The organism is Kitasatospora sp. NPDC056184, assembly GCF_042268405.1.
Taxonomy (GTDB): domain Bacteria; phylum Actinomycetota; class Actinomycetes; order Streptomycetales; family Streptomycetaceae; genus Kitasatospora.
In genome coordinates this window covers 158597-214218 of the sequence record NZ_JBHJUI010000004.1, presented here as the reverse complement: position 1 = coordinate 214218, position 55622 = coordinate 158597, and the positions used below count along the sequence as shown (strand labels likewise).

Genomic DNA, 55622 nt, shown 5'->3' with positions numbered 1-55622 from the left:
TGTCGGCGATGTCGACGGTGCGGTCGCACTCGGAGAGCGCATTTCTATTACTCTCAAAACGATCGTATCCATCTCGATAGTTTCGGGAGTACTACACTCATCGGCGGGAGATCCGCGAGGCGACGGGCGAGAGGAGCGGCGACGATGGCCGAGGAGGGACGGGCCGAGGTGCCCACCCGGACCCTGGTGGAGGGCATGGTCCGGGCGGACGGCACCATCGACGCCGGTGAGCTGTACGGGGTCGCGGGCGAGCTCGGGATGACCGACCAGCAGGTGCGCCTGTGCATCAAGCGGATGGCCGCCGACGGCCTGCTCGTCCAGGAGGGGCGCGGCCGGCGCGCGGTGCTGCGCGAGACCGATCACGCCCGGCGGACCGCGGAACCCGAGGTCGAGTTCGTCCGCCACATGTACGCCCAGGACGCCGGGCTCGCCCCGTGGGACGGCCGCTGGCACCTCGTCGCCTTCGCCGTGCCCGAATCCGCCCGCGCCGCGCGGGACGCCCTGCGGGAGACCCTGGTCCGGCTCGGCGGCGCGGCCGTCCAGGGCGGGGTCTACGTCAGCGCCAACGGCTGGGAGCCCTACGTCGAGGCCGAGCTGGACCGCCTCGGCGTCCGGGACTGCGTCACCCTGCTCACCAGCACCGATCTGCGCGTCGGCGGCGAGGACGACCCGCTCGCCGTGGCCCGCCGCCTCTGGCCGCTCGACGACCTGGCCGAGGGCCACCGCCGGCTGGCCGCCCTCGCCGCCGACCGCCTCGCCCGGCTGACCGCCGCGGCCCCGGGCGGCGCGCCCACGCGGGTCGAACAGCTCGCGATCGCCGTGGAACTGGCCGCCGAGTTCACCCGCGCGACCGCGCCGGACCCGCTGCTGCCGCCCGAACTCCTCCCCCGGCCCTGGCCCGGCGCCGAGGCCCGCGCGCTCGCCGCCGACTGCTGGCGCCTGCTGCGCCGCGCCGCGCAGGACGCCCCCGAACCCGGCCCCCGGTTCTTCCAGCGCTACGACGCGCTCATGGCCGAGATCACCGGCGAGGCGCGGACGGCCTGAACACCGGGACGGGGGCGGGACGGGGACGGGGGCGGGGACGGGAGCGGCGGTGACCGGCCGGGCGGGTCAGCGCTTGACGGCCACCCCGCCGTACATCGCGATGTTCTCGTCGCGGACCGGCGCGGCGCCGGGCTCCGGGTGCCAGTGGTGGACCAGGGTGACGCCCGGGTCCAGAAGCTCGTAGCCGTCGAAGAAGGCGAGCGTCTCGGCCCGGTCGCGGATCTGCAGCGGGATGCCCCGGGCGTTGTACTCGCGGCCCACGCCGCCGACGCCGACCGGGTCGGTGTCGCCGGTGAAGACGGTCAGCGCCAGGAAACTGCCCGGCGCCAGACGCTCCATCAGGCGCCGGACGATGCCCTGCGGGTCGTCCTCGTCGAGGACGAAGTGCACGATCGCGATCAGCGAGAGCGCCACCGGCCGGGAGAGGTCCAGGACGTCGCGCAGCCGCGGCGAGTCCAGGATCGCGTCGACGTCCCGCAGGTCGGCGTCCAGGTAGGCGGTGCGGCCCTCGGGCCGGCTGGACATCAGCGCGCGGGCGTGGGTCAGCACGATCGGGTCGTTGTCGACGTACACCACGCGCGACTCCGGCGCCACCTCCTGGGCGATCTCGTGCACGTTCGGCGAGGTGGGTATGCCCGCGCCGATGTCCAGGAACTGCCGCACACCGTGCTGTTCGGCGAGCCGGCGGACCGCCCGCTCCATGAAGCTGCGGGTGCTCCGCATCGAGGTCGGCAGGGCCGGCCAGGCCTTCACGGAGGCGTGCGCGGCGGCCCGGTCCGGCTCGAAGTTGGTCTTGCCGCCGATGAGGTAGTCGTACACCCGTGCCGAGTGCGGGACGTCCATCCGCAGATCGACCCCCGTCCAGCCGTCGTCGCCCCGCTCGCCCGACACCCAGTCAGCGCGTGTCATCGCCGCCCCACTTCCCGATCCCCGTTGCCGTACCGTTCGCGCCCCGCCGGCGCTCCGCCCGCGCCAACTCCACTGGCGGAACGCCTTGGTGCGCATGGTAACCGTAACCCGGGCGACGACGGCCGGCCGGGGCCTCAGCTCTGCCCGAACAGCGCCGCGAAGGCTGCCTCCAGGCCGCTCACCGCCGCGGCCAGCACCGCGACCGCGCGCAGCGCGTCGGCCACCGTGCGGACCCGGCGGCGCAGCGGCCCCTCGCGGGGCTCGTCGAGGGCCGTCTCGTCGAGGATCTGGGCGAGTGCGGCGTCGGCGTCCTCGGCGTCCGCCTCCGGTACGGCGCCCGGCTGTTCGGCGCGCAGCCGGGCGAGCGCGGTGCGCAGCGCCCCGGCCGCCGTCCGCAGCCCCTCGGGGCCGCCCGGGCCCGCGGCCCCGGCGGCGTCGGCGCCGATCGAGACGGTGGCGCCCCGGCCGCCGGCCACGTGGCCGTGCACGGTGGAGCCGACCACCTGGACGCCGCCGTCGTTGCGGTTGCCGCCCGGCGGCACCTGCGGCGGTTCGGTCATGTTCCCTTTCCTTCCGCCAGGTTGACATGGGATCCGGCTCCGCCGGCGACCGGTCCGTGCACGGTGGAGCCGACCACCTGGACACCGCCGTTGTTCACGTTGGTGATGCTCTGGGCCTGCTTCTCGAAGGCGCCGCTGTCGTAGCCGCGCGCCCGCAGTTCGTCGCCGACCGCGCTGAACACCCGCTGGGTGACGGTGTTGAGGAAGCGCTGCACGTCGTGCGCCTGGAAGATGTTCTGGAACTCGTCCGACGCCCCGAGCTCGCGCACGCTCAGCCGGGGCGCGTAGTCGACCGCGTAGCCGGACCGGACCAGGTGTCGGTAGCGGGCGGCGAGCCGGGCCGCGCGCCGGCTCGACGCCCGGACCTCCCGGAGCTGGCCCACCGCGATCCCGACGTCGCCCACCAGGGAGCGCGCGGACCAGCCGAGCGCGTTCCACAGGTGTTCCCGGTCGGAGCGGTGACCGAGCAGGTCGATCACGTGGTAGGCCTGCGCCACCGGCCCCAGCGCGTAGGGCAGCCACTCCAGGTAGAGCAGCCCGCCGCGGGTCGTGGCCCGGACCAGGACGGTGACCACCACCTCCTCGTGCCAGGAGCCCACCCGGATCGCCAGGTAGTGGCGCAGCCGCTCGTGCCCGGCGCGGCTCAGCAGGTCCGCCCAGGCGGGTTCGAGCAGGACCTGCCCGCCGTCCCGGCCGGACATCGCGCCCAGCCAGCTGTCCGGGTCGTCGTGGCGCAGGCTGGGCCGGAACACCCGGTCGGTGACGGTGAGTCCGCGCAGGGGGTCCTCCGGGTAGGCCGGGTCGTGCGCGAGCGCACGGACCCGGGTGGCGACGGCGCGGTAGAGGGTGGCGGCGTCGATCGGGGCGGGGGCCCGGCCGTCGGCCGTCCGGGCGGCGGAGGGGCGCAGTTCGAAGGTCATCCGCCAGCTGTTCCCGGGCACGCCGAGGCCGACCAGCGGCGCCTCCCGGCGGTAGAGCAGCTCCGGTCCGCCCTGCTGCTCGCGCAGCCGCTCGTACAGCCAGGCCGTCCGGACCCCCTGGGGCTCCGGTGGCGGGACGGCGTCCGGGTCCGGGTCGGCGAAGGCCGCGAGGCGGACCCGGATCCGGTAGCGGAGCGCGGCGGTGACCAGCCACAGCAGCACGAGCACCAGGAGGGCGGAGACGCCCTGGTCGCGCAGCAGGTACCAGAAGTAGCGCGGGTCGAAGAACCCGGTCCCGTCCCCGGTGAGCTCCGACAGTCCGGGGAGGTAGTCGTAGTCCCGCCAGATCCGGAACTCGTCGTGGCCCAGCAGGACGAGGCGGGCGGCCAGCAGCACGCCGGCCGCCGCCAGCAGCCGCCGCGCGAGGCCGGCGCCGCTCGCGCCCCGTGCCTGGCCCCGGGGAACACGCCGGGCGGCCTCCTGGCGCTCGACCTCCAGCCGCTCGACCTCCAGGCCGAGGCGATGGTCCAGCCGGCCCGTGCCGCCGCCGCTGAAGAGTCCCAGCAGGGCGACCACCGTGAGGGCCAGCACGGCGGTGGGCACCCCGAAGAACGGGGAGCCGAGGACGAGGACGAGCAGGCAGAGCGCGCCGGTCCCGGCCTCCCAGCGGCGGGCGGTGAGGGCCTCGTGCAGCACCCGGACCAGGTCGGTGCCGGGCGAGGGGGCGGGGACGCGGAAGGAGTGCTCGACGAGTTCCTCGATCAGCCGCGCGCGGAAGCGCCGGTCCAGCCAGGCGGCGGCGCACAGGTAGCGGGTGGCGTCGCCGGGGAGCGGGCCGGCCTGCCGGCGCAGGTTCTCCGGCGTCGCCGGCACGGCCGGCCCGGCGGGCGGCTCCCCGGCCGGGGGCGGCACGGCGGACCCGGCGGTCGGCGGCGGGACCGGGTGGACCGGGTGGACCTGCGCGTCCTGCGGCAGGGGCCGGACCGGTCCGAGCGGGATCGGGGCCGGCGGCGGATACCCCGGTGGCGGGGTGGAGGGCCGCGGCGGCGGAGACGGCGGTGGCCCCTGTGACGGAGGTGGAGGCAGGTTGCCACTGTCCACGATTCCCCCATTTCCCGGCTCGCCTTCTGGCGAACGAGCTTGGCCGGTGGAGCAGTTGACATTCCCGCTGGACGGCCTGCGACACCCGCCGACGGGTAACGGTTCGGCTCCGGCGGGTGACCCGTGCAGGAAATTGGAGTTTTGGAGTCGTATTCGATAGCTTTTCGAACGTGAGGCTGACCAAGAGCACCGACATCGCCCTCCGCATCGCCATGCGGCTGGCCGTCCTCGACGAGGAGGCCAACCCGACCACCCGCGAGGTGGCCGAGGCGGTCGGCGTGCCGTACACCCACGCCGCCAAGGTGGTCAGCCGGCTGCAGCACCTGGGCGTGGTGACGGCACGGCGCGGCCACGGCGGGGGCCTGTCCCTCACCGCGGCCGGCCGCACCGGCTCGCTCGGAGTCCTGCTGCGCGAGCTGGAAGGGGTGGGTGACGTGGTCGGCTGCGAGGACGACCCGCCGTGCCCGCTGCGGTCGGCGTGCCGGCTGCGGGGAGCACTGCGCACCGCGCAGGAGGCGTTCTTCGCCACCCTCGACCCGCTCTCGGTCGGCGCCCTGGTGACCGCGCCGACCGGGCCCGTCCTGCTCGACCTCACCCTGGGACCGGGCCTCACCCCGAGACCCGGAACCGCCGCCGGCCCCACCGGCTGACACGCTCCGGCACTCCTCGACGCACCACCCGCAGTTCCGTACCACCCGCAGTTCCGTACCACCCGCAGGTCCGCACGGCCCGCAGTACCGCACCTCCCCACGCCGGCCCGGGCATCCGCACGGCCGAAAATACGACTCTCAGATACCAATTTGGAGCGCATCCCATGCTGTCCGCCAAGTCCGCCGAGGTCGTCGAAGCCACCCTGCCCGTCGTGGGCGGTGCGATCGGCGACATCACGCCGCTCTTCTACGAGAAGATGTTCGCCGCCCACCCGGAGCTGCTGCGCGACCTGTTCAACCGCGGCAACCAGGCCAACGGCAGCCAGCGGCAGGCGCTCGCAGGCTCGATAGCCGCCTTCGCGACCGCACTGATCGCCGCCCCGGACAGCCGTCCGGACGCCCTGCTCGCCCGCATCGCCCACAAGCACGTCTCGGTCGGCATCAGCAACGACCAGTACCGGATCGTCCACGAGCACCTGTTCGCCGCCATCGTCGAGGTGCTCGGCGAGGCCGTCACCCCCGAGGTCGCCGCCGCCTGGGACGAGGTCTACTGGCTGATGGCCAACGCGCTGATCGCCATCGAGGACCGGCTGCGCGCGGAGTCCGCCGCCGCCCAGAGCACCGACCCGGCCGACCTGTGGCGCCCCTACACCGTGGTCGCCCGCTACCAGGAGACCGACGACGTCACCACCTACCTGGTCCGCCCGGCCGACGGCAAGCCGCTGCCGCCGGCCGCGCCCGGCCAGTACGTCTCGGTGCGCGCCGAACTCCCGGACGGCGCCCACCAGATCCGCCAGTACAGCCTCTCCGGCGCCCCGGACGGCGCGCTCCAGTTCAGCGTGAAGCGCGCCACCGCCGAGGTCGCGGGCGGCCCCGCGGGCGAGGTCTCCAACCACCTGCACGAGACCGTGCGCGCCGGCGACGTCCTCGACCTCGCCCCGCCGTTCGGCGACGTCGCGCTCGCCGAGGGCGACGGCCCGGTGCTGCTCGCCTCGGCCGGCATCGGCAACACCCCGATGACCGCGATGCTGGCGAAGCTCGCCGCCACCGGCTCGACCCGCCGGGTCGTCACCGTGCACGGCGACCGCGACCAGCTGTCGCACGCCTTCCGCGCCGACCTCAACCAGCTGACCGGCAAGCTGGCGAACGCCGCCTCGCACGTCTTCTACGAGCGGCCGCTCGGCGACTGGCCGGCCGAGCGCACCGGTCTGGTCGACCTGTCGACGGTCGAGGTCCCGGCGGGCACCACCGCCTACCTCTGCGGCCCGCTGCCCTTCCTGCGCGCCGTCCGCGGCCAGCTCCTCACGGCGGGCGTCCCGGCCGCCGACATCCACTACGAGGTGTTCGGCCCGGACCTCTGGCTCGGCCAGGACGCCTGACCCCGGAGGTCCCGCCCCGGGGCGGGACCTCCGGCCGGGGGCGCCCCCCCCCCCCCCCGGGCGGGGGGGGGGCCCCCCCCGGGGGGGCCCGGCCCCCCCCCCCCCCCCCCGGGGCCCCCCCCGGGGGGGGCCCCCCCCGCCGGCCCCCCCCCCCGCCCCCGGGGGGGGGGGGGCGGCGCGCCCGGCGTGGTGCCCTGCCGCCCCGGCCCCCCGCTCGGTACGATCACCGGCGGGCCGGCCCCGTCGACACCGACCGACACCGACACGGATCGACGCCGACCGGCACCGATACCACCACCGGACCGAGGCACGGGAGGACCGTTGCGCGTCGCGTTGTTCGCCACCTGTGTCAACGACGCGCTGCTGCCGTCCACCGCGATCGCCACCGTCCGGCTGCTGGAACGCCTCGGCGTCGAGGTCGACTTCCCGGCCGCGCAGAGCTGTTGCGGCCAGCCGCAGTACAACAGCGGGTACCGGAAGGCCTGCGAGCCGCTGGTCCGCCGCACCGTCCGGGCCTTCGCCGGCTACGACCACGTGGTGGCGCCGTCCGGCTCCTGCGTGGCCATGGTGCGCGACGCCCACCCCCGGATCGCCGCCCGCGCGGGCGGCGCACTCGCCGCGGACGTCGCCGAGTTGACGCCCCGGGTGCGCGAGCTGGCCGAGTTCCTCACCGACGTGCTGGGCGTCGAGGACGTCGGCGCGTGGTTCCCGCACACGGTCGCCTACCACCCCTCCTGCCACGGGCTGCGGCTGCTCGGCCTCGGCGACCGCCCGCTGCGGCTGCTGCGCGCCGTGCGCGGCCTGGAGTTGGTCGACCTGCCCGAGGCCGAGGAGTGCTGCGGCTTCGGCGGCACCTTCGCCGTCAAGAACCCGGCGGTCTCGGCCGCGATGGCCGCCGACAAGACCGCCAACGCCCTGGCCACCGGCGCCGAGGTGCTGTGCGGCGGCGACAACTCCTGCCTGCTGCACCTCGACGGCACGCTGCGCCGCCGGGGCGCGCCGCTGCGGACGCTGCACCTCGCCGAGATCCTCGCCAGCACCGAGGCCGAGCCCTGGCGGGCGGAGGCGTGAGCGGAACCTTCCTGGGCATGCCGCCCTTCCCGCGGGCCGCCGCCGTCGCCGTGCGGGACGAGCGGCTGCGCGCCAACCTGCGGCACGCCACCCGCACCATCCGGGAGAAGCGGGCCCGCGCCGTCGCCGAACTCGCCGACTGGGCCGAGCTGCGCGCCGCCGCCAAGGCCGTCAAGGACCGCACCCTGCGCGAACTCGACCGCCACCTCCTCCGGTTGGAGGAGCGGGTGACCGCCGCCGGCGGCACCGTGCACTGGGCCGCCGACGCCGCCGAGGCCAACCGGATCGTCACCACCCTGGTCCGGGCCACCGGCGAGCGGGAGGTGGTCAAGGTCAAGTCCATGGCCACCCAGGAGATCGGGCTCAACGAGGCGCTCGCCGAGGCCGGCATCCGCGCCTACGAGACCGATCTCGCCGAGCTGATCGTCCAGTTGGGCGACGACCGCCCCTCGCACCTGCTCGTCCCGGCGATCCACCGCAACCGCGGCGAGATCCGGGAGATCTTCGCCCGGCGGATGGCCGACTGGGGCCGCCCGGCCCCCGACGGGCTCACCGACGAACCCGCCGCACTCGCCGAGGCCGCCCGGCTGCACCTGCGGGAGAAGTTCCTGCGGGCCCGGGTCGCGGTCTCCGGCGCCAACTTCATGATCGCCGAGACCGGCACCCTGGTGGTCGTCGAGTCCGAGGGCAACGGGCGGATGTGCCTGACCCTCCCGCGCACCCTGATCTCGGTGGTCGGCATCGAGAAGGTCCTGCCCGACTGGCGGGACCTGGAGATCTTCCTGCAACTGCTGCCCCGCTCCGCCACCGCCGAGCGGATGAACCCCTACACCTCGCTGTGGACCGGCACCCACGCCGACGGCCCGGGCGGCGACGGGCCCGAGGAGTTCCACCTCGTCCTGCTCGACAACGGCCGCACCGACGCGCTCGCCGACCCGGTCGGGCGCCAGACCCTGCGCTGCATCCGCTGCTCGGCCTGCCTCAACGTCTGCCCCGTCTACGAACGGGCCGGCGGACACGCCTACGGCTCGGTCTACCCGGGGCCGATCGGCGCCGTCCTCACACCCCAACTGCGCGGCACCAAAACCCCGTTGGACGCCTCGCTGCCGTACGCCTCGTCGCTCTGCGGGGCCTGCTACGAGGTCTGCCCGGTGGCCATCGACATCCCCGAGGTGCTGGTCCACCTGCGCGAGCGGGTCGCCGGGCAGCGCGGCCACCGGCTGGAGCGCGCCGCGATGGCCGCCGCCGGCTACGTGCTCGACCGCCCCGCCCTGCTGCGGGCCGCCGAACGGGCCGCCGCCCGCACCCGCCGGCTCCACCCGCGCCGCCTCCCCGGCCCCGGCCGGGCCTGGACCGACACCCGCGAGCTGCCGGCCGTCCCGCCCGAACCGTTCCGCGACTGGTGGCGGAGGAACCGCACATGACGAGCCCGCCACCCGCCGCCGGCGGCTCGCGCGACCTGGTCCTCGCCCGGATCCGGGCCGCGGTGCGCTCCGGCGCACCCGAGGAGCAGCCGCCCGTACCGCGCGACTACCTGCGCAGCCACGTCCCCGCCGACGACCCCGACGCGCTGCTCGACCTGCTGCAGCACAACCTCGCCGACTACCGCGCCCTGGTCCACCGCTGCACCGCCGACCGGCTGCCGCTGCTGCTCGCCGCCCTGTTCGAGGCCCGCGGTACCCGCACGGTGGCCGTCCCGCCGGGCCTGCCGCCCGACTGGCTCGGCGTCACCCGCGCCCGCGCGCTCCCGGACGACGGCCCCGAGGGCCCGCTCACCGCCGCCCGGCTGGAGACCGTGGACAGCGTGCTCACCGGCTGCGCCCTGGCGATCGCCGAGACCGGCACCCTCGTCCTGGACGCCGGGCCGGCCCAGGGCCGCCGCCTGCTCACGCTCGTCCCCGACCACCACGTCTGCGTGGTCCGGGCCCCCGAGCAGGTGGTCGCCTCCGTCCCGCTGGCCCTCCCCCGCCTCGACCCCGTCCGCCCGCAGACCTGGATCTCCGGGCCCTCCGCCACCAGCGACATCGAACTCAGCCGCGTCGAGGGCGTGCACGGCCCCCGCACCCTGGAGGTCGTCCTGGTGACGGCGGGCGGGTGACGGCCGGCACCCGCCCGCCGGGCGGTGTCAGGAGGGTCGGAGCTCCAGCGTGCAGCACTTCGGGCCGCCGCCGCCCTTGAAGAGCTCGGAGAGGTCGACCGGTATCGGCTCGTAGCCGGCGTCGGCCAGTTGGGCGGCCAGGGACTTCGCGGCCTCCGGGAGCAGCACCCGCCGGCCGTCGGAGACCGCGTTCAGGCCGAACACCTCGGCGTCCTCCCGCTCGGCGAGGACGGCGTCCGGGTAGAGGCTGCGCAACAGCGCCTGGCTGTCCGGGGTGAACGCCTCCGGGTAGTACATGATCTGGTCGTCGGCGAGCACGGCCAGCGCGGTGTCCAGGTGGTAGAAGCGCGGGTCCACCAGGTCCAGGCTGAGCACCTGGAGGCCGAAGACGTCCCGCGTCTCGGCGTGCGCGGCCGGATCGGTGCGGAAGCCGGAGCCCGCCAGCACCCGGCGGCCGACCAGCAGGTGGTCCCCCTCGCCCTCGTTGACGTGCGCGGCCCGCCGCACCTCCCGGTAGCCGCCGGCCCGGAACCAGGACTCGTGGGCCTCGGACTCGGCGGCCCGCTCGGCGTGCCGGAAGGTCGCGACCAGGACCCGGCCGTCGAGCACGGTGGCGCCGTTGGCCGTGTACACCATGTCCGGCAGGCCGGGCACCGGGTCGATCAGCTCGACGGTGTGGCCGAGCTCCTCGTACAGCGCGCGCAGCCGCTCCCACTGGCGGACGGCGAGCGTGGTGTCGGTCGGCTGCGAGGGGTCCATCCACGGGTTGATCGCGTACTCCACGGTGAAGTACGTCGGACGGCACATGAGGTAGCGCCGCGGCCTCGCGGTGCGCTCCGGGAATCGGGTGGGCATGCGGCGACCTCCGCCATCGGGAACGTGCTCGGGACGGGACTGGGACCGGACGCGGGCCGTCGGGAACGGGGCGCGGGTGACGGCCGGCACCGGCGCCTCGCGGCCCAGAGGGCGGCTGCCCCGGCGGGACCGTTCGCACACCCGGGCCGGCCGACCGGACGGCGCAACTCCCCCGCGCACCCGGCGCGTCCGCCCGCGCGTCCCCGGCGCACGAGGGCGCGCACCAGAACACGTGGCCGATCTCACGTACCGCCACCGGCCACCTACGGTGGCGTAGGTCACTTCAGAAGGTGAACTATCTCTTTCATGCCGAACCTCCAGGAGACCCTTGACCTCAATTCGTACGTCGCCCTCGGGGACAGCTTCACCGAGGGGCTGAACGACCCCGCGGCCGACGGCGCCTTCGCCGGCTGGGCCGACCGGCTGGCGGTGCTGCTCGCCGCGGACCGGCCGCCGGGCGGGTTCCGGTACGCGAACCTCGCGGTGCGCGGCCGGCTGCTGGACCAGGTCGTGGCCGAGCAGGTGCCGCAGGTCCGCCGCATCCAGCCGGACCTGGTGACCTTCTGCGCCGGCGGCAACGACATCCTGCGGCCCGGCAGCGACCCCGACGAGGTCGCCGAGCGGTTCGAGGCCGCCGTCGCCCAACTCGCCGACTCGGCGGGCACGGTGCTGATCTGCACGGGCTTCGACACCCGCGGCGTGCCGCTGCTCAAGCACCTGCGCGGCAAGATCGCCACCTACAACGGCCACATGCGGGCGGTCGCCGACCGGCACGGCTGCACGGTGGCCGACCTGTGGTCGCTGCGGGCCGTCCAGGACCGCCGCGCGTGGAGCGAGGACCGGCTGCACCTGTCCCCCGAGGGCCACCAGCGGGTCGCCCTGCTGGCCGCCCGCTCGCTGGGCCTGCGCACCGCGCAGGACCCGGAGGCGCCGTGGCCGTCCGCCCCGGTGCTCTCCTCCGCCGAGCAGCGCCGGGAGAACCTCCAGTGGGCGCGCGAGTTCCTGCTGCCGTGGGTCGGCCGCCGGCTGCGCGGCGAGTCCTCCGGCGACCACGTCGAGGCCAAGCGGCCGGAGCTGCTGCCGCTGTGACGAGGCCGTTCCCGGCGAAGCCCTTCTCGACGACGCCGCCCTGACGGAGCGTCAGGCCGCCCGCGCGCCCCGGTGCGCGAGGGCGGCCAGGGCGGCGCCGACGAGGTACCAGAGCAGGTCCGGCGGGTTGAAGGTGCTGCCGAGCACCAGCCGCGCGAGCGCGCTGTGCCGGGCCAGGTCGTCGGGGACGCCGGTGAGCTGGAACAGTTCGACGGCCCAGCTCAGCCCGGCCGCCCAGACCGCCGCCGCCCACGGCCGCAGGCGCGGCGCGAGCAGCACCACGAGCGTGTACAGCAGCACGGTGTAGAGCGCGTCGCCCGCGTACTTGGCGGCCGCACCGCCGGCCACCGCCCGCACACCGAGCCCCGCCGCCACGCTCAGCGCGGCCGCCGCCGCGGCGAGGCCCCGGACCGCCCACCGCCCCCGAAGATCGTCCATCACCGCACCCTAGCCGCCCGCCCGTCCCCGCCGCCGCGGCGCGTCCCGGAACCGTCCGCGGCCCCCCGGCGTCCCTCCCTGCCGAAGGGCCGCGCGGGCGGCCCGGTAGCCTGCTGGCCGGTCCGCACGGGGCCGGGTCCGCGCAGGCCGCGGGCGGGAACGACTTCAGAACAGGGCGGGGCGCAGTGACGCAGCTGACCGAGACGGCGATCGGGTCCGGAATACCGGCGGACGTGGCGTGGGCCGGTCCGGAGCCCGGGCGGCGGTTCACCGTCGAGGGGTTCGCCCCGGGCCGGGACGGCGGCGCCCGTGCGCGCGGCAAGGCCCTGCGCGACCGCAGCCCGCGCGAGCGGCACGCCGAGTTCGCCCCGGCCGCCGACCGTCCGACCGCCGTCGAGGCGATCGAGGCCTCCAACGCGGGCCGCCTCGCCGAGCTGGTGCCGATCCGGCTCGGCCGGATGGCCGCCACCCCGTTCGCCTTCCTGCGCGGCTCGGCCGGACTGATGGCCGCCGACCTCGCCGGGACGCCGACCAGCGGCACCGTCGCCCAGCTCTGCGGCGACGCGCACGCCGCCAACTTCGGCCTGTACGGCGACGCCCGCGGCCGGCTCGTGATGGACATCAACGACTTCGACGAGACCGTGCCCGGCCCGTGGGAGTGGGACGTCAAGCGCCTCGCCGCGAGCCTGGTGCTGGCCGGCCGGGAGATCGGCGCGGACGAGGCCACCGCCCGCCGGGCCGCCTTCGACGCGGTCGGGGCGTACCGCCGCACCATGCGCACGCTGGCCAAGCTGTCGGCGCTGGACGCCTGGAACGCCGTCGCGGACGACCAGCTGGTCTCCTTCGCCCAGGCGCACGACCTGGCCGAGGTGCTGGAGAAGGTGGGCGCCAAGGCGCTCGGCAACACCGGCGCGCGCTTCGCCGCCAAGTCCACCGTCCGCTCCGAGGAGGGCGGTTGGCGGTTCACCGCCGCGCCCCCGGTGCTCGGCGAGGTGACGGACGCCACGGCCGCGGCGGTCGCCACCGCGCTCGGCCCGTACGTGCGCACGGTGCCCGCCGAGCTGCACCCGCTGCTGGCCCGCCACCGGGTGCAGGACGTGGCGTTCCGCGTGGTGGGCACCGGCAGCGTCGGCACCCGCTCGTACGTCGTGCTGCTGACCGACCACCGCGAGCAGCCGCTGGTGCTCCAGGTGAAGGAGGCCAGGCCGTCGGTGCTGCTGCCGTACCTGGCCCGGGCGGGGTACCCGGTGACGGCGCCGGACAGCCACGAGGGCCGCCGGGTGGTGCTCGGCCAGAAGCGGATGCAGGTGGTCAGCGACACCCTGCTGGGCTGGACGACGGTGGACGGGCTCCCCTACCAGGTGCGGCAGTTCCGCAACCGCAAGGGCAGTGTGGACCCGGCGGCGCTGCTGCCCGCCCAGCTGGACGACTACGCCCGGATCACCGGTGCGCTGCTCGCCCGCGCCCACGCGCACACCGCCGACCCGGGGGTGATCACCGGCTACTGCGGCAAGAACGAGGCGCTGGACGAGGCGGTGGCGGCGTTCGCGGTGGCGTACGCGGACCGCACCGAGGCCGACCATGCCGACCTGGTGGCGGCAATCCGGGCGGGCCGGCTGCCGGCCGAGCACGGCGTCTGAACCGACCCGGCCGGGCCCGGACGCACCGGGCCCGGCCGTCGGCCGCCGCTCGACCCGCCGCTCGACCCTCCGGTCGACCCGGCGCTCGACCCTCCGGTCGACCCGGCGCTCAGCCGGACGCCCGGCCCGAGGCCGACGTCCCCTCCCGGGCGGCGGGCTCCGCCGCCGTCCCGCCGGCCGCCGCCGCGGCCTCGCGGGCCGCCTCCTCGCGCGCCGTCGCCCGGCCCGCCAGGACCGAGGCCACCACCGCGAGCGCGGCCACCGCCGCGCAGACGCCGCTCGCCCACGCGTACGCCGACCGGTGCCCGCCGCCCCCGCCGGTCGCCCGCAGGTAGACCCCGGAGAGCGCCGAGACGCTGACCGCCGCCGCGATCCGCTGGGCCATCTGCAGGATCGCCCCGCTCACCCCGGCCGCCTCGGCCGGCGCGTGGCGCAGCACGAAGGCCTGGTTGGACGCCCCCATCAGCCCGATCGAGGCCCCGCCCAGCAGTTGCAGCAGCGCGAGCAGCCAGGGCAGCGAGCCGGCCGGCGCCCACATCGCGACCAGGCCGCCGGTCAGCATCGTCAGCGCCGAGCCGGTCATGCCCGCGGTGACGGTCCGCCGGCCGAAGCGCCGCACCACCCGCCAGGCGACCGCCGAGGCGAAGCCCATCGCGACCGCCGAGGGCAGCGCCACCAGGGCCGCGCCGATCGGCGAGAGGCCGAGCCCGTCCTGGAGGAACATGGTCAGCACCAGCCCGGCGGCCAGCGAGGAGCCGAACTGGGCCATCGCCACCGCCGTGCCCAGCGCGTACGGCGCCGAGCGGGTCAGCGCCGGGTGGATCAGCGGGTGGCCGCCGGCCCGGGCGTAGCGGCGCTGCCACCCGACCAGCGCGCCCAGCAGCACGGCGGCGGCGGCCGCGAAGCCGAGCCAGCCCGTCCAGCCGGGCGGCTGGACGAACGGCAGCATCAGCGCCAGGGTCAGCGCGCCGACCAGCAGCAGCCCGACCAGGTCCAGGTCGGCGTTGCGGGTGCTGGGGCGCGGGCGCGGCAGGTGGCGGGCCGCCAGCACCACGGTGGCGAGCCCGAACGGGACGTTCAGCAGGAAGGTCAGCCGCCAGCCGTGCTCCGGCCCGACGGCCGCGAGCACCGCCCCGCCGACCGGGGGGCCGAGCGCGAAGGCGAGGCCGCCGGTGACCGCGTACATCCCGAGCGCCCGGGCCCGCAGCTGGCCGCGGAAGACGTCCTGGAGGGTGCCGATCATCTGGGAGTTCACCAGTCCGGCGCCCGCGCCCTGGAGCAGCCGGGAGGCGACCAGCACCCCCGGCTCGGTGGCGGTCGCGGAGAGCAGGCTGACGACGGTGAACAGGGCGAGGCCGCCGACGAAGAACCACTTGCGGCCGCGGACGTCGCCGAGCCGTCCGCCGGGGATCAGGGCCAGGCCGAAGGCGAGCGAGTAGCCCGCCACGATCCACTGCAGGTGCGCGGGCTGGGCGTGCAGCGACTCGCGCAGCGCGGGGATCGAGGTGTTGAGCACCGACTGGTCGAGGAGGGTGGTGAACCCGCCCGCGACGCAGACCAGCAGCACCCGCCGCCCGGCCGCGTCGAACCGCTCCTTGACCGGTGCCCCGGGTATCGCGGCGTTCCCGCTCACGGCTCGACCACCACCAGGGCGTACCGGGCCGGGGCCGGTCCGGGGCAGCGGAAGCGGGTGGTCCGGGGGACGAACCGCAGGCAGTCGCCGGCCTCCAGCAGCTGCTCGTCGCCGTCGACGGTGAGCGCCAGCCGGCCCTCCAGCAGCCAGAGGTGGTGCTCCCGGTCGCCGTCGCAGGGCTTGTCGTAGGCGATGTCGCCGCCGGCCGGCAGCCGCCCCTCGATCACCTCGGCCCGCAGCGAGCCGTGCGGCGGGGAGACGGAGCGCCGGACGAACCCGGTCGCCTCGTCCCGCCAGACCCGCTGGTCGGCTGCCCGCACCAGTCGCGCGGGCGCCGCCTCCACCTCGGCGAGCAGCCGGGACATGCTCCGCCCGTACACGGCGCAGAGCCGCCCGAGCAGCGCCGCCGTCGGGCTCACCTCCGCCCGCTCGACCCGCGACAGCGTCGAGCGGCTGACCTCCGCCCGCCGTGCCAACTCCTCCAGCGTCCAACCGCGTTCGACCCGCAACTCGGCGAGCCGCTCCGCCAACCGCTCGTCGGCGGCCGTGTCGATTCCCATATCCGTGATGCTATCCCGAATATGGGATCATCCTCTCTAGAGCAGCTTCCTCAGGCGCGCCTCCAGGGCCACCAGCTCCGCCTGCTGGCGCTCCTCGGCCTTCACCAGGTACGGCGTCACCGCGGTCAGCGTGCCGATCAGACCCGTGACCAGCGGCCGCGGGACCGGCATCCGCCCGTTGAGGGTGTGGAGCAGGTCGACGTCCTCCCCGAACGCCCCCGCGAGCTCCCCCAGGACCTTCCGGTCCACCTCCTCCGGCATCCCGGCCACCACGGGGATGTACCGGGACAGGCCCTCCCACCGGGTCCGCACGTCCTCCAGGACGGCCGCCTGCAGCTCGACGGCCAGGGTGGCCCACTGGTCGGCGCTCGGCTGGACGGCCGGGATGCCCGCGAAGGCGGTCCGGAGCGTGGCGACGGCCTCCCGCTCCTCCCACCGGTCCTCGCCCACCAGCGCGTGGACGACCTCCCGCCCCCTCCGGCCGAACCGCTCCGCCGCCGGCCGGGCGGCCGTCGCCTCGACCAGCGCGCCGAGCACGAGGTTGGCCAGCGCCAGCGGCCCGCGGTTCACCACGGAGCGCGGGATCCGCAGGGCCCCGGAGGCCAGGTCGTACGCGATCCGGTCGCCCTCCTCGGCCGGCACCGGGTCGATCCGGTCCACCGCGTGCTTCAACTCGCTCAGGTAGCCGAACAGTTCGGCCACCGTCCCGCGGTCCTCGGCGCCCAGGCCGACGGCCCCGTCGCGCGGGCGCCGCTCGCCGATGAACCCCCAGAGCTCCAGCCACTGCTCCAGCGCGAGCAGCGGGGCGTGGTGCTGCCAGACGGACCACTCGGGCGTGTTCCACCGGGCCTCGCCGAAGGCGACACCGGCGAACGCCGCGCAGTCGCTGGCGCGGACCCAGGCCCGGTTGACCACGATGTCCAGCCAGGCCAGCGCGGAGCCGAGGGTGGTGACCCCCTCCCGCCGCAGCAGCCGCCCGCGCTGGGCCGCCACCCGGCCGAGCACCTGGTACTGGCCCCAGGCGCCCTCGTCGCGCTCGGCGAGCAGGGCGGCGGCCTCGGCATAGGTGTCGGCGTTGTCCTGGGCGAGCACGGCCGGCAGGTGGCCCCACGCCCAGCCGGTGCGGTACGCGTAGTCCTTGACCGGGTGCGTCAGGCCCTCCTTGAGGCCGTGGGAGAGCTCGTGCACCAGGGTGAGCGCCCGGGCGGTGAGCGTGCGGGTGCCCGGGCCGACCATGCCCGGGCGGAGCTGGACCTCCAGCACCGAGGGGAACGGGCCGTCACTGATGACCGCGCTCGCCCCCGTCGTGTCGGGCAGGTCCTCCCGCACCACGAACCGCAGCTCGCGCATCCGGTGGCCCAGCACGGCGAAGCGCTGGTGGAACAGCGTGTAGTCGGGCGCCGGCCCGGGGCCGCTCAGCACGGTGGTCCCGGCCAGTTCCACGGCGGTGCCGAGGGAGACGATCCGCTCGACCCGGCCGATCAGCGCTTCCAGCACCTCCTGCTCGTCGGCGTTCAGGGCTCTGCTCACGTGGTCCTCCGCGTTCCGTGCGCGAACCGGCCTTCCCGAGGGACCGGTTCGCGCGGCAATGTCCGAGTCGCATGCTGTCGGGCGGCGATGGACAACGAATAAACGCGGGACTCCCGGCGCCCGTCGGCCGCGGGCCGGGAGGGGCGCGCCGCCCGTCGGGGGTTCAGAGCAGGCAGGCCGACGATCATATGATGTGCGCGATCACGGGTCCGGGTGGCCCGCGCGAGACACGGGGGAACCACATGTTCGGCATCATCAGACCGTGCCGCCACCGCCTCTCCGAGCGGTTGCAGGCGAGCTGGATGGCCCACCTCTGCGGGCTCTGCCTGGCCCTGCGGGACGACCACGGGCAGTTGGCGCGGACCGCCACCAACTACGACGGGCTGATCATCTCGGTCCTGGTCGAGGCCCAGGCCGCCGCCGGGGACGGCACCGGGCGGCGGACCGCCGGCCCGTGCCCGCTGCGCGGCATGCGGACCGCCTCCGTCGCACAGGGCGAGGGCGCCCGGCTGGCCGCCGCCGTCTCGCTGGCGCTCGCCTCGGTGAAGATCCGCGACCACGTCGAGGACCGGGACGGCGTCTTCGCCCGGCGGCCGGTGGCGGCGGGCGCCCGGGCGGTCACCCGGCGCTGGGACCGCAAGAGCGCGGGCAGCGCCTCGGTGGTCGGCTTCGACACCGCCGTCCTGCTCGACGCGGCCGCCCGGCAGGGCGCGTTGGAGCGCGCGCTGCCGGTCGGCGGGTCGGTGCTGCTGGTCACCGAGCCCACCGAGACCGCCACCGCCGCCGCCTTCGCGCACACCGCCGCACTGGCCGGCCGGCCCGCCAACGCGGCGCCGCTGGCCGAGGCCGGGCGGCTGTTCGGGCGGCTCGCGCACCTGCTGGACGCCGCCGAGGACCAGGAGGCCGATGCCGCCGGCGGCGCCTGGAACCCGCTGACCGCGACCGGAACCGACCGCGCCGAGGCCGAACGGCTCTGCCGGGACGCCGTGCACGGCATCCGGCTCGCCCTGCGGGACGTCGAACTGGCCGACCGCACCCTGGTGCACGTCCTGCTCGCGCACGAGACCGAGCGCGCCGTCGAGCGGGTCTTCGGCCGGGCCGGCCACACCGCCTGCCGGGTCGGGGCCGAGGGCGGCGACGGCGGCCCGCTCGCCGCCAACCCGTACCAGGCGCCGCCGCGGCACGACCCGAACCAGCCCCCGCCGCAGGACCCCGGCGCACCGGTCCCGCCCTGGGTGCCGCAGGGCCCCGGCTTCACCCCGCCGGGCGCGCCGCCGCCCAACCGTCGCAACCTGCTGGCGGGTTGCGCCATGTGGGCGCTGATGGGCTGCACCTGCCAGCTGCTCTGCTGCAACCACGACGACCCGTTCACCGGCGAGCCCCGCGAGGGCTTCTGCGCCCGGCACGACTGCGGCGACTGCTGCGAATGCGGCTGCGACGGGTGCCAGTGCTGCGGGGAGAACGCGGGCTGCTGCAGCGACTGCGGCTGCTGCGACGGTTGTGACGGCTGCGGCTGCGACTGCTGAGCACACCCCTCGGGAGCACACCCACAGGTGGAGCCGGCCCCGGCCCGACGGCGTCCCCGGAGGCCGGGCCGGCTCCCCCTCGCGGCGTACCGCCGCTCCCCCGGCGGAGCGACGTGCCGGAGCCCGCCCGGAACCTAACGTGGCGTCATGTCGAAGAACCGACGGTGGCGTTCCGCCGCCCTGACGATCATGTCCACCACCCTGGTCCTGGCCCTGGCCGGTCCGGCCTCCGCACTGGCCGGTGCCGCTCCGGCCGCCGACTCCGCCACGACCGTGAGCGCCGCCCACTCCTCCGGACCGCGCGTCCCCGCGCCGACCGCGCACCGGCCGGTCGGGACGACCTCCGCCCACCTGGTCGATTCCAGCCGCCCCGACCCGTGGCGCGCCGATGCGCCGACCCGCGAGCTGATGGTCACCTTCTGGTACCCCGCGAACTCCGCCCGGGGCATCCACCCGCCCTACGTGTCACCGGAGTTGTCCCTCGCCCTGTACGGCCTGGAGCAGCCCTCCACGGTGCGGGCCAACGCGGTGGCCGACGCCCGCCCCGCCCCCGGCCGACACCCGCTGATCCTGCTCTCCCCCGGCTTCGGCATGAGCCGCACCACGCTCACCGCCCTCGGCGAGGAGTTCGCCGCCCGGGGCTACGCGGTGGCCGCCGTCGACTCCACCTACGAGACCTCGGTGGAGTTCCCCGGCGGACGGATCGAGTCCTGCCGGGCCTGCGGGCAGGAGGGCACGGACCCGGAGTTCGGCGCGAAGTCCTCCCGTGCCCGGGCCGCCGACCTGCGCTTCGTCCTCGACCGGCTGACCGCCCCCGGGCGCGGCGGCCCGGTCCGCGGCCTGAGCGTGGACGCCTCGCGGGTGGGTGCCGCCGGGCACTCGCTCGGCGGGGCGGCCGCCCTGGAGGTGATGCGCGAGGACCCGAGGATCAAGGCCGCGGCCAACCTGGACGGCAGCATCTGGATCCCGGCCGGGGACGACACCGGGCGCCCGGTGCTGCTGTTCAGCGCCGGGGTCGGCGCCTCACCGGAGGCCACCGGGAACTGGGAGGACAACTGGACGCGGTTCACCGGCCCCCGCTACTGGGTGGACCTGCCCACCGGCGGGCACCTGTCGTTCACCGACGACCACTGGCTGATCGACAACCTCGGCCTGCGTGACCAACTGCCGCCGGGGGCCTACGGGGAGAACTTCGGCACCGTCGGCGGGAACCGGGCGCTGGCCGCCACCCGCGCCTACCTGGGCGCCTTCTTCGACCGGCACCTGCTCGGCCGTCCGGCCCCGCTGCTCGACCGGCCCTCGCCGCGGTTCCCCGAGGTCCGCTTCACCAAGTAGCCCGCCGAGCACGGTCGTTCGACCGGAGTCGCCCGTCCGCGCGCCGCGCTGCCACAGCGGCAGCACCGCGACGCGCGCGGCCGGGCGGCGCTCATCCATCGCGGCCCGGCCCCGTGGCGGTGCGGCGGTCGGCCGCCAGCGAGTCCTCCAGCCGGGCCAGCAGCACCCGGAACCGGTCCGCGTCCTCGGCCGTCATCCGGCCCCCCTCGGCCGGGGCCCGCACGCCCCGGTCCCCCGTCGTTCCCTCGTTCATGCCCCGACGGTAGGGCCTGACGATCAACGCCGGATAAACGGAACGCCGCGTACCCCTGTCAGGGCCGGTCAGGGCCGGCCGAGGACCCGGTCCACCGCGATCTCGATGACCACCCGGTCCGGGTTCACCCGGGGCTCGCGGTAGCGCTCGGCGTACCGGCGCTCCGCGTCCGCCACCGCCTCCGGCGCGTCGCGGACCACGGCCACGCCCTCCAGCGTCGACCAGCGCGCCCGGTCCACCTGGCAGACCGCCACCCGCTGCCCGGCGGCCCCGGCCTCCAGGACGTTCCGCACCTTCCGGCTGGTGCGGCTGCTGATCACCCGCGCGAGGCCGGTCCCCGGATCGAACGTCACCCCCACCGGCACCACGTGCGGCGACCCGTCCGGGCGCCGGGTGGTGAGGGTGGAGATGTGCCGCTCCCGCCAGAAGGCGAGGAAGGCGTCGTCGAGCGCGCGCGGGTCGTGGGCCATGCCCGCGATCGTACGTGCCCGGGCCCGGCGGACGGCCGCCGGGCCCGGGTCGCGGCCGGAGCCGCGCTCCCGCGCGGCTCAGTGGCCGCGGGCGAGCCACTCCGGGAGGGCCGGGGCCTCGGCGCCGATGGTGGTCGGGTCGCCGTGGCCGGTGCGGACCACCGTGTCGGCCGGCAGCGTGAGCAGCCGCTCGCGGATGGAGTCGATGATGGTCGGGAAGTGCGAGAACGAGCGGCCGGTGGCGCCCGGGCCGCCGTGGAAGAGGGTGTCGCCGGTGAACACCGTGCCGAGGTCCGGGGCGTACAGGCAGACCGCGCCCGGGGCGTGGCCGGGCGTGTGCAGCACGGTCAGCGCGGTGCCGGCGACCTCGATCCGCTGCCCGTCGGCGAGCTCGCCGTCCGGGAGGCGGTCCGGGTGGGTCAGCTTCCACAGCGGCAGGTCGTCCGGGTGGAGCAGGACCGGCGCACCGGTGCGCGCGGCGAGCTCCGGGGCGGCGTCGATGTGGTCGTTGTGCGCGTGGGTGGAGACGATGGCGAGCAGCCGGCGCCCGGCGAGCGCCTCCTCGATCGCGGCGGCGTCGTGGGCCGCGTCGATCACCACGGCCTCGGTGTCGTCGCCGACGATCCAGACGTTGTTCTCCACCTCCCAGCTGCCGCCGTCGAGGTCGAAGGTGCCGGCCGTGACGAGCCGGTCGACGCGGGCGGTTCCGGTGCTCACAGGACCACCACCGAACGGAGCACGTCACCGTGGTGCATGCGCTCGAAGGCCTGCTCCACCGCGTCCAGCCCGATGGTCTCGCTGACGAAGGCGCCGAGGTCCAGGCGGCCCTGGAGGTAGAGGTCGATCAGCATCGGGAAGTCCCGCGAGGGCAGGCAGTCGCCGTACCAGGAGGACTTCAGCGCACCGCCGCGCCCGAACACGTCGAGCAGCGGGAGCTCCAGCTTCATCTCGGGCGTCGGCACGCCGACCAGGACGACGGTGCCGGCCAGGTCGCGGGCGTAGAAGGCCTGCTGGTACGTCTCCGGGCGGCCGACCGCCTCGACGACCACGTCCGCGCCGTGGCCGCCGGTCAGCTCGCGGATCGCCTCGACCGGGTCGGTGGCCTTCGAGTTGACGGTGTGGGTGGCGCCGAGCTTCTCGGCGGTGGCCAGCTTGCGGTCGTCGATGTCCACCGCGATGATCTTCGACGCTCCGGCCAGCCGGGAGCCCAGCACGGCCGCGCCGCCGACGCCGCCGCAGCCGATCACGGCGACCGTGTCGCCGCGGCCGACGTTGCCGGTGTTGATCGCGGCGCCGATGCCCGCCATCACGCCGCAGCCGAGCAGCCCGGCGACGGCCGGGTCGGCGGCCGGGTCCACCTTGGTGCACTGGCCGGCGGCGACCAGGGTCTTCTCGGCGAACGCGCCGATGCCCAGGGCCGGGGACAGCTCGGTGCCGTCCAGCAGCGTCATCTTCTGCTTGGCGTTGTGGGTGTTGAAGCAGTACTGGGCGCGCCCCCGCTTGCAGGCCCGGCACTGGCCGCAGACGGCGCGCCAGTTGAGGACGACGAAGTCGCCGGGGGCGACCTCGGTGACGCCCTCGCCGACCGTCTCCACGATGCCCGCGGCCTCGTGGCCGAGCAGGAACGGGAACTCGTCGTTGATCCCGCCCTCGCGGTAGTGCAGATCGGTGTGGCACACGCCGCAGGCCTGGATCCGCACCACCGCCTCGCCCGGCCCGGGGTCGGGTACGACGATCGTCGTCACCTCCACGGGCGCGCCCTTGGCGCGTGCGATCACTGCCTTGACCTGCTGGGCCATCCGGTTCCACCTCCGTCGGCCGGTGCCGCTCTGCACCGGCGTGACCTGCGTCGACGCGGTCGGTCGACACGAGTCGGGTGACTCGCCCACGAAGCGTAACGCCCGGGGCGGCGGGGAGCCGGGGAGCGTCCCCGGTGATCCGGCTCACCGCGGCCGCCCGGCCGGCCGCCGGGCTCGGGGAGGTCGGCGGGGTGCGCACCGGGGCGCGTGGTCGCCGCCGAGCGCCCCCCGCTGCGGGCACACCCTCACCGCCCCGGCCGCGCCCGGGCGTTGGCTGGAATCCTCGCTGACGGCGGCCCGTCGCCCACGTACGGTCGGAGCGAAACCCGGCCCCTTCGGCACACCCGTCGAGCACCGCCGCCCGTCCCCCGCGCACCGCCCGGATCCACCCCCCGTCGGCCGCCGTCCGCGCGGCCACCGCACTGGAGTCTGGAGTACGGATGTCCGCCGAGAACAGCGCCACCGGTGCCGGAACCGGTACCGCCCCCGACCCCGGCGGCGCCCCCGCCGGGCTGCCCCCGCTGCACTGCCTGCGCCTGCTCGAACCCGGTCCGCCCCGCCTGGCCGCCCTACCCACCGGCACCCCGGTCTGGCTGGTCAGCCGGCACCCCGACGTCCGGCAGGTGCTCACCGACCCCCGCCTGGGCCGCGCCCCGCTCTACGCGCCGGACGCCCCGCCCGTCACCCGCGCCCCCAACCTGCTCGACGACCCGACCGCGCTGCTCAACATCGACGGCGTCGAGCACCAGCGGCTGCGCCGCACCGTGCAGCGCGCGTTCACCCCGCGGGCGATCGCCCGCTGGCGCCCCTGGGTGGCCTCCGTCGTCGAGGGCCTGCTGGACGAGCTGATCGACCGGGGCTCGCCCGCCGACATCGTCGCCGGCTACACCCGCCCGCTGCCGATCGCCGTGATCAGCCGGCTGATGGGCCTGGACCTCCTCGACAGCAAGCGGCTGGAGCACTGGAGCGACCACGCCCTGGCCACCACCGCCTACTCGGCGCGGGCGATCCGCACCGCGATCGACGAGTTCGCCGACTTCGGCGCCGGGGTCATCGCCGAGCGCCGCGCCGCCCCCGGCGACGACCTGGTCAGCAGTCTGCTCGCGGCCGCCGCCGACACTCCAGGGATCACCGAGAAGCAGCTCGTCACGCTCGTCATCGGGCTGGTCGTGGCCGGCCACGAGACCACCATGACCTCGCTCGGCAACGCCCTGGTCTACCTCCTCGGCGACGGCCGGGACGCCTGGCGGCAGCTCGCCTCCGACGAGCAGAGCGCGGCCGCCGCCACCGAACAGCTGCTGCGCGCCGTTCCGTTGGGCGACGCCGACGTGATGCCCGGCCTGCTGCGGCGGGCGATCGAGGACGTCGAGATCGGCGGGGTGCGGATCCCCGCCGGAAGCGTCGTCGCCGCCCACGTCGCCGCCGCCAACACCGACGCCTCGGTGTTCACCGGGGACCTGCTGACCGAGCTGTTCTCCCCGCTCGCCGCGCCGTCGTACACCTTCGGCGCCGGGCCGCACCACTGTCTGGGCGCCTGGCTCGCCCGGATGGAGCTGGAACTCGCCCTGCACCGGCTGGCCCGGCGGCTGCCCGCGCTGCGGCTCGCCGCGCCGGAGGAGGCCGTGGAGTGGCGGCGCGGTCTGCTGACCCGCAGCCCGCAGCGTCTGGAGGTCGCCTGGTGACGGATCCGCGGACCGCACCCGCCGTCATCGTCCAGGTCGACCACGACCGCTGCATCGGCTCGGGCATGTGCGCGCTCACCGCGCCCGCGTCGCTGGCGCTCGGTGCCGACGGCCTGGCCCGTCCGCTGCGCGAGCAGCCGACCGGCGCCGCCGGGGAACCGCTCACCCCGGAGCTGGCCGACGCCGTCGACTACTGCCCGGTCGAGGCGCTCGCCCTGTACGGCGCCCGGGACGGCCGGCGGATCAGCCCGAACGGCTGACCCGGTGTGCGGCGCCGCGCCCCGTCCGGCGCGGCGCCGCACGGCGGTCGGTCACCCGGCCGCCGCCAGGGCGCGCCGCACCTCGGCCGCCGGATCGCCCTCGTGGTAGGGGCGCTCGCTGTCCTCGATGTGGTCCAGGAACTCCTGGTAGCGCAGCGCGTAGCCGAGGTGGAACAGCGGAGCGGCCAGCTCCAGCGCCCGCTCCGGCGCGCAGCCCGGCACCCGCTCGCGCCAGGCCTCCGCCCAGACCGCGGCCAGCCGGCCCCACCGCTCCTCGTCGACGAACCCCCGCGGCCGCAGCCCGTCCATGACCGGATGGCCCAGACAGGTGTCCGCGAAGTCGATGACGACCGGTCCGCCGCCGTCGGAGCGCCAGTTGCCGGGGTGGAAGTCGCCGTGCACCGCGGTCTCCGGCAGCCCGCACCCGGCCAGCTCCCCGACCAGGGCGGGCAGCCGCGCGGCCAGCGCCCGGGCGTCGGCGAGCTCCCCGTCCGTCAGCTCCGACCCGGCGGCGAGCCGGTCGAGCAGCGCGGGAACGGCGGCGGCCAGCGCGCGCGGGGTGCGGTCGGGCAGCCCGGCCGCGGCGGCCCTGCCGTCGGCCGCCAGCGCGGCCTGGGCGGCCACCAGCCGCGGCACGACGTCCGCCACCTCCGCCTCCGACGGGCCCCAGCAGTCCTCCCCGGGCACCTCCTCCAGCAGCACCCGCCCGTGCGCCGGGTCGGCGGCGAGCACCACCGGTACCAGCGCCGGGCCGGCCGCGCCGAACAGCGCGATCGCCTCCGCCTCACGGGCGTTGAACGCCGGGTTGATCACCTTCAGCCAGGCCGGGCCGGCGGCCGTCGGCAGCCGGAACAGGCCGGACAGGTTCCAGGTGCGGACCTGCTCGGCGCGCCCGGTGACCGGCCGTCCGGCCGCCGCCAGCGCCCGCTCCGCCCAGTCGAGCGCCGCCCGCAGCCCCTCCGGCGTGGCCCAGCCGGCCCGCCGCTCGGCCGGGCCCAGCAGCGCCCCGGTCTCCGCGTCCAGCGGCCGCGCGGCCCGCCCGTCCGGGCGCTCCAGCGCCTCGGCGTGGTACACCGTGTGCCCGTCGCGGCCGCCCTCACCGCCCGTCACCCGGACCAGCCGGACCACCGCCACCGGCACCCCGACCTCGGCCGAGACCCGCTCCACCACCGCCCCGACCGACGACCACCACGGCTCCCCCACCTCGAAGGGGCCCACCGGCCCCAGGTAGTCGCCGCCGTGGGTGAGATGGACGCCGACCGTCCGCATGTTCGCCTGATTCACCGTCGCAGGTTCCCTCATCGGCCCCACCCGCGCGACCGGTTTTCCGGGGACGGTCCGGAGCGGGGCGACGGCGCCCCGCCCCGCCGGACCACCGCCCTGACCTGTGTGTTGTGATGGCCGCATGGCTACACCCCCCGCCCCCGCGGCCACCGCGGTCTGCCCCTGCGTGATCTGCGCCGCCGACGCCCCGGACCGTTCCGGCAGGATCCGGGCGCGCCGCCGGGGCGGCGCGCCCCGCGTCTCCCGGCACTGGCGGCGCGAGGCGGGCGACGTCCTGGCGCACGGCCACCACGTGGTCGGCATCGCGGGCGGCGGCTCCGTCCCGGACTGGGCGTTCACGGTGGGCCGCTGGCACAGCGCGCGCCTCCCGGAGCTGGCCATGGTCGGCCTGGACGCGTACGGCCTGATGAACTGGCTCAACGAGGCCGCGGCCCGGCTGCGCGAGGGCGCGTCCGCGGAGCCGGACGGCCTGCTCACCGGGGTGATCGACGGGTACCCGCTGCTGGTCAAGCCGGTCGACCCCAGCTGGCACCGGCCCCTGCTCGGCACGGCCGTCGGCTTCTACCGCCGCGTCCCCGTTCCGGTGCTCCAGCTGGTCTGGCCCGACCGGGACCACCGCTGGCCCTGGGAGCCGGAGGCCTCCCCCGGCTGCCGGGCCCAGCCGCGCCTCTGGCTGCCGGTCGACGCCCACCCGGAGGGCGTGTGGACGGAGGAGGCGGCCGCCGCCGGGGCCGAGGACTGAACCCACCGGCCCCGGGACCCTACGGGATGGCCACCGCCGCTCCGGAGACCCGGACGCGCGGGGCCGCCGTGCGCAGGTCGACGCGGAGCAGACCGGGGCGGCCGAGGTCCTCCCCCTGGTGGAGGGTGACCGTGTCCGGGGCACCGGCCGGGTCGAGGTCGCGCAGGTAGGCGCCGAAGGCCGCGGCCGCCGCGCCGGTGGCCGGGTCCTCGACGACGCCGCCGACCGGGAACGGGTCGCGGACGTGGAAGACGTCGGGGGCGGCGCGCCAGACCAGCTGGAGGGTGACCAGGTCACGGGCGGTCATGAAGGCGGCGAGGCCGTCGAAGTCGTAGGCGAGCCGGGCCAGCCGCTCCCGGGTCGCGGCCGCCAGCACGAGGTGCCGGGCGCCCGCGTAGGCGTAGCGGGGCGGCAGCGCGGGGTCGAGGTCCCCGGGTGCCCAGCCGAGCAGGGCGAGCGCCTCGGCGACGTCCGCCGCGCCGGCCTCCGTGACGTGCGGCTCGACGCTGGTGAGGGTGGCGCGCAGGCCGCCGTCCGCGCTCTCGGCGACCTCGACCGGCACCTCGCCCGCCGCCGTGCGGTAGAGGTACCGCCCCGGGCCGGCCCGCTCGGCGAGGGCCACGGCGGAGGCGACGGTGGCGTGGCCGCAGAACGGCACCTCGGTCAGCGGGCTGAAGTAGCGCACCGCGTGGCCGCCCGCCGGGTCGGCGGTCAGGAAGGCGGTCTCCGAGTAGCCGACCTCGGCGGCGATCGCGAGCATCCGCTCGGCGGACAGGCCGGTGGCGTCCAGCACCACGCCCGCCGGGTTCCCGCCCTCGGGGTCGGTGGCGAAGGCGGCGTAGCGGAGGATCTCGGGTGCGCCGGGAGCGGCGTCGTCACTGGTCATGACCGCTCGAACGTGCCCGGCCTGGCCGGTGTTCCCCCTCACCGCAGCACCGCCTCCAGCAGGTCGGCGCCGAGCCGGGCGCTGCCGGCCAGGTCGAGCTGGTAGAGCATGTACCGTCCGCGCCGCCGGGTGGTCAGCAGCCCGGCCTTGCGGAGCACCGCCAGGTGCCGCGACACCTCGGGCGCGCTGAGCTGCCAGGCGGCGGCGAGCTCGCCGGTGGTGTGCGGGCCGCGGGCGATGGTGCGGGCGAGCCGGAGGCGGACCGGGTGGGCGAGCGCCTCCAGCCGCTGCTGGACCACCGCGAGCGAGACCGGCTCGGGCAGCCCCTCCTCGGCGACGGGGTACTGCACCACCGGCCGCCAGCCGGAGGCGGAGACCACCAGCAGGTGCGGGTGGCCGAACGCGGTCGGGAGGAAGGTGACACCGCCCGCGGCGCCCGCGCTGGTGGTGTTGTCCTGGAGCTTGTCGACGACGATCCGGCGCCGCCCCTCGCCGGCGTCCTCCAGCAGCACCGAGGAGGAGACGGCGGCCAGTGCCTCGGCCGCGCCGTGCCGCACCAGCAGGTCGGTCTTGCGGCGGGCGTCGGCGGCCAGCTCGGGCAGCACCCGCCGCCACGCGTCGGCGAAGAACGCCTCCGCGCAGTCCTCCAGCATCCGCCGGACCAGCGCCCGGACGGCGGGCGGGTCGGAGAGCAGCCGGTCGGCGAAGTCGGCCTGCCGGGGGCCGCGGGCCAGGGCCAGCTCGCGGGCCCGCTCCTGGGCAACCGGGTCGGTGAGCGGCGAGGCGGTCCGGTTCGCGAGCCGGGTGACGCCGCAGGTCGTCACGAGCGCGGCGCGGACGTACTGCTCGTCCCCGATCCGGTCGACGGCGTCCAGTTCCTCCGCGAGGGTCGCGCCGGGCAGGCCGGGGACGAGGAAGTCGGCGCGCGAGGAGCGCCAGAGGAAGTCGGCCTCGGCGAGCCGCTCGGCGAGCGCCGCCGGGACGGTGGCCGTGGTGCTCGCCGCCCAGCCGTGCAGGGCGGGGTGGTGCGCCGGCTCGGCGAGCACGTGCAGCATGGCGGCGAGTTCGGCCAGCGGGGAGGGGGTGAACAGCAGGCGTTCGTCGGGCAGGCCGGTGATGTCGATGGTCAGGCTCACGCTCCCGATCCTGTCACCCCCGGCGAGGGCGTCCGACGCGGATTGACGCTACTCGTCAATCCGCGTGCCCCCGGGGCGGGGGCGGGCGGACGGTACCGCTCATGAGTCCGATCCAGAGCCCGAAGCGGCAGCACCACGACGACCCGGTCCCCCTCGACGACCCCGCACCCCGCAGCGGCCCGGCCGCCCTGCTCGGCCTGCTCACCGCCGCGGGCGGCCCGCGCTACGCGGCCGCGCTGGTGGTGGACGCCCTCGGCACCGGCCTGCTGCGGCCGTTCCTGCTGCTCTACGGCATCGGCGTGCTCGCGCTGGACGCGGGCGCGGCGGGCCTCGCGATGTCCGCCGGCATGGTCGCCGGCCTGCTCGTCCTCCCGCTGACCGGCCGGTGGATCGACCGGGGCGCGCGCAGCCTGCCGGCGGCGGCGACCCTGCTGGTGCGGGCGGCCGGGTCGGTGGCGCTGCTGCTGGCGGACGGCGTGGCGGGGTTCGTGGCGGCGGCCGTGCTGCTCGGGGTGGGCAGCCAGTCCTGGCCCGCCACGCACGCGGCGGTCGTCTCGACCCTGACCGAGGGCCGCACCCGGGACGCCGCGCTGGCCGCCGGGCGGACGCTGCGCAACGCCGGGCTGGGCGCGGGCGCGCTGCTGGCGACCCTCGCGGTGGCGGGCGGCACGGGGGCGCTGCGGCTGCTCGCCGGGGTGACCGCCGTCGCCTGCCTGCTGTCGGCGGTGCTGGTGCACTCGCTGCGGGTGACCGCTCCCCAGGCGCCGCCGGCCCCCGCCGAGGGCCTCGCGGATTCCGGCGGTACCGGTGGCACCGGTACCACCCGGGACTCGGCGCTGCGCCGGATCACCCTGCTCAGCGTGGCCAACCTGCCCTTCGCGTTCTCCTTCGACGTCCTGGAGGTGGCCCTGCCCGCGCTGCTGGTGCTGCACCTGCACGCCTCCGCGGCCTGGTCCTCGGGCGTCTTCGTGGGCAACACGGTGCTGGTGATCACCCTCCAGCTGGCCGTGGTGCTCCGCCTCGCCCACCGCTCCCGGCACACCGTCCTGGCGGTCGGCGGCCTCGCACTCGCCCTCTCCTACCTGGGCTTCTGGGCGGCCGGCGGGCTCGGCGGCACCGCCGGGGCGGCCGGTGTGGCGGTGGTGTCCGTCCTCTTCACCCTCGGCGAGATCCTCTACTCCGGCTCGGGCACCGCCCTGGTCGCCGCGAGCGCCCCGCCCCACCTGCTCGGCCGCGCCCTGGCCCGCTGGGAGCTGTCGATGGGCGTCGGCCGCGCGCTCGCCCCGGCCGCGCTGACCGGCCTGCTCGCCGCCGGGCCCGGCGTCCTGTGGCCGGTCCTCGCCGCCACCACCCTCCTCGCCGCGGCCGTCGTCGCCCGCCTCCGCCCGGCGGGCTGACCGCGCCCCGCCGCTGCGCACCACGACCGGCCCGGGGTGCGGCCGGGCCTCCGGTCGCCGATCCTGGGCGGCGAGGCACGTGCGCGCGGCGCGCCGGGCCCCGGTCGTGAGGAAGGACACCGCATGAGCGCCCTCGACTTCGAGGTCATCGACAGCCCGGACAGCTCGCTCGACAAGACCTCCGTCCTGGTCACCGGGCCGCAGGACGCGCTGCTGGTCGACGCCGGGTTCACCCGCTCCGACGGGCGGCGGCTGGCGGAGCGGGTGCGGGCCACCGGGAAGCGGCTGACCACGGTGTTCGTCAGCCACGGCGACCCGGACTTCTACTTCGGCGCCCAAGAGGTGCAGGACGCCTTCCCGCAGGCCCGGTTCCTGGCCACCGCGTCGACCGTCGAGCACATCCAGGAGACCTTCGACGCCAAGAAGCAGGCCTGGGCGCACCTGGGGCCGGAGCTGCCGACCCGGCTGGTGCGCCCGGACGTGCTGCACGGCGACGAACTGGTCTTCGAAGGGCACCGCTTCGAGCTGCGCGGCGCGGACTTCCACCTGCCGGACCGGCACTACCTGTGGCAGCACCACCACCGCGCCGTGCTCGGCGGGGTGCTGCTGTTCCAGGGCCTGCACGTGTGGACGGCGGACACCCCGGCGCCGGAGCAGCGGGCGGCCTGGATCGACCTGCTGGACGGCATGGCGGCGCTGGAGCCGGCCCTCGTGGTGGCCGGGCACCGGACGGCGGACGCGCCGACCGACACCTCGCCGATCGACCACACCCGGGACTACCTGCGGGCCTTCGAGACGGAGGTCGGCCGGGCGCCCGACGCGGCGGCGGCCAAGGAGGCGCTGGAGAAGCGCTTCCCGGAGCTGGGCATGAAGCTGGCGGTCGACCTCGGGACGAAGGTCGCCAAGGGCGAGCTGAGCTGGGGCTGAGCACGATGATCGAGATCCCGAGGTCCGCGGCCGCGTTCGCGGAGTCCGACGCCCCGGCCGACGTGGTCCGCCGCCAGTACCTGGCGTCGGCGCGCGGCGACCTGGGGGCGCTGCGGGCGACGCTCGCCGACGACGTGGAGTGGACGGAGATGGCCGGCTTCCCGCTGGCCGGCACCTACCGCACGCCCAAGGGCGTCACCGCAGGGGTGATGGAGCGGCTGGCCGCCGAGTGGGAGGACTGGACGGCGCACGACGACCGGTACGTGGCGGCCGGCGAGGAGGTGGTGGTGCTGGGCCGGTACACGGCGGTGCACAAGACCACCCGGCGGCCGCTGGAGGTGCGGGTGGTGCACCACTTCACGGTGCGCGGCGGGCGGATCGTGCGGTTCGAGCAGTTCACCGACACCGCGCTGGTCCGGGACGCCATGACGCCCTGACCGCGTGCCGCGCCGCGCCGACCGTGTCACCCGTTCGGGGGAGCCCGCGCGGCGCGCCGGACGCGCCCTCGACAGCTCCCCCTACCGGCGGCAGGCTGTCCGTGATTTCCGCCGGAGAGCGAGGAGTTCACCATGAGCACGGACAGCAACGGCACCGACGGCGGCGGGCGGCAGCGCCCCTTCGTGATCGTCGGCGCCTCCCTCGGCGGAGCGAAGGCTGCCCAGGCGCTGCGCGAGGCCGGGTACACCGGCGGCATCGTGCTGATCGGCGACGAGCACGAGCGCCCGTACGAGCGCCCGCCGCTCTCCAAGGGCTACCTGCTCGGCACGACGGACCGGGAGAAGATCTACGTCCACCCGCCGCAGTGGTACGCCGAGCACGACGTGACGCTGCGCCTGGGCACGCCGGTGGTCTCCGTCGACCCGGCCGCGCACACCGTGACCCTGGCCGACGACGGACAGATCGAGTACGCCAAGCTGCTGCTGACCACCGGCTCGGTGCCGCGCCGCCTGCCGGTGCCCGGGGCGGACCAGGACGGCGTGCACTACCTGCGCCGGGTGGAGGACAGCGAGCGGATCCGCGCGGCGTTCCGCCCGGACGCCCGGATCGTGGTGATCGGCGCGGGCTGGATCGGCCTGGAGACGGCCGCCGCCGCACGGACGGCGGGCGCGCGGGTGACGGTCCTGGAGGCGGCCGAGCTCCCGCTGCTGCGGGTCCTGGGCCGCGAGGTCGCGCAGGTCTTCGCCGACCTGCACCGCGAGCACGGCGTGGACCTGCGCTTCGGCGCGCAGGTCACGGAACTGACCGGCGAGGGCGGCCGGGTCACCGGCGTCCGGCTCGCGGACGGCACGACGGTGCCGGCGGACGCGGTGGTGGTCGGCATCGGCATCACCCCGGACACCGCGCTCGCCGAGTCGGCCGGCCTGGAGGTCGACAACGGCATCAAGACCGACGAGCACCTCCGCACCTCCGACCCCGACATCCACGCGGCGGGCGACGTCGCCAACGCCTACCACCCCCTCTTCGCCCGCCACCTCCGCGTCGAGCACTGGGCCAACGCCGTCAACCAGCCCGGGACCGCCGCCCGCGCCATGCTCGGCGAGGACGCGGTGTACGACCGCGTCCCCTACTTCTTCACGGACCAGTTCGAGCTCGGCATGGAGTACGTCGGCTGGGTCGAGCCGGGCGGCTACGACCGCGTGGTCTTCCGCGGCGACCCCGCCACCCGCGAGTTCATCGCCTTCTGGCTCGCCGACGGCCGCGTCCTGGCCGGCATGAACGTCAACGTCTGGGACGTCACCGACCCCGTCCGCGACCTGATCCGCTCCGGCCGCACCGTGGACCTCAAGGCCCTCGCCGACCCCGCCGTCCCCCTCACCGAGCTCTGACCCGAGCGCGGAAGGCCGAACGGCCCGGTCCCGGAAGGCTGTTTCCGGGAGCGGGCCGTTCGAGATTTCGGGTGGTCGGGGGTGTCAGGCGACCGGGGGGAAGGCCTCGACGTCCGGCTTCAGGAGCTGGCCGGGGGCGGGGGCCTTCTGGTTCACCAGGTAGTCGGTGACCAGCTTGCCCAGCTCCTTGCTGCGGCCGACGGCGCAGTGCTCGACCACGTCGACCGAGACCAGGACCGCGTTGCCCAGCTGGCGCTGCATGCGCTGGGAGAAGGTGTAGTTGGTGGCCGGGTCGTAGAGGTTGCCGATGACCATCACCGGGGTGGCGGTCTTCTTGCCCCACGGGCCGGTGAAGCGCTCGGCGTCGCGGGCCGGGGCCGGCCAGGTGGAGCAGGTCGGGCCGTCGAAGGCCTGGTAGCGGCCGAAGGTCGGCGACTCCTTCTCCCAGGCCTTGGCCAGGTTGACGAAGGTCCGGGGGTTGGACGGGTACGGCTTGTCCTGGCAGTTGACGCCGTAGTAGGAGTCGTCGGCGGAGTACGGGGTCTCCGGCAGGGCCTCGCGCAGCGCGTTCGGCACCTCGGTGGCGAGCACCTTGGCGTCCTCGACGGCGGCCGGGTCGACCGGGGCGGCGGGGGCCAGGCCCTGGGCGGCGGCGGCCGGGGCCTGGAGCACCTGGTGCAGCGCCTGGAGGGACCTGGCGAGCGGCGCCTGGCGGCTCTGCGCGTAGAGCGCGTTGGCGACCTGGCTGGTGAAGCTGGAGAGGGTGACCTGGGAGCCGTCCGGCAGGGTGGCCGGGGCGGTGCGCAGCTTGTCGCGGATGGCGTCGAACTTGGTGCGGGTGTCGCCGTCGCCGAAGGCGCAGCGCGGGGCGCCGGCGGTCTGGCAGCGCTTGAGGTACTCGGTGAGGGCGACCTCGAAGCCGGTGGCGCGCTGGCGGTCGTACTCGACGCCGTTGTGCATCCGCAGGTTGGGGTCGACGTTACCGTCGACGATCACCGCGCGGACCTTGTTCGGGTACATGCCGGCGTAGGTGGCGCCGATCAGGGTGCCGTAGGAGAAGCCGGCGAAGGTCAGCTTGGCGTCGCCGACGGCGCGGCGCATCCGGTCGAGGTCGCGGACCACGTTGATGGTCGACATGTGCTCGATGAGCGGGCCGGCGTTGCGCGAGCAGGCGTCGGTGTAGTCCTCGGTGGCGTCGATGGTCTGGGCTATCTCGGCCTTGGTCACCGGGACGCCGACCATCCGGTCGTTGACGCCGGCGGCCTCCTCGTCGGTGGTGAAGCACTTGAGCGGGTTGCTGCGGGCCACGCCGCGCGGGTCGAAGCCGACCAGGTCGAAGCGGTCCTGGACGTCCTTGCCGAAGCGGGTGGTGGTGGCCCAGAGGTAGCCGCTGCCGCCCGGGCCGCCGGGGTTGAGGAACAGCGAGCCGATCCGCTTGGCCGGGTCGGCGGCGCGGCGGCGCATCATCGCGATGCCGACGGTCTCGCCGTCGGGGTGGTCGTAGTCGAGCGGCACCTGGTAGACGGCGCAGTCGTAGATCTTCGGGTCCGGCTGGCTCGGATCCGGGTTGCACGGCTTCCAGTCGACCGGTGCCACCTTGGCCTCGGCGGCCGGGCCGGGGTCCGGTGCGGCGACGGCCGCGGCGGCCGAGCCGGCGACGAGGGCGAGGGCACTGGTGACCGCCAGTGCCGCGCTGGTGATACGGGACACGAAACCTCCTCCGGTTCTGCAAACCCGGACAGCCTGTCAGGCCGCGATCAACAGGGGAAGACGTGTGCGACAGGAGATTCTTGCGAAGGCGGCCCGTGCGGGCGTCAATCCCCTTCCACCGGGCCGGAATGACGGGAAACAGTGCGGCCGATGGCTGAAGATCATCATTCACCGTATGGTCTGGCAGGCCGCTCGGCGGCGCCCACCCCGACGGCGGACGGGCCGACACCGCGTCGGGCGAGCCGTCAGCAGGCCCCGGTGAGCACCCCGGTGGTGACCGGGGTGCGCCAGGGGCGGTCCCGTTCGGCCCGGCGCACCGCCGGGCCCATCGCGCAGCCGGCGGCCAGGAAGAGCCCGCCGAGCAGCAGCCAGCCCGGCCCGCCGCCGTCCAGCAGCAGCGTGGTCAGCAGCAGCGGCCCGGCGGTGCGGGCCACCGCCACACCGGTGCCGAAGAAGCCCTGGTACTGGCCGAGCCGGTCGGCCGGGGCGAGGTCGAAGGCGATCTGCCAGGACCCGGCGGACTGCTTCATCTCCCCGATCACCTGGAGCACCGCGCCGGCCACCAGCAGCGCCCCCGTCGCCCAGAGCGGAACGGACGCCGCCGAGAGCGCGAAGACCGCACAGGAGGCGAGCAGGACCGCCCCGGCCTGCCGGACGGTCCGGGCGGCCGACCGCAGGCCGGTGACGGCGCGGGCGGTGCGGACCTGGAAGAACGTCACGCCGAGGGTGTTGAGGACGAACAGCGCCGAGCCGAGCCAGCCGAGCTGCGGGGCCCGCTCGGCGATCCACAGCGGGATCACCAGGCTGAGCAGCGGCATCCGCAGCAGCAGAACGGTGTTGACCAGGGCCACCACGACGTAGCGACGGTCCGTCAGCACCGCGAACCCGCCGCCCCGGGCCGGGCGGGCGGCCGACCCGGCCGCGGGCGCCACCGCGGGAAGCCGGAGCAGCAGCAGCCCAGTCGCCAGGAAGCCGGCGGCGGTCAGCGCGAACGCGGCGAGGAAGGCCGCCTTCGTCCCGACCGTCAGCGCGACACCGCCGAGCGCCGCGCCCACCGCCAGCCCGGCGTTGAGGGTGGCCTGGAGCCGGGCGAGCGCCGCCGTCCGCTCCCCCTCCGGGACGAGCCCGCCGACCAGGGCCTGCCGGGCCGCGCCCAGCCCGGACTGGGCGGTCGCGTAGAGGCAGGCGGCGGCCAGGAACGGCAGGAAGGAGCGGACCACCAGGAAGGAGGCCACCACGGCCGCCGTGCCGAGGGCGAGCGCCGCCGCGGTGCCGCGCGCTCCGCGCCGGTCGGCGAGGTGGCCGAGCGGCACCCCGGCGAGCGAGCCGATCGCCCAGGCCACCGCGAGGCCGAGGCCGAGCCGGGCGGGCGAGAGGCCGACGATCCGGGTGAAGTACAGCGCCGAGCTGGTGTAGTACGCGCCGTCGCCGATCGCGCTCACCAACTGGGCTGTGGTGAGGGTGCGTCGGGCCGAGGAGGCGGGGCGGGGGCGGAACGGCACGGGACTCCCTGGGTGGCGGGCCGGGTGGCGGGGCGGCTGGGCGGCGGGCGGGACGGCGGAGTCGGCGCTCGGTGCGCTCCGTGATCACCGACCCCCAGTGTGGATCATCGGCGGACCAGTGGACAGGGCCATTGACAGCCGGTGATCCTGGGCCACTTCACCGGGACGGGGCGCCCGGAACCCGTCCCGGCGCCGGACCGCGCCCCCGTCCGCCCCCCGGCCCGGGCACGCGCCCCCGGGCCCCCCGGTCACCCGGACGGCGGTACCTCGCACACCGCCCGCCGCCTCCCGCGCTCTCCGTGAACGTCCCGTCCGACGACCGCTCAGCTGTCCGATCCCGCCCCGGAAAGCCGTGTTGACCGGTCAGTAGGGCCCTCCTATGCTCATCCGCGTTCTCGTTCGCGAACGCGGACACGACCAGAGACGCGTCACCCCGCGCGAGCGCCGTCCGGCACCGGGACGGGACCGTAGCGGCCCCCGCCCGGCGGGAGCCGCCACCGGCGAGAAGGGCTCTCCCATCAGCACCTCCACCGCGCCCCCGGGCGGCCCGGGTCCCGCCGCCGAGCAGCGGCCCGCCGACACGGCCCGCCGCCGCTTCCTGACCTACCTGATCGCCGCGCCGACCCTCACCGTCGCCGCCCGGGCCGGCCTGGACGCCGCCGCGCCCACCGCCGCCCGCGCCGCCGGGGCCGCGGCCTCCGGAAGCCGGGCCGCCGCCCCCACCCCGCTGCTCGGCCTGCCCGGCGTCCCTGACATCGTCGACCTCGGCCAGGCGCTCCGGATCGCCGGCCTGCCCACCGCGCACCTGCTCGTCCTGGAGATCACCGCCGCCGGCCGCGCCGTCCTCCACCTGCCCCGCGTGGAGGTCGGCCAGGGCCTCACCACCACGGTCGCCATGATGGTCGCCGAGGAACTGGACGCCCGGCTGGCCGACGTCGACGTCCCGCTCTCCGACAGCCGCCCCGACCTGCTGTTCAACCAGCTCACCGGCGCCTCCAACTCGGTCCGCACGCTGTACGACCCGGTGCGCGCGGTGGCCGCCGCCGCCCGCGCCCGGCTGGTCACCGCGGCCGCCCGGCACTGGTCGCTGCCGGCCGCCGCCCTGCGCACCGCCGACTCCGCCGTGCTCGCCCCCGACGGCCGCCGGGTCGGCTACGGCGAGCTCGCCGCCGCGGCCGCCGGCATCGCGGTGCCCGCCGTGCCGACCACCCCCAAACCGGCCGAGCAGCGCCGCGTGGTCGGCCGCCCCACCGGCCGGATCGACGCCCGCGACATCGTCACCGGCCGCGCCCAGTACGCCGGCGACCTCGCCGTGCCCGGCGCGGTGCCGACCGTCGTCGCCCGCCCCACCACCATCAACGGCACCCTGGCCACCCTGGACGCCTCCGCCGCCCGGGCCATGCCCGGCGTGCTCGCCGTGGTGACGATCCCGAGCGGGGTCGCCGTCCTCGCGGAAACGTTCGACCAGGCGCTCAGGGCGCGCGACGCGCTGCGCACCAGCTGGCACCCCGGCCCGGTCGCCGCGCTCTCCGACAGCGACATCCGGCAGCGGCTGCGCACCGCGCACGCGCCGTTCCTGGTGCCCCCGCTGCTCACCCAGTACGTGGACGGCGAGTTCGACTTCGCCTTCGTCAACCACGCGCCGATGGAGGTCCTGACCGCGATCGCCGACGTCCGCCCGAACCGCGCCGAGCTGTGGTTCGCCGCGCAGACCCCGATCGTCGCGCAGCAGACCATCGCCGCCGAACTCGGCCTGCCGCAGGACGCCGTGACGGTCCACGTGGTGCGCGGCGGCGGATCGTTCGGCCGGCGGCTGTTCTACGACGCCGCGCTGGAGGCCGCGCAGATCTCCCGCGCGGCCGGCCGCCCGGTGAAGCTGATGTGGACCCGCAACGACGACATGCGGCACGGCCGGATGCGCCCCGCCACCCACCACCGGATCCGCGCCACCTACGGACTCGGCCAGGTGATCAGCTACGAGCACCGCGCCGCCACCGTGACGACCGACTTCGGCCACGGCCTCGGCGAGGCGCTCACCGCCGCCGGCTTCCAGCTCCAGGCGGCCGGGCTCTCGGTCGCCCAGGCGTTCTTCCTGCTCAGCCAGAGCAACCCGTACGACGTCGGCGTCCCCACCCAGGTGCTCTCCGAGGTGCCGCTGCGGATCCCGACCGGCAGCTGGCGCTCCGTCTACTCCGGCACCGTACGGGTGGCCGACGAGATCATGGTGGACGAGCTGGCCCGGCGCTTCGGCCAGGACCCGGTGGCCTTCCGCCGCGCCCGGCTGCGCGACACGGCCGGCCGGGCCGTCCTCGACACCGTCGCCCGGGCCGGCCGCTGGGGCCGCGCCATGCCGCCCGGCCGGGCCCAGGGCATCGGCTACCACGCGGAGAACGGCGGCCGCACCGCCTACCTGGTCGAACTCGACGCCTCCGAACCCAACCAGCCCCGGGTGACCAGAGCCGTGATCGCCGCCGACCTCGGCACGGTGATCAACCCCACCGGCCTGGAGGCCCAGCTGACCGGCGCGCTGATCGACGGCATCTCGGTGATCCTGCAGGCCGGCAACCACATCGACCACGGCGCGGTCCGGGAGGGCAGCTACGGCGACTTCCACTACGCGCGGCAGAAGCACAGCCCGCCGGAGGTCGAGATCCACCTGCTGCCGCCGAGCGGGCCGCCGGGCGGCGCGGGCGAGCTGGGCGTCCCGGCGGCCTCCGCCGCGGTGGCCAACGCCTACGCCCGGGCGACCGGAACCGGCCCGCGCTCCTTCCCGATCAACTTCTGATCCCGCGTCACGCCCCGCCCGCCGACCCCGAGGAAACGTGCCTCCCCATGCCCAGCCACACCTTCGTGCTCAACGGCCGACCGGTCACCGTCGAGGCACCGGACGACATGCCGCTGCTCTGGGTGCTGCGCGACAAGCTCGGCGTCACCGGCCCCAAGTACGGCTGCGGGGTCGGTGTCTGCCGCGCCTGCACCAGCCACCTGGACGGTGAGGAGGTGCAGCCCTGCATCGTGCCGGTCAAGGACTGCGCGGACCGCCGGGTCACCACGATCGAGGGCCTCGCCGACGGCGACACCCTGCACCCGGTCCAGGAGGCCTGGCTGGAGTGCGACGTCGCCCAGTGCGGCTTCTGCCAGCCCGGCCAGATCATGACGGCGGTCGCCCTGCTGCGCCGCACCCCGGCGCCGACCGACGCCGACATCGACCGGATCCAGAACGTCTGCCGCTGCGGCAGCTACCCCCGGATCCGCGAGGCGATCAAGCGCGCCGCCGCCCGCTCGGCCGCCGCGGGCGGCTGAGCGGGCGACCGGGCGGACACCAGCGCGGGCGGACGGCAGGGCGGACAGCAGGGCGGACGGCAGGGCGGGCGGCCGAAGGGGCCGGTCAGGACTGGTCCCAGGCGTCGACGGTCAGCACCGCGTCCGACGGGCACGCGGCCACCCGCTCGGGGTGCAGCTCGCCCGGCTGGTGGCCGGGGCCGAACACCGAGCCGTCGGCCAGCAGCGGCAGGACCTCCTCCGCCCGGACGGTGTAGCGCAGCGGGTAGCCGTCGAACCGCAGCTGTTCGGCCCGACCGGCCGCGGCCAGGGCGGCGATCCAGTCGAGACCGCCGAGCCCGGTCTCCCACGTGGCGAGCACCTCGCCCTCGCCGTCCCCCACGGCCGGAGCCGTGACCACGAACCACCATCCGAGCATGCGACGCCCTCCCCGTCCCGTACGCGGCACTCCACCGCGAGGCTACGGCACCCGGCCGCTCAGGGGGTGAGCACCAGCCGGATCGGGTTGCCCTTCTTCTGCTCCAGGGCCTCGACCGCCTCGGCGGCCCGGGCCAGCGGGAAGGTGCCGCTCACCGAGCGGGAGAAGTCCAGCCTGCCGCCGCGCACCAGGTCGACCAGGTCGACGACGTCCTTGCCCTCCGAGCCGTAGTGGCCGCGGATCTGCTGGCGCAGGTAGCTGACCAGGGTGCCGTTGGTGATGGTCAGCGGCTGGTTGGTGAGGCCGACCAGCACCAGGCGGCCGTGCTCGCCGAGCGCGGCCATCGCCTGCTCGCGGACCGGGGCCACCCCGGCGAAGTCGAACGCGGCGGCCAGCGGACGGCCGCGGGTCGCGGCGCGCAGCCGGTCGGCGAACTCCGGGTCGCCCGGGTCCAGCGCGGCGTCGGCGCCGAAGGCCAGCGCCCGCTCGCGGGCGGCGGGCAGCGGGTCGACCGCCACGATCGGGTGGGCGCCGACGGCGCGCAGCACCTGGACGCCGTGGGCGCCGAGACCGCCCACGCCCCAGACGCCGACGGCCTCGGCCGGGCGGACGGCACCGGTGCCGGTGATCGCGGCCCACGGCGTGGAGACCGCGTCGGGGATGAAGCAGGCCTGCTCGAAGGGCAGCTCGTCGGGGATCGGCACCAGCGTCTCCACGGTGGCCAGCGCGTACTCGGCCCAGCCGCCGTCGTAGTCGACACCCCGGGTGAGGACGACGCCGTCGCGGCTCTCACCGGCCTGGAGCAGCACGCGGTCGCCGACCGCGGCGGCGGTGACGCCCTCGCCCAGGGTGTGCACGGTGCCCGCGACCTCGTGGCCGAGGGTGACCTTGTCGCCCCGGAGGTGCAGCGGCTTGAGCATGCCCTCGATCAGGTGGACGTCCGAGAGGCAGACGCCGGCGGCGCCGACCTCGATGAGGACCTGTCCCGGCCCCGGCGTGGGCACGGGCACCTCCTCGACGGCGAAGGCGCCCTTCGCGACGTCGAGCCGGCCGGCGAGCATCGTGGCGGTCATCCCGGTTCCCTTCCACAGCGGTGGCGCGGTCGGCGGCCGCACCATCCGAACTTACTTGTTGTTCAACAAGCAAGTTCCACCCTAGCATGGTGGTATGTCCACGCACGCGTCCCCGACGGACCACTCCCCCGCGCCGGCCGAACAGTCGGAGCCGGCGCGCCGCACCCAGGCCGAACGGCGCGCGCGGGCCGAGCACGCGCTGCTCGCCGCCGCCGCGCGCCTGGTCGCCGAGCACGGCAGCGCCGGGGTGACCCTCGCCCGGGTCGGCGAGGAGGCCGGCTTCAGCCGCGGCCTTGCCTCGCACTACTTCGGCTCCAAGGGCGCCCTGCTGGCCCGGCTCCAGGAGGAGGCACTGGCCGAGGCGATGGCCGCCGCCGCGCCGGAGCGCAGCGGCGCTGGCGCCGTCGAGGAGCTGTGCGCCTTCGCCCGGGCCGCCTGCCTCGACGGGGTGCGGCACCCGACCGACCTCGGCCGGGCCTTCGTCGTGCTGGGCGCCGAGGCGCTCGCCGGCTCCTCCGAACTCACCGAGGCCGTCGCCCGCCTGGACGCCCGGATGCGCAGCTGGGTGGCCGAGGTGATCCGCCAGGGCGCGGCCGACGGCGAGGTCCGCCCGGAGGTCGACCCGGACGCGGCCGCGACGGCGGTGGTCGCCCTGCTCAAGGGCCTGATCGTCCAGGCCGCCACCGCGCCCGGAGCCCTCGCCCTCGACCGCGCCACCGCCGAGGCCCAGCGCTGGATCCGCCTCGCCCTCACCGCCGGCTGACCCGGCCGCACGCCCCCGCGCGCCACCGCTCCGCGCCCCTCGCGACCCGGACGGCCACCCCCCTATCGCCCGCGCGCCCCTCCCGCCTAGGGTGAGGAGGCGTCAAGGCCGTTGATCCGGAGGGTGGATGACCATGATCGGGCGCCGTTCACTGCTGACGTTCGCGGGGTTGGGCGGCGCGTCGCTCGCCCTGCCGGGCGCGACGGCGCACGCCGCGCCCGCCCCGGCGCCGTCGGCCCCCGCACGCCCCTCCCTCGCACAACCCGCCCCCGCGCGACCCGCCGCGCCGATCGACCTTCCGGCGCCGACCGCGCGGCGGACCGTCGGCACGGTGTCGCTGCACCTCGTCGACGAGGACCGGCAGGACCCGTTCGCCCCCGCGCCCGCGCCGCGCGAGCTGATGGTGCAGCTCTGGTACCCCGCGCTCGGAGCCGCCGGGCGCCCGCGCGCCCCGTACACCACGGCGCGCGTGGCGGCCGAGCTGGACCGGATCGCCCTCCTGGACGCGGGCACCATCGCCCGCCTGCGCCCGACGGCGCGGCTCGGCGCGCCGGCCGCCCCCGGGGCGCTGCCGCTGCTGCTGCTCGGCCACGGCCGCAAGGGTGGGCGCAGCAACTGCACCGCGCTGGCCGAGGAGTTGGCGGCGCACGGCTATCTGGTCGCGGCGCTCGACCACACCTACGACGCCGCCGTCGTCGAGTTCCCGGACGGCCGGCTGGTGCGCAGCGTCCTGGAGGACGATCCGGCCGACTGGGGCGCCACCGAGCGCACCGAGATCAGCACCCGGGCGGCCGATCTGCGCTTCGTCGCCACGGAGTTGACCACCGGCCGGACGACCCGCCGGCACGCCGGACTGCCGTGCGCCGACCCGGAGCGGATCGGCGTGCTCGGCCACTCGATGGGCGGCTCGGCCGCCGCCGAGGCGGTCCGGCAGGACCGGCGGTTCGCGGCGGGGCTCAACCTGGACGGCGGCCTCTTCGGCTCGCCGGTGCCGGACGAGGGGCTGGACCGGCCGTTCCTGCTGCTCACCACGCTGGAGGACCACGAGACCTGGCGGCGCTGGCGCGAGCACCAGCGCGGCTGGGGGCGGCAGTTGCTGCAGCGCGACTCCGGCCACCTGAGCTCCACCGACCTGACGTTCGCCGCCGGCCCCGGCCACCTCGCCGAGCACACCTCACCGGAGGTCGCCGCCCAGCTGCTCGGCACCATCGCCCCGGAACGGGCCGCCGAGCTGACCCGCGTCTACGTCCGCGCGCACTTCGACCGCTTCCTGCGCGGCCGCCCGTCGCCGCTGCTGGACGCGCCGGTGCCCCGTTACCCGGAGATCTCCATCGTCTGGAGCCGCGGCTGAGCCGGGCGCCCGACCCGCCCGGCGCCGCCCGCCCCGGCCGGGCACGGCTCGGCGCCGCCCGACACCGCTCGGCGCGGCCGACCCCGCCCGGTGCTACCCGACGGCTGCGGGGTCGCGGCCGAAGAAGGCGGCGAGCCGGTCGTACACCGGCGCGTCCCCGGCGATCGCGACCTCCGGCCCGAAGGCGTGCCGCTCCTCCTCGCTCCCCCGGTACTCCGGCCGCAGCGCGCCGCGCCCCCAGGCGAGCGAGGCCTCGGCCACCTCGTGGTCCAGCCCGGCCGTGGACTGGCCGGTGGCGCGGGCGAGGTCCCAGGCGTGCACCGCGAACTCGGCGGTCTGCTGGTCCACCGGGAAGCGGGCCGGCAGCTCGCCGGCGCCGGGGATCTCGATGACGCCGTCGAGGCCTCCGGCCTCCCGCCAGGCGGCCACCAGCCGTTCGGCCCCGGCCTCGAAGCGGTGCAGCCAGTCGTCCTCGACCCGCTCGAAGGGCTCCGACCAGTCGGGCGTGCCGCCCTCCGCCCGGACGGTGAACTGCCGCAGGTCGTGCAGCAGATGGCTGATCAGCTGTCCGACGTCCCAGGAGCGGCAGGCGGTCGGGTGGCCGGCCTGCTCGACTCCGGCGCCGTCGACCAGACCGGCGGTCTGCGCGAGGGCGCGGGCGAGCAGCTCGATCGGGTCTTCCACTCCGGTCATGACGCACCTCTCCGTCGTCGGGGCCGCACCGGCCCCTCACTCGGGACCCGCACACCGGCGCGCGCCGCGGACGCGCGCCGGTGGACGTGGTCGGACCGGCCGATCGTAAACGGGAGCACCGACAGCCGGCCCGGAGCAACACCCCGGGCCGGCCGCCGGCGCGGCGGGGGTCAGACGGCGAAGCCGCCGTCCACGGCGATCTCGGCGCCCGTGATGTAGCGGCCCTCGGCACCCGCCAGGTGCGCGACGGTCGCGGCGACGTCGGCCGGCCGGCCGAAGCCGCCGACCGCGGTGAAGCCGGACTGGAACCCGGCCGACGGGCCGTCCGCCGGGTTCATGTCGGTGTCGATCGGGCCGGGGTGGACCAGGTTGACGGTGATCCCGCGCGGTCCCAACTCCCGGGCCAGCGCCTTGGTGAGCCCGATCACGGCGGCCTTGCTGGTGGCGTAGAGGCTGCCGCCGGGGAAGGCGGCCCGCTTGGCCATGCAGCTGCCGATGGTCACGATCCGGCCGCCCTCCGCCAGGTGGGCGGCGGCGGCCTGGGCGTACAGGTAGGGCGCCCGGACGTTGACCTCCAGCACCCGGTCGACATCGGCCAGACCGGTCTCCTCGATCGGGGCGACGAAGCCCGCCCCGGCGTTGTTGACCAGGATGTCGAGCCGCCCGAACCGCTCGGCCACCGCCGCGACGGCGGCGCGCACCTCCTCCGGGTCCGCACTGTCGGCCCGGATCGCCCAGCCGCGCCGGCCCATCGCGGTGATCTTGGCCGCGACCGCCTCGGCCCGTTCGGCGCTGCCCAGGTACGTCACCGCCACATCGGCGCCCTCCTCGGCGAGCCGCAGCGCCACGGCCTCCCCGATGCCCCGGCTTCCGCCGGTCACCAGGGCCGCCCTGCCGTCGAGCTTCGGAAGCGTGGTCGTCGTCATATCGTCAGAACTCCTCAGGTCGTTCGCGGACATGACTCGATCCTCGGCCCGCGCGGCCCGTGGGTCCGGCGGTATTCGGACGTCGCGTTCAACGTTCAACTACCGTCGGTGGAAGCACCTCGCGCCGCCCGCGACACGCCGTACGGCCACCCCCGGGGAAAGGGGTGGCCGTACGGACCCCGGGCAGGGGGTGCCGGGGCGTGGTGCGTCAGGGGGACGGGGTCACCGGGCGGTGTCAGACCGACAGGGTCTGGCCCGGGAAGATCAGGTGGGGATTGGTGCCGATCGCCTTGAGGTTCCGGGCGTGCAGTGCGGCCGTGTCGAGGCCGAACTTCGCCGCGATCCCGCTCAGCGTGTCGCCGCTCTTGACGGTGTAGCCGCCGCCCGCGGCGTTCCGGTCGGGAGCGGCGGGCTTCGGGGCGGGCTTGGCGGCGGGAGCGGCGGGCTTCGCGGCCCCCTGCGCCGGGGCCTGGGACGGGGCCGCCGGAGCCTTGCGGGGGGTCGGCTTCTGGGCCTGGGCCGGGGCCTGCTTGGCCGGCGGCTGCGCCTTGGGCGCCGGGGCGGGCGCGTCGCCGGCGTCGGCCGGCGCGCCGCCCTTGCGGAGGCCCGCCTTCGCCGAACAGACCGGCCAGGCGCCGGGGCCCTGCTTGGCGAGGACCTTCTCGGCGACCGAGATCTGCTGCTCCCGGCTCGCCTGGTGGGCCTGGGGGGCGTACGCGGTGCCGCCGTACGACCGCCAGGTGGAGGGGGTGAACTGGAGTCCGCCGTAGAAGCCGTTGCCGGTGCTGATGCCCCAGTTGCCGCCGCTCTCGCACTTGGCGACGACGTCCCAGGACGAGGCGGGGGCGGCGGCGGCCGAGGTGGCCGTGACGAGGCCGGCCACCGGCAGCGCCGCCACGGCGGCGCCCGCCACGACAGCCATCCGGACCCGGTTGCGCCTGGCGGTGCTGTTGGTGCCGGTGGAGCTGTCGACGGTGGTGGAAGCGGCGGTCTCGTGACGGGGATCCATGGAATTCCTCTCGGCAAGCCCCGGGCAGGCGTGCGGAACCAGGCCCCTGCCGGGGCCGGCTGTCGCTCCCTCACTCGACGGGCGGCCGGGCACGTGTCCGACGTGCCGTACCGCCCCAGCCACCCTCCGCTCGCCGACGACCTGTTCGAGCCGGTCGCGTCGACGGGCACCGCCCTCGCGCCGGTGGTCAGTCGGCGGGCGGTGCGTCGGGGGTGAACCCGGGTGGTGCTCGCTGCACCGCCAAAGAAGCTAAGGGCGGTCACCCGGCCGCATCAAGCAATTCTTGGACGCCGCAGGTCAGTTGACCGTTACCGGCGGTATCGATCATGTAATCGACCTGGAAACGACCGGCTTTGACCGCATTTCCCGGCCCAAACGGTCGTTTTCCGTGCCCTCACTCACACCCGGCCGGCGGTCGCGCCACCCGCTTCATCGACAAATCGCTACCTCCACCTGACGCGCCGTCACCGGGCGGACCGGAGTTCCCGATTCCCTCCGCCGCCGATGTGGCCTTCACCACTCCCGCTACCGAGCGTGACCGGGACATCGCCCAGCGCATGGCACACGACCCGTCCGCGCACGGAGCGAACGGGCCGTCAGCGGGCCTCAGCCGACGCCGTCCAGCCCCGCGTCCCGGGCCAGCAGCGCCGCCTGCACCCGGTTGTCGCACCCCAGCTTGGCCAGGATCCGGCTGACGTACGTCTTCACCGTCGCCTCGCTCATGTGGATCCGGGCCCCGGCGTCCGCGTTGGACAGGCCCTCCCCGAGCAGCGCCAGCACGTCCAGCTCCCGCCCGGTCAGCACCTCCAGCCGCCGCCGGGCCTCCGCCCCGCGCGCCGCCGCCGGCCCGGAGCGCCCGTCCGCCATCGAGTCGACGATGTGCCGGGTCGCCGCGGGCGACAGGAAGGCCTGCCCGGTGGCGGCCGCCCGGACGGCCTGGATCAGCTCGCCCGGCGCGGTGTCCTTCAGGAGGAAGCCCGCACCGCCGTCGCTCACGGCGCGCAACACGTTCTCGCGCTCCCCGAAGGTGGTGAGGATCAGCGCCCGCGCGCCGGGGGCGGCCTTCGGCAGTTCGGCGAGCGCCGTCAGACCGTCCATCACCGGCATCTGGATGTCCAGCAGGACGACGTCCGCCCGGTGCGCGCGGGCCAGTTCCAGCGCCTGCCGGCCGTCCCCGGCCTCCGCCACCACGTCGATGTCGTCGGCGGAGGACAGGATCATCCTGATCCCGGCCCGGATGAGCGGCTCGTCGTCGGCGACGAGGACTCGTATCACTGGCGGTCATCCCCTTGTGCTGGTCCTGGCGGCGCGCCACCGGCGCGGCCGGCCGCGCCGGGGACCATCCTCACACCCCTCCGGGTCACTGGTTCACCCGGTAGTGCTGCTTGTCGACCAGCACGCCGTCCTTGAAGCAGAAGCGGACGGCGTTCTGGTCGTCCCAGCCGCCCGTCGAATCGTCGGACAGGAAGTAGCGGCAGACCGACCCGACCGGCGGCGTGGGCCCGGTGCCCCGCAGGTTCTGGGTGAAGAAGTCGCTGCCCGAGGGCAGCTTCCGCTTCACCTCCTCCTCCGGATCGCCGACCCGCACCGCCTCGAACACCGGCCGGTCGACCGTGGCGTTCTCGGCGGACCGGATGAACCCGGCGATGCCCCAGACCAGCAGTCCGAGGACGGCCAGCAGCACCACCGCACCCCCGACCGCGCAGCCGAGCGCCGGGCTCCGCCGCTTCGCCGGCGCGGCCGCGACCGGCGGCACGCCGTCGAGTGCCCAGGCCGGCACCGCCTCCGCGCCCGGAGCGCCGAGCGCACCCGGCGCGCCGTCCGCGCCGGCGCCCGCGGCCGCGCTCCCGGCGCCGGCGTTCGGCTCCGCGCCCGCGTAGGGCAGCACGGCCGCCAGCCGGAACCCCGCCTCGGTCGTCGGCCCGGCGTGCACCATCCCGCCCACCAGTCGCGCCCGCTCGCGCAGACCGGTGAGCCCCTGGCCGCCGCTGACCGCCGGGGCGCCGCCGGAGCGCACCCCCACCGGCACGGGCGCCGCCGGGTTCACCACCTCCACCACCAGCGCGTCCGGCTCGTACCGGAGTGCGACCGTGATCGGCGCGCCGGGGGCGTGCTTGTGCGCGTTGGTGAGCGCTTCCTGCACGACCCGGTACGCCGCGTGACCGGCGGACGCGGTCAGCGCACGGCGCTCACCGTCCCGGACCAGGGCGACCTCGGTGCCCGCCGCCCGGGAGGAGGCGACCAGCCCGTCGATCCCGTCCACCCCGCCCGTCCCGGCACCCCCGGCCCCGGCCCCGGCGGCCGGGGACTCGACGACCGCCGCAGCACCCGGCGCGGACGGCACCGCCGTCGACTCGTCGTGCAGCACCCCGACCACCTCGCGCAGCTCGCGCATCGCCGTGACCGCCGCCAGCCGCAGCACCCCGACCGCCTCCCGCTGCCGGTCGGTGAGGGTGCGGTCGACCTCCAGCGCCCCGGTGTGCACCGAGATCAGGGCCAGCTGGTGACCCAGGCTGTCGTGCATGTCCTGGGCGATCCGGTGCCGCTCGCGCAGCCGCGCCTGGTGCGCGACCATCGCGCGCTCACGCAGCAGCTGCTCGTTGCGCTCGTGCAGCGCGTCCATCAGCTCCAGGCGCTGCGCCCGGTAGCGGCCCCAGAGCGCGGGCAGCACCGCGAACAGCAGGTAGCCGCCCAGCGAGAACCCGACGATGAGCTTGACCGGCAGCTCCCCGGCGTCCTTCGCCACGCCCAGGACCGTCGTCAGCACCCAGCCGACGGCGAAGGACCCGACCAGTACGGCGACCCGGCGCACCCGGGCACCGGCCGACCAGCCGGCGCAGACCATCAGCAGCAGCGGTCCGCCACCGAGCCCGCTGGCCGCCGCGGTGAGCACCAGCACGGTCGCGGGCAGGCCGCGGCGCAGCAGGAAGAGGACGGCGACCGCCGGGCCCATCATCAGCGCCAGCCCGGAGCGGCTGGCCACCTCGATCAGCACGGCGAGCCCGCCGAGCAGCAGCGCGCCCACCCCCTCCCGCAGCACGGTCCCGAACCCCCAGGGCCCGGGCAGTGCCGTCCGTACCGCCTTCGACCAGGCCCTCGCTATCGCGTCCACCCGTCGAGGCTAACGAGGCGACCGCGCCGACCGCCGCCACCGTTCGTCGCTGCGGGGGCCGACGAAAGTCGCTCCGCGCGGCGGCGCGCCGCCTCAGCGGTGCACGGTCGGCATCAGCGGTACGCGGTGAGCAGCAGCGCGATGTCGTCCACCCGGTGCGTGGAGCCGAGCTCGTCCAGCACCCGGTCGGCCAGCCCCTCCGGCCCCTCCCTCGCCGTCCACCCGGCGTCCGGGCCGGTCAGGGCGGCGCACAGCCGCTCCACGCCCTCGTCGATCGCCGCCGCCGGGTCCTCGACCAGGCCGTCCGTGTACAGCGCGAGCACCGAGCCGGGCTCCAGCACCAGCGGGCTGACCGGGTACGCGGCCTCCCGGTCCACACCCAGCAGCGGCCCGCCCGGCACCTCCAGCGCCTCCGCCCGCCCGTCCGGGTACCGCAGCACCGGCGGCACGTGGCCCGCCCGGGCGACCAGGGCGGTGCCGTCCCCCGGGGTGAGCCGCACCAGGCAGCAGCTGGCGAGCAGCCCCGGGTCGAGGTCGAGCAGCAGCTGGTTGGTGCGGGCCAGCACCTCGTCCGGCGGGTGGCCGCCGGTGGCGAAGGCCCGGACGGCGCTGCGCAGCTGGCCCATGGTGGCGGCCGCGCCCACGCTGTGGCCCTCGACGTCGCCGATGACCAGGCACAGGTCCCGGCCGGTGACGACGGCGTCGTACCAGTCGCCGCCGATCTCCATGCCCTGGGTGCCGGGCAGGTAGCGGGCCGCGATCCGGACCTCCTCCAGGTGCGGCAGCCGGTGCGGCAGCAGGGCCTGCTGGAGGCCCCTGGCCAGGGTGAACTCGGCGTCGTACAGCCGGGCGCGCTCCAGCGCCTGGGCGATGAAGCCGGCCAGCGCGGTGAGCAGGCCGCGCTCCTCCAGGGTGAAGACGCGGGGCCGGTCGAAGCCGAGGATGCAGCTGCCGACCGCGTGGCCGGAGGCGATCAGCGGCAGGAACGCCCACGCCCCCATGTCGTCCAGGGTGAGGCCGGGGTAGGCGGCGGCCAGCTCGTCGACCGACTCGAAGAAGATCGGGGTGCCGCTGCTGAGGGTCTCCGCGCCGGGGACCCGGGTGTCGACCGGGATGCCCTCGAAGCGGTCGAGGAAGCCGTCGGGGTAACCGCTCTGCGAGACCAGGTGCAGCCGCTTGTCCCGCACCGCGTACATCGCGAGCTCCTGTCCGCCGAGTGCCGGGAGGATCTCGTCGGCCACCGCCCGGCACACCTCGCGGGCGGTGACCGCCTCGCTCAGCGCGCTGGCCAGCTGGAGCAGGTGGTACATGGCGCCGAGGCCGGTCCAGGCGCCGGGCGGGGCGGGTTCGGCCGGCGCCGCGGCGGCGTCCGGCGGCGGTTCGGCGGCGACCACCCGGCCGGTGACGCCGTGCGCGTCGGGGTACAGCGAGATGGCCAGCCAGCTGTCCGGCGGGCGCAGGGCGAGGAACGCGGTCGGCTGCTGGGAGAGCACCGCGGCCCGGTAGCGGTTCTCGTACACCGGGTCGGAGAGCCAGGGCAGCACCTGCCACGGGTGGTGGCCGAGCAGGTCCTCGCGGCGGGCCTGCAGCAGCAGCTCGACGCTGTGGTTGGCGTAGGTGATCCGGCCGTCCGGGTCCATCGAGAAGACGCCCTCGCGCAGGCGCTCCACGGCGGCGGCCGCGGCGGTACCGGTCCGGGTGTCGAGGACGGCGCCGACCAGCCGGCCCCACTGCTCGGGGGCGTTGTGCGGCACCCGGGCCCAGAGTTCGACGGGATAGGGGTGGCCGTCGCGGTCCAGCACCCGCAGCCGGGCGGCGAGCACCCGGTCCCCGTCGAGGGCGCCGCGCACGGCGGCCCGGAACTCGGGCAGGTCGCCGGGGGCGATCCGGGCGGACACGGTGTCGGCGCGGCCGTCGAAGTCCCCGGGGGCGAGGCCGAAGATCTCGCAGAACTGGTCGTCGGCGGTGACCGTGCCGGCCAGCACGTCCCAGTCGAACAGGCCCACCCGGGTGGTCGGTGCGGACGGCGGCGTGAGCTCCACCACCGTGGTCTCGCCGTTCGGCTCCACCGTGTGGCCGTCCGCCTCCAGTCCGGCCAGGCCGCCGGCCAGCCGGTCGGCCACGGCGCGCAGGTGGCGGCGCGCCCCCTCGGGCACGCCGTCGCCCGAGGCCGGCCACAGCGCACCCAGCACCCCGTAGGTCTCCTCGCCCACCCGGACCGGGACCCAGGCGGAGGCGAAGTCGTACGGCAGGCCGAGGGCCAGCTGCGGGAAGCGGCGCATGGTGTCCTCGGTGTCGGCGAGCAGCACCGTGCGGCCGGTGCGGTAGCCGACCGCGACCGGCAGCGGGCCGGCGGCGGCGATCCGCCGGAACGGGCCGAGGACGGACAGCGGCACGCCCGCGACGGCGCAGAGCACCAGCGAGCGGCGGTCCCGGGAGCGCAGGTGGAGGGTCGCGCCGTGCGCGTCCGTCCCGCCGAGCACCGTGCGCACGGCCGAGGTCAGCAGGGCGTCCCGGTCGCGGGCCGCCCACTCCTCCGGGGGCAGCGCGAGGTACTCGCGGAGGCGGTGCGGCTCGGGTCGCACCACCCGGGCACCGCCGCCGCTCGGTCGCGGACCGGGCGGGTCCGCCGGTACACCCTCGCGCATCCTCTCTTGCTACGCCGGGCCCCGGGGGCTGTCAAGGCGAGCCCCACCCGTCCCGGGGTGCCCGGCCGCCCCGGCTGCGCCACCATCGACCCCATGACGCCCCGCACCCCCGGCCCCGGCCCGACCACCGTGGTCAACCTCAAGGGCCACCGCGACGACCCCGCGTTCGCCGACGTGGTCTACGTCGGCCGGGCGATGCACCGGGGCGGCTGGCACCTCGCCGAGTCCCCGCTGCACTGCCCGTACCGCCCAGGCCCGGACCTCTCGCGCGAGGAGATGCTGGTCAGGTACCGCGCCCACCTCCTCGCCCGCCCCGGGCTCCTCGCCCTCGTCCCCGACCTGCGCGGCCACCGCCTCGGCTGCTGGTGCGCGCCCCTCCCCTGCCACGCCGACGTCCTCGCCGACCTCGCCGACCACGGCCTCCCGTCCTGACCGCGCGCCCCGGGCGGGCGGGGCGGCCGGGGCGGTGTGGGTATTCTCCCTGGACAGCGCAGCGCGAAACGGCTGCCCCGGGGGAGACGAGTACCGACGTATGGGGTCCACACCGTCCGATCGTTCGGCGGACGAGGCGTCCTGGCAGTGGGACGGGGAGGACGAGGGCCGCGCCACCGGTGCGCCCGGCGACGTGGTGAGCGGGGGCTCGGACGGTGACGGGCCCCGGCCGACCCGGCGCCGGCTGCTGACCGGAGCCGGGGTGCTCGCCGCGGGCGCCGCCCTCTGGGGGGTGTCCCGGGCGGTGGACGGGTCGGAGCCCGCGCCGCCGAAGCCGCGGCCGCTGCCCACCCGGGTGTCCGGCCCGGAAGCGACCTGGGTCCACCGGGGCACCGAGCCGATGTCGCCGGGCCGGCTGAACGGCCGGCTCTTCGCGCCCTCCTACGTCACCCGCAGCGGCATCCACCTGCTCGACCCGGAGACCGGCACCGTGACCGGCGGCGTCGAGGCCGCCGCGCCGAAGGGCTCTCCGGACGACAGCCCGCTGATCGTCGGGGCGGGCCGGCTGTTCACCGCCTCGACCGGCCACGTCGACGCCCGGACGCTGGTCGGCCCCGCCGCGAGCTGGAGCCTGCCGCTGCCCCCGGAGCTGGGCGACGGGATCACCCTGCTCGGCTGCGACGGCAACCAGGTGTACGGCCGCGTCGGACGCAGGTCCGACCCGGGCGGCACCCTGTTCGCGATGGACGCCGCCGGCAAGGGCCTGGTCTGGTCGCGCCCGGCCGCCGAGCGCGGCGAGCTCGTGGTCACCGTGATGGACACCGGTGCGGGCCGGCTGCTCGCCTGGGACGCCGACCCGACCGCCGGCCTCGCGCTGCTGGACGGCGCCACCGGCCGCCGGCTCTGGTCCACGGCGAACACCGGGGTCTCCTGGTCCGCCTTCGACCAGCGGCACGTCTACCTCCCGGCCGGGTCGGGCGGCGTCCAGGCGCTCCGGCAGGAGGACGGCACGCCGCACTGGTCGGTGCTCCCCCGGCCCGGTGAGGAGTGGCGCGCCCTGCCGCCGGTGAGCGACGAGTTCCGGGTCTACGTGCTGCGGGACAACGGGCTGGTCACCGCGCACGCGGCGGACGGCGGCGAGCAGGTCTGGCAGCTCCAGCTGCCGTTCCGGCTCGACCGGCGCTGCCGCCCGCTGCTCACCAGCACGGCCCTGGCGGTCCCGGGTCCGGCCGACGGGGGCGTCCAGTTGATCACGACGGAGTCCGGCCGGGTGTTCACGGCCTTCGCGGACTCCGGTCCCGGGGTCGACGTCTGGTCGGTGTCCAGCGACGGCACCCGGCTGTTCGCGGGCCACGACAGCACGCTCTACTGCCTGGGCGCCCTGCCCGTGCCCTGAAGGTCCGCGCCGTTCGAGGACGAGCGCCGCCCGACCCGTTCCCCCGACGCAGGATGATGCCGTGCCGATTCGCCCGATCTCGCCCGACCGGCTGGTCGAACTGCTCACCGACCGGATCGCCGCGCTGCCCGGAGCCGGCGGGCGCCGGCTGCGGGTGGCCGTGGACGGTGCCGCGGCCGCCGCCCCGGGGGCGCTCGCGGACGCCCTGGTCGAGCCGCTGCGGCTGCGCGGCCTCCCGGCGCTGCGGGTCGCGGCGGCGGGGTTCCTGCGCCCGGCCTCGATCCGGTTGGAGTACGGCCGGCACGACCCTGACGCCTTCCACGACCTCTGGCTCGACGACGGCGCGCTGCTGCGCGAGGTGCTGGACCCGCTGGAGCCGGGCGGCACCGGCCGGGTGCTGCCCTCGCTGCGGGATCCGGTGACGGACCGCGCCACCCGCGCGCCCTACACCGAGCTGGCGCCCGGCGGGGTGCTGCTGCTGGACGGCGCGCTGCTGCTGGGCCGGTGGCTGCCGCTGGAGCTGACGGTCCACCTGGCGCTCTCCCCGGCGGCGCTGGCCCGGCGGACGGCGCCGGAGGAGCGGTGGACGCTGCCCGCGTTCGCCCGCTACGAGGCCGAGACCGTCCCGGCCGAGGTGGCCGACCTCACCGTCCGCTGCGACGACCCGCGCCACCCGGCCCTGGTGGAACCCGCCTGACCCGGCCGGCCCGCGGGTGCGCCCGCCGCGGCCGCCCGGACGGCCCTCAGCGCCCGCGCCGTCCGGGCGGCCCCGAGCGCCCGGAGCGGACCACGGGGGCCGGCCCGCGCTGACAGGACGGACACCAGTAGGCGGGCCGCTGCTGCGGGGCCGTGCCGTGCTCGGCCGTCAGCACCGTGCTGCCGCAGCGCGCGCAGGGCCGCCCGGCCCGGTCGTAGACCCACTGCTGGTGGCCGCGCCGGGTGTCGCCGGTGGTGACGTGGCCGGAGCGCAGCCGGTTGGCGTCGAGGAGCTGGTGGGCGCGGGCCAGCAGGCGGTCGGCGCTCGGGAGTTCGCCGACCGGTGTCCACGGGGTGACACCGGCCAGGTAGCAGAGCTCGTTGGCGTACACGTTGCCGATGCCGGCCAGGTTGCGCTGGTCGAGGAGGGCCTCGGCGACCGGCCGGCCGGGGTGGGCGAGCAGCCGGCGGACGGCCTCGGCCCGGTCCCAGTCGGGCCCCAGCAGGTCCGGTCCGAGGTGGCCGACGGCGCGCTGCTCGTCGCCGGTGCGCAGCAGTTCGACGACCGGCAGCCGGTAGCCGACGGCGGTGCCCCGCTCGGTGCCGAGAACGGCGCGGACCTGGTGCAGCGGCGCGCCGGTCCAGCGTTCGCCGGGGCGGAAGACCACCCAGCGGCCGTCCATCCGCAGGTGGGTGTGCAGGGTGAGGCCGCCTTCGAGGCGGGTGAGCAGGTGCTTGCCGCGCGGGACCACCTCCAGCACCCGGCGTCCGGCGAGGTCGGCGGTGGCGTGGGCGGGCACCCGCAGCTCGCCGGTGGTCAGCACCTGACCGGCGAGGGCCGCGTGCAGGCGGGCCGCGGCGCGGAAGACGGAGTCACCTTCTGGCATGCCTCCATCCTGCCTCCGCGCGGCGGCCCGCCGCAGCCGCGCCGGCGATCACGCCGCGGCGTCGCCCCCGCTCTCGTCCTCGCCCGCGCCGTGGCGGACCACCACCACCGGGCAGGGGGCGTGCTCGGTGAGGTGGCGGCTGACCGAGCCGAGCAGGGCGCCGGTGAATCCGCCGAGGCCGCGGCTGCCGACCACGGCCAGCGCGGCGCCGCGCGAGGCCTCCAGCAGGGCCTGGGCGGCGTTGCCGGGCTTCACCGACTCGGTGATCCGCACGTCGGGCTCGGCCCCGACGACCCGGGCGACGGTGTCGGAGAGGGTCTTGCCGGCCAGTTCCTCGGGGTTGAACTCGGGGGCGGGCACGCTCGCCCCGGCCCATCCGTAGAACGCCGGGTACTCCCAGGCGGCGACGGCGTGGACGGTGCCACCGGTCAGCCGGGCGTAGTCGACCGCCCAGCGCAGCGCCCGCTCCGAGGCGGGTGAGCCGTCGACACCGACGACGATCCTGGGGTTCGCGCTGTTGGCCATGTCGCTCCTCCTTGCTCGACGTGCTGCCTTGCCCTCCAAACATAGATCAACAGGGACATTTGTCCGCCAATTGCCGCGCCGATCGGTTCGTACACCTCCGAAACCGGTACTGGCGGGGGGGGGGGGGGGGAGCCCCCCCCCCCCCCCCCGGGGGGGGGGGCGGGCCGGGGGGCGGGGGGGCCCGGGGGGGCGCGCCCGG

The 55622-nt window shown here is 76.2% G+C and carries 51 protein-coding genes; 24 read left to right on the top strand and 27 right to left on the bottom strand.

The genetic code is table 11. The features are described 5' to 3' along the window. The first annotated feature begins 144 nt into the window (after positions 1–144). Positions 145–1044 (top strand): PaaX family transcriptional regulator C-terminal domain-containing protein, encoded by a 900-nt coding sequence (locus ACFC0B_RS10885; protein WP_376084710.1) that lies wholly within the window; start codon positions 145–147, stop codon positions 1042–1044. 66 nt (positions 1045–1110) lie between these two features. Here ACFC0B_RS10885 and ACFC0B_RS10880 read toward each other — a convergent pair whose 3' ends face one another. The 3 genes from ACFC0B_RS10880 to ACFC0B_RS10870 all read right to left on the bottom strand — a co-directional run bounded on the left by ACFC0B_RS10880 (position 1111) and on the right by ACFC0B_RS10870 (position 4306). Further along, a complete protein-coding gene (locus ACFC0B_RS10880; RefSeq protein ID WP_376084708.1) occupies positions 1111–1953 on the bottom strand; it encodes an SAM-dependent methyltransferase in 843 nt (280 codons plus the stop codon). A 134-nt stretch (positions 1954–2087) separates the two neighbouring features. Beyond that, positions 2088–2513, bottom strand: a complete 426-nt coding sequence (locus tag ACFC0B_RS10875) for a hypothetical protein (RefSeq protein ID WP_376084706.1) — start codon at positions 2511–2513, stop codon at positions 2088–2090. Then, positions 2510–4306 carry a hypothetical protein gene (locus ACFC0B_RS10870; protein ID WP_376084704.1) on the bottom strand — a complete coding sequence of 599 codons (1797 nt, stop codon included), beginning with the start codon at positions 4304–4306 and terminating at the stop codon, positions 2510–2512. The genes ACFC0B_RS10875 and ACFC0B_RS10870 overlap by 4 nt, the downstream gene beginning before the upstream one ends. 398 nt (positions 4307–4704) lie before the next feature. On the opposite strand from ACFC0B_RS10870, the gene ACFC0B_RS10865 reads away from it, so the two are divergent. The 5 genes from ACFC0B_RS10865 (at position 4705) to ACFC0B_RS10845 (ending at position 9732) form a co-directional block, all read left to right on the top strand. Next, positions 4705–5184 (top strand): RrF2 family transcriptional regulator, encoded by a 480-nt coding sequence (locus tag ACFC0B_RS10865; protein WP_376084702.1) that lies wholly within the window; start codon positions 4705–4707, stop codon positions 5182–5184. Positions 5185–5348: 164 nt separating this feature from the next. Beyond that, the gene (locus ACFC0B_RS10860; RefSeq protein ID WP_376084700.1) at positions 5349–6563 is read left to right on the top strand and encodes a globin domain-containing protein; all 1215 of its coding nucleotides are present in this window, start codon (positions 5349–5351) and stop codon (positions 6561–6563) included. Between the two features lie 321 nt (positions 6564–6884). After that, positions 6885–7634 carry a (Fe-S)-binding protein gene (locus ACFC0B_RS10855; RefSeq protein ID WP_376084698.1) on the top strand — a complete coding sequence of 250 codons (750 nt, stop codon included), beginning with the start codon at positions 6885–6887 and terminating at the stop codon, positions 7632–7634. Next, positions 7631–9058 carry a lactate utilization protein B gene (locus ACFC0B_RS10850; protein ID WP_376084696.1) on the top strand — a complete coding sequence of 476 codons (1428 nt, stop codon included), beginning with the start codon at positions 7631–7633 and terminating at the stop codon, positions 9056–9058. The genes ACFC0B_RS10855 and ACFC0B_RS10850 overlap by 4 nt, the downstream gene beginning before the upstream one ends. Then, positions 9055–9732: a lactate utilization protein C gene (locus ACFC0B_RS10845; protein ID WP_376084694.1), complete on the top strand. Its 678-nt coding sequence runs from the start codon at positions 9055–9057 to the stop codon at positions 9730–9732. Before ACFC0B_RS10850 ends, ACFC0B_RS10845 begins: the two co-directional genes overlap by 4 nt. Positions 9733–9759: 27 nt before the next feature. On the opposite strand, the gene ddaH is transcribed toward ACFC0B_RS10845, so the two are convergent. After that, entirely contained in the window at positions 9760–10587 is an 828-nt protein-coding gene (gene ddaH / locus ACFC0B_RS10840; RefSeq protein ID WP_376084692.1) for a dimethylargininase, read from the bottom strand. A 306-nt stretch (positions 10588–10893) separates the two neighbouring features. Here ddaH and ACFC0B_RS10835 point away from each other — a divergent pair, with 306 nt between their 5' ends. Further along, positions 10894–11676 carry an SGNH/GDSL hydrolase family protein gene (locus ACFC0B_RS10835; RefSeq protein ID WP_376084690.1) on the top strand — a complete coding sequence of 261 codons (783 nt, stop codon included), beginning with the start codon at positions 10894–10896 and terminating at the stop codon, positions 11674–11676. 51 nt (positions 11677–11727) lie between these two features. Here the strand turns inward: ACFC0B_RS10835 and ACFC0B_RS10830 are convergent, their stop codons facing one another. After that, positions 11728–12114 carry a DUF2809 domain-containing protein gene (locus tag ACFC0B_RS10830; RefSeq protein WP_376084689.1) on the bottom strand — a complete coding sequence of 129 codons (387 nt, stop codon included), beginning with the start codon at positions 12112–12114 and terminating at the stop codon, positions 11728–11730. 185 nt (positions 12115–12299) lie between these two features. On the opposite strand from ACFC0B_RS10830, the gene ACFC0B_RS10825 reads away from it, so the two are divergent. Beyond that, positions 12300–13754, top strand: a complete 1455-nt coding sequence (locus ACFC0B_RS10825; RefSeq protein ID WP_376084687.1) for a DUF2252 domain-containing protein — start codon at positions 12300–12302, stop codon at positions 13752–13754. A gap of 109 nt (positions 13755–13863) precedes the next feature. On the opposite strand, the gene ACFC0B_RS10820 is transcribed toward ACFC0B_RS10825, so the two are convergent. The 3 genes from ACFC0B_RS10820 to ACFC0B_RS10810 are packed head-to-tail and all read right to left on the bottom strand — an operon-like array spanning position 13864 to position 17477. Then, complete coding sequence (locus tag ACFC0B_RS10820) at positions 13864–15387, bottom strand: MFS transporter (protein ID WP_376084685.1); 1524 nt, start codon at positions 15385–15387, stop codon at positions 13864–13866. Then, positions 15384–15947, bottom strand: coding sequence for a helix-turn-helix domain-containing protein (locus ACFC0B_RS10815; protein WP_376084683.1), 564 nt, complete (start codon positions 15945–15947; stop codon positions 15384–15386). The genes ACFC0B_RS10820 and ACFC0B_RS10815 overlap by 4 nt, the downstream gene beginning before the upstream one ends. A 36-nt stretch (positions 15948–15983) precedes the next feature. Next, entirely contained in the window at positions 15984–17477 is a 1494-nt protein-coding gene (locus ACFC0B_RS10810) for a hypothetical protein (protein WP_376084681.1), read from the bottom strand. 242 nt (positions 17478–17719) lie between these two features. On the opposite strand from ACFC0B_RS10810, the gene ACFC0B_RS10805 reads away from it, so the two are divergent. Together ACFC0B_RS10805 and ACFC0B_RS10800 are read left to right on the top strand one after the other, a co-directional pair. Then, entirely contained in the window at positions 17720–19003 is a 1284-nt protein-coding gene (locus ACFC0B_RS10805) for a DUF5685 family protein (protein ID WP_376084679.1), read from the top strand. Positions 19004–19150: 147 nt separating this feature from the next. After that, positions 19151–20338 carry an alpha/beta hydrolase family protein gene (locus ACFC0B_RS10800; protein ID WP_376084677.1) on the top strand — a complete coding sequence of 396 codons (1188 nt, stop codon included), beginning with the start codon at positions 19151–19153 and terminating at the stop codon, positions 20336–20338. Positions 20339–20429: 91 nt separating this feature from the next. Here the strand turns inward: ACFC0B_RS10800 and ACFC0B_RS10795 are convergent, their stop codons facing one another. The 4 genes from ACFC0B_RS10795 to ACFC0B_RS10780 all read right to left on the bottom strand — a co-directional run bounded on the left by ACFC0B_RS10795 (position 20430) and on the right by ACFC0B_RS10780 (position 22860). After that, entirely contained in the window at positions 20430–20591 is a 162-nt protein-coding gene (locus tag ACFC0B_RS10795; RefSeq protein ID WP_376084675.1) for a hypothetical protein, read from the bottom strand. Positions 20592–20659: 68 nt separating this feature from the next. Then, on the bottom strand, positions 20660–21061 hold the full coding sequence (locus ACFC0B_RS10790) for a pyridoxamine 5'-phosphate oxidase family protein (RefSeq protein WP_376084673.1): 402 nt from the start codon (positions 21059–21061) through the stop codon (positions 20660–20662). A 78-nt stretch (positions 21062–21139) separates the two neighbouring features. Next, on the bottom strand, positions 21140–21778 hold the full coding sequence (locus ACFC0B_RS10785) for an MBL fold metallo-hydrolase (RefSeq protein ID WP_376084672.1): 639 nt from the start codon (positions 21776–21778) through the stop codon (positions 21140–21142). Further along, positions 21775–22860: an S-(hydroxymethyl)mycothiol dehydrogenase gene (locus ACFC0B_RS10780; RefSeq protein WP_376084671.1), complete on the bottom strand. Its 1086-nt coding sequence runs from the start codon at positions 22858–22860 to the stop codon at positions 21775–21777. The genes ACFC0B_RS10785 and ACFC0B_RS10780 overlap by 4 nt, the downstream gene beginning before the upstream one ends. A 440-nt stretch (positions 22861–23300) precedes the next feature. Here ACFC0B_RS10780 and ACFC0B_RS10775 point away from each other — a divergent pair, with 440 nt between their 5' ends. Together ACFC0B_RS10775 and ACFC0B_RS10770 are read left to right on the top strand one after the other, a co-directional pair. Then, complete coding sequence (locus tag ACFC0B_RS10775) at positions 23301–24542, top strand: cytochrome P450 (protein WP_376084669.1); 1242 nt, start codon at positions 23301–23303, stop codon at positions 24540–24542. Continuing rightward, positions 24539–24802, top strand: coding sequence for a ferredoxin (locus ACFC0B_RS10770; protein WP_376084668.1), 264 nt, complete (start codon positions 24539–24541; stop codon positions 24800–24802). The genes ACFC0B_RS10775 and ACFC0B_RS10770 overlap by 4 nt, the downstream gene beginning before the upstream one ends. A gap of 51 nt (positions 24803–24853) precedes the next feature. Here the strand turns inward: ACFC0B_RS10770 and ACFC0B_RS10765 are convergent, their stop codons facing one another. Beyond that, complete coding sequence (locus ACFC0B_RS10765; RefSeq protein ID WP_376084667.1) at positions 24854–26086, bottom strand: phosphotransferase; 1233 nt, start codon at positions 26084–26086, stop codon at positions 24854–24856. A gap of 121 nt (positions 26087–26207) precedes the next feature. Here ACFC0B_RS10765 and ACFC0B_RS10760 point away from each other — a divergent pair, with 121 nt between their 5' ends. After that, the gene (locus ACFC0B_RS10760) at positions 26208–26828 is read left to right on the top strand and encodes a DUF4262 domain-containing protein (protein ID WP_376084666.1); all 621 of its coding nucleotides are present in this window, start codon (positions 26208–26210) and stop codon (positions 26826–26828) included. A gap of 19 nt (positions 26829–26847) precedes the next feature. Here the strand turns inward: ACFC0B_RS10760 and ACFC0B_RS10755 are convergent, their stop codons facing one another. Together ACFC0B_RS10755 and ACFC0B_RS10750 are read right to left on the bottom strand one after the other, a co-directional pair. Continuing rightward, a complete protein-coding gene (locus ACFC0B_RS10755) occupies positions 26848–27714 on the bottom strand; it encodes a PhzF family phenazine biosynthesis protein (protein WP_376084664.1) in 867 nt (288 codons plus the stop codon). A 38-nt stretch (positions 27715–27752) separates the two neighbouring features. Next, complete coding sequence (locus ACFC0B_RS10750) at positions 27753–28850, bottom strand: DUF5937 family protein (protein WP_376084662.1); 1098 nt, start codon at positions 28848–28850, stop codon at positions 27753–27755. 101 nt (positions 28851–28951) lie between these two features. On the opposite strand from ACFC0B_RS10750, the gene ACFC0B_RS10745 reads away from it, so the two are divergent. The 4 genes from ACFC0B_RS10745 to ACFC0B_RS10730 all read left to right on the top strand — a co-directional run bounded on the left by ACFC0B_RS10745 (position 28952) and on the right by ACFC0B_RS10730 (position 33000). After that, positions 28952–30247, top strand: coding sequence for an MFS transporter (locus tag ACFC0B_RS10745; protein WP_376084660.1), 1296 nt, complete (start codon positions 28952–28954; stop codon positions 30245–30247). A 123-nt stretch (positions 30248–30370) separates the two neighbouring features. Next, positions 30371–31174 (top strand): MBL fold metallo-hydrolase, encoded by an 804-nt coding sequence (locus ACFC0B_RS10740; protein ID WP_376084658.1) that lies wholly within the window; start codon positions 30371–30373, stop codon positions 31172–31174. Positions 31175–31179: 5 nt separating this feature from the next. Next, positions 31180–31611: a nuclear transport factor 2 family protein gene (locus ACFC0B_RS10735; protein WP_376084656.1), complete on the top strand. Its 432-nt coding sequence runs from the start codon at positions 31180–31182 to the stop codon at positions 31609–31611. Between the two features lie 132 nt (positions 31612–31743). Beyond that, a complete protein-coding gene (locus ACFC0B_RS10730; protein ID WP_376084654.1) occupies positions 31744–33000 on the top strand; it encodes an NAD(P)/FAD-dependent oxidoreductase in 1257 nt (418 codons plus the stop codon). An 84-nt stretch (positions 33001–33084) separates the two neighbouring features. Here the strand turns inward: ACFC0B_RS10730 and ACFC0B_RS10725 are convergent, their stop codons facing one another. Then, the gene (locus ACFC0B_RS10725; RefSeq protein ID WP_376084652.1) at positions 33085–34710 is read right to left on the bottom strand and encodes an alpha/beta hydrolase; all 1626 of its coding nucleotides are present in this window, start codon (positions 34708–34710) and stop codon (positions 33085–33087) included. Positions 34711–34955: 245 nt separating this feature from the next. After that, positions 34956–36212 (bottom strand): MFS transporter, encoded by a 1257-nt coding sequence (locus ACFC0B_RS10720; protein WP_376084650.1) that lies wholly within the window; start codon positions 36210–36212, stop codon positions 34956–34958. 379 nt (positions 36213–36591) lie between these two features. Here ACFC0B_RS10720 and ACFC0B_RS10715 point away from each other — a divergent pair, with 379 nt between their 5' ends. Then, entirely contained in the window at positions 36592–38997 is a 2406-nt protein-coding gene (locus ACFC0B_RS10715; protein ID WP_376084648.1) for a molybdopterin cofactor-binding domain-containing protein, read from the top strand. Between the two features lie 47 nt (positions 38998–39044). Further along, positions 39045–39515 (top strand): (2Fe-2S)-binding protein, encoded by a 471-nt coding sequence (locus ACFC0B_RS10710; protein WP_376084646.1) that lies wholly within the window; start codon positions 39045–39047, stop codon positions 39513–39515. Between the two features lie 85 nt (positions 39516–39600). Here ACFC0B_RS10710 and ACFC0B_RS10705 read toward each other — a convergent pair whose 3' ends face one another. Both ACFC0B_RS10705 and ACFC0B_RS10700 read right to left on the bottom strand, forming a co-directional pair. Next, positions 39601–39912, bottom strand: a complete 312-nt coding sequence (locus ACFC0B_RS10705; protein ID WP_376084645.1) for a hypothetical protein — start codon at positions 39910–39912, stop codon at positions 39601–39603. 59 nt (positions 39913–39971) lie between these two features. Continuing rightward, complete coding sequence (locus tag ACFC0B_RS10700) at positions 39972–40985, bottom strand: zinc-binding dehydrogenase (RefSeq protein WP_376084643.1); 1014 nt, start codon at positions 40983–40985, stop codon at positions 39972–39974. Positions 40986–41079: 94 nt separating this feature from the next. Here ACFC0B_RS10700 and ACFC0B_RS10695 point away from each other — a divergent pair, with 94 nt between their 5' ends. After that, positions 41080–41748: a TetR/AcrR family transcriptional regulator gene (locus ACFC0B_RS10695; RefSeq protein ID WP_376084642.1), complete on the top strand. Its 669-nt coding sequence runs from the start codon at positions 41080–41082 to the stop codon at positions 41746–41748. A gap of 127 nt (positions 41749–41875) precedes the next feature. Further along, positions 41876–43099, top strand: coding sequence for an alpha/beta hydrolase (locus ACFC0B_RS10690; RefSeq protein WP_376084640.1), 1224 nt, complete (start codon positions 41876–41878; stop codon positions 43097–43099). 93 nt (positions 43100–43192) lie between these two features. On the opposite strand, the gene ACFC0B_RS10685 is transcribed toward ACFC0B_RS10690, so the two are convergent. The 6 genes from ACFC0B_RS10685 to ACFC0B_RS10660 all read right to left on the bottom strand — a co-directional run bounded on the left by ACFC0B_RS10685 (position 43193) and on the right by ACFC0B_RS10660 (position 51427). Beyond that, complete coding sequence (locus tag ACFC0B_RS10685) at positions 43193–43792, bottom strand: TIGR03086 family metal-binding protein (RefSeq protein WP_376084639.1); 600 nt, start codon at positions 43790–43792, stop codon at positions 43193–43195. A 170-nt stretch (positions 43793–43962) separates the two neighbouring features. Further along, positions 43963–44718 carry an SDR family NAD(P)-dependent oxidoreductase gene (locus ACFC0B_RS10680; RefSeq protein WP_376084638.1) on the bottom strand — a complete coding sequence of 252 codons (756 nt, stop codon included), beginning with the start codon at positions 44716–44718 and terminating at the stop codon, positions 43963–43965. Between the two features lie 235 nt (positions 44719–44953). Continuing rightward, on the bottom strand, positions 44954–45727 hold the full coding sequence (locus ACFC0B_RS10675) for a transglycosylase family protein (protein ID WP_376084636.1): 774 nt from the start codon (positions 45725–45727) through the stop codon (positions 44954–44956). 606 nt (positions 45728–46333) lie between these two features. Then, entirely contained in the window at positions 46334–47002 is a 669-nt protein-coding gene (locus tag ACFC0B_RS10670) for a response regulator (RefSeq protein ID WP_376084634.1), read from the bottom strand. An 85-nt stretch (positions 47003–47087) separates the two neighbouring features. After that, the gene (locus ACFC0B_RS10665; protein ID WP_376084632.1) at positions 47088–48839 is read right to left on the bottom strand and encodes a sensor histidine kinase; all 1752 of its coding nucleotides are present in this window, start codon (positions 48837–48839) and stop codon (positions 47088–47090) included. A 113-nt stretch (positions 48840–48952) separates the two neighbouring features. Continuing rightward, entirely contained in the window at positions 48953–51427 is a 2475-nt protein-coding gene (locus ACFC0B_RS10660; RefSeq protein WP_376084630.1) for a SpoIIE family protein phosphatase, read from the bottom strand. Between the two features lie 153 nt (positions 51428–51580). On the opposite strand from ACFC0B_RS10660, the gene ACFC0B_RS10655 reads away from it, so the two are divergent. The 3 genes from ACFC0B_RS10655 to ACFC0B_RS10645 all read left to right on the top strand — a co-directional run bounded on the left by ACFC0B_RS10655 (position 51581) and on the right by ACFC0B_RS10645 (position 54012). Further along, positions 51581–51919, top strand: coding sequence for a DUF4326 domain-containing protein (locus ACFC0B_RS10655; RefSeq protein ID WP_376084628.1), 339 nt, complete (start codon positions 51581–51583; stop codon positions 51917–51919). Between the two features lie 100 nt (positions 51920–52019). Beyond that, positions 52020–53315 (top strand): PQQ-binding-like beta-propeller repeat protein, encoded by a 1296-nt coding sequence (locus tag ACFC0B_RS10650; protein WP_376084626.1) that lies wholly within the window; start codon positions 52020–52022, stop codon positions 53313–53315. Between the two features lie 61 nt (positions 53316–53376). Further along, a complete protein-coding gene (locus tag ACFC0B_RS10645) occupies positions 53377–54012 on the top strand; it encodes a uridine kinase (protein ID WP_376084624.1) in 636 nt (211 codons plus the stop codon). Between the two features lie 46 nt (positions 54013–54058). On the opposite strand, the gene ACFC0B_RS10640 is transcribed toward ACFC0B_RS10645, so the two are convergent. Beyond that, on the bottom strand, positions 54059–54898 hold the full coding sequence (locus ACFC0B_RS10640; RefSeq protein WP_376084622.1) for a DNA-formamidopyrimidine glycosylase family protein: 840 nt from the start codon (positions 54896–54898) through the stop codon (positions 54059–54061). A 48-nt stretch (positions 54899–54946) separates the two neighbouring features. Next, positions 54947–55423 (bottom strand): universal stress protein, encoded by a 477-nt coding sequence (locus ACFC0B_RS10635; protein ID WP_376084621.1) that lies wholly within the window; start codon positions 55421–55423, stop codon positions 54947–54949. Between the last annotated feature and the right edge of the window lie 199 nt (positions 55424–55622).

What these genes read in the sequence shown, in the direction of transcription:
- ACFC0B_RS10790 (WP_376084673.1), bottom strand. Translation starts at nt 21,061, where the DNA reads ATGGCCCACGACCCGCGCGCGCTCGACGACGCCTTCCTCGCCTTCTGG.
- ACFC0B_RS10735 (WP_376084656.1), top strand. Translation starts at nt 31,180, where the DNA reads ATGATCGAGATCCCGAGGTCCGCGGCCGCGTTCGCGGAGTCCGACGCC.
- ACFC0B_RS10690 (WP_376084640.1), top strand. Translation starts at nt 41,876, where the DNA reads ATGACCATGATCGGGCGCCGTTCACTGCTGACGTTCGCGGGGTTGGGC.
- ACFC0B_RS10780 (WP_376084671.1), bottom strand. Translation starts at nt 22,860, where the DNA reads ATGGCCCAGCAGGTCAAGGCAGTGATCGCACGCGCCAAGGGCGCGCCC.
- ACFC0B_RS10845 (WP_376084694.1), top strand. Translation starts at nt 9,055, where the DNA reads ATGACGAGCCCGCCACCCGCCGCCGGCGGCTCGCGCGACCTGGTCCTC.
- ACFC0B_RS10830 (WP_376084689.1), bottom strand. Translation starts at nt 12,114, where the DNA reads ATGGACGATCTTCGGGGGCGGTGGGCGGTCCGGGGCCTCGCCGCGGCG.
- ACFC0B_RS10755 (WP_376084664.1), bottom strand. Translation starts at nt 27,714, where the DNA reads ATGACCAGTGACGACGCCGCTCCCGGCGCACCCGAGATCCTCCGCTAC.
- ACFC0B_RS10760 (WP_376084666.1), top strand. Translation starts at nt 26,208, where the DNA reads ATGGCTACACCCCCCGCCCCCGCGGCCACCGCGGTCTGCCCCTGCGTG.
- ACFC0B_RS10860 (WP_376084700.1), top strand. Translation starts at nt 5,349, where the DNA reads ATGCTGTCCGCCAAGTCCGCCGAGGTCGTCGAAGCCACCCTGCCCGTC.
- ACFC0B_RS10795 (WP_376084675.1), bottom strand. Translation starts at nt 20,591, where the DNA reads ATGAACGAGGGAACGACGGGGGACCGGGGCGTGCGGGCCCCGGCCGAG.
- ACFC0B_RS10745 (WP_376084660.1), top strand. Translation starts at nt 28,952, where the DNA reads ATGAGTCCGATCCAGAGCCCGAAGCGGCAGCACCACGACGACCCGGTC.
- ACFC0B_RS10655 (WP_376084628.1), top strand. Translation starts at nt 51,581, where the DNA reads ATGACGCCCCGCACCCCCGGCCCCGGCCCGACCACCGTGGTCAACCTC.
- ACFC0B_RS10805 (WP_376084679.1), top strand. Translation starts at nt 17,720, where the DNA reads ATGTTCGGCATCATCAGACCGTGCCGCCACCGCCTCTCCGAGCGGTTG.
- ACFC0B_RS10710 (WP_376084646.1), top strand. Translation starts at nt 39,045, where the DNA reads ATGCCCAGCCACACCTTCGTGCTCAACGGCCGACCGGTCACCGTCGAG.
- ACFC0B_RS10640 (WP_376084622.1), bottom strand. Translation starts at nt 54,898, where the DNA reads ATGCCAGAAGGTGACTCCGTCTTCCGCGCCGCGGCCCGCCTGCACGCG.
- ACFC0B_RS10885 (WP_376084710.1), top strand. Translation starts at nt 145, where the DNA reads ATGGCCGAGGAGGGACGGGCCGAGGTGCCCACCCGGACCCTGGTGGAG.
- ACFC0B_RS10705 (WP_376084645.1), bottom strand. Translation starts at nt 39,912, where the DNA reads ATGCTCGGATGGTGGTTCGTGGTCACGGCTCCGGCCGTGGGGGACGGC.
- ACFC0B_RS10695 (WP_376084642.1), top strand. Translation starts at nt 41,080, where the DNA reads ATGTCCACGCACGCGTCCCCGACGGACCACTCCCCCGCGCCGGCCGAA.
- ACFC0B_RS10775 (WP_376084669.1), top strand. Translation starts at nt 23,301, where the DNA reads ATGTCCGCCGAGAACAGCGCCACCGGTGCCGGAACCGGTACCGCCCCC.
- ACFC0B_RS10715 (WP_376084648.1), top strand. Translation starts at nt 36,592, where the DNA reads ATGCTCATCCGCGTTCTCGTTCGCGAACGCGGACACGACCAGAGACGC.
- ACFC0B_RS10880 (WP_376084708.1), bottom strand. Translation starts at nt 1,953, where the DNA reads ATGACACGCGCTGACTGGGTGTCGGGCGAGCGGGGCGACGACGGCTGG.
- ACFC0B_RS10650 (WP_376084626.1), top strand. Translation starts at nt 52,020, where the DNA reads ATGGGGTCCACACCGTCCGATCGTTCGGCGGACGAGGCGTCCTGGCAG.
- ACFC0B_RS10675 (WP_376084636.1), bottom strand. Translation starts at nt 45,727, where the DNA reads ATGGATCCCCGTCACGAGACCGCCGCTTCCACCACCGTCGACAGCTCC.
- ACFC0B_RS10800 (WP_376084677.1), top strand. Translation starts at nt 19,151, where the DNA reads ATGTCGAAGAACCGACGGTGGCGTTCCGCCGCCCTGACGATCATGTCC.
- ACFC0B_RS10700 (WP_376084643.1), bottom strand. Translation starts at nt 40,985, where the DNA reads ATGACCGCCACGATGCTCGCCGGCCGGCTCGACGTCGCGAAGGGCGCC.
- ACFC0B_RS10815 (WP_376084683.1), bottom strand. Translation starts at nt 15,947, where the DNA reads ATGGGAATCGACACGGCCGCCGACGAGCGGTTGGCGGAGCGGCTCGCC.
- ACFC0B_RS10740 (WP_376084658.1), top strand. Translation starts at nt 30,371, where the DNA reads ATGAGCGCCCTCGACTTCGAGGTCATCGACAGCCCGGACAGCTCGCTC.
- ddaH (WP_376084692.1), bottom strand. Translation starts at nt 10,587, where the DNA reads ATGCCCACCCGATTCCCGGAGCGCACCGCGAGGCCGCGGCGCTACCTC.
- ACFC0B_RS10835 (WP_376084690.1), top strand. Translation starts at nt 10,894, where the DNA reads ATGCCGAACCTCCAGGAGACCCTTGACCTCAATTCGTACGTCGCCCTC.
- ACFC0B_RS10685 (WP_376084639.1), bottom strand. Translation starts at nt 43,792, where the DNA reads ATGACCGGAGTGGAAGACCCGATCGAGCTGCTCGCCCGCGCCCTCGCG.
- ACFC0B_RS10875 (WP_376084706.1), bottom strand. Translation starts at nt 2,513, where the DNA reads ATGACCGAACCGCCGCAGGTGCCGCCGGGCGGCAACCGCAACGACGGC.
- ACFC0B_RS10680 (WP_376084638.1), bottom strand. Translation starts at nt 44,718, where the DNA reads ATGACGACGACCACGCTTCCGAAGCTCGACGGCAGGGCGGCCCTGGTG.
- ACFC0B_RS10635 (WP_376084621.1), bottom strand. Translation starts at nt 55,423, where the DNA reads ATGGCCAACAGCGCGAACCCCAGGATCGTCGTCGGTGTCGACGGCTCA.
- ACFC0B_RS10730 (WP_376084654.1), top strand. Translation starts at nt 31,744, where the DNA reads ATGAGCACGGACAGCAACGGCACCGACGGCGGCGGGCGGCAGCGCCCC.